56 protein-coding genes (2 of these 56 only partly in view) are annotated in these 55,384 nt (G+C 59.9%); 41 read left to right on the top strand and 15 right to left on the bottom strand.

The features are described from left to right. From EYD00_RS14640 to EYD00_RS14615, 6 genes are all read left to right on the top strand, one after another. A protein-coding gene (locus EYD00_RS14640; protein ID WP_006700372.1) for a GNAT family N-acetyltransferase crosses the window boundary here: on the top strand, positions 1-319 show its 3' portion. Its footprint begins 251 nt before the window's first position; the window shows 319 of its 570 coding nt (coding positions 252-570); its start codon lies beyond the left edge, outside the window; the stop codon is at positions 317-319. A 143-nt stretch (positions 320-462) separates the two neighbouring features. Beyond that, positions 463-864, top strand: coding sequence for a MarR family winged helix-turn-helix transcriptional regulator (locus EYD00_RS14635; RefSeq protein WP_034496674.1), 402 nt, complete (start codon positions 463-465; stop codon positions 862-864). An 86-nt stretch (positions 865-950) separates the two neighbouring features. Next, positions 951-2,246 (top strand): MFS transporter, encoded by a 1,296-nt coding sequence (locus EYD00_RS14630; protein ID WP_034496672.1) that lies wholly within the window; start codon positions 951-953, stop codon positions 2,244-2,246. 277 nt (positions 2,247-2,523) lie between these two features. Beyond that, positions 2,524-3,222 (top strand): OmpW/AlkL family protein, encoded by a 699-nt coding sequence (locus EYD00_RS14625; protein ID WP_006700374.1) that lies wholly within the window; start codon positions 2,524-2,526, stop codon positions 3,220-3,222. 208 nt (positions 3,223-3,430) lie between these two features. Continuing rightward, the gene (locus EYD00_RS14620; RefSeq protein WP_034496669.1) at positions 3,431-3,874 is read left to right on the top strand and encodes a glyoxalase superfamily protein; all 444 of its coding nucleotides are present in this window, start codon (positions 3,431-3,433) and stop codon (positions 3,872-3,874) included. Between the two features lie 315 nt (positions 3,875-4,189). After that, on the top strand, positions 4,190-4,933 hold the full coding sequence (locus EYD00_RS14615) for a class I SAM-dependent methyltransferase (protein ID WP_034496668.1): 744 nt from the start codon (positions 4,190-4,192) through the stop codon (positions 4,931-4,933). Positions 4,934-4,992: 59 nt separating this feature from the next. Here the strand turns inward: EYD00_RS14615 and EYD00_RS14610 are convergent, their stop codons facing one another. From EYD00_RS14610 to ugpB, 4 genes are all read right to left on the bottom strand, one after another. Next, positions 4,993-6,054 carry a sn-glycerol-3-phosphate import ATP-binding protein UgpC gene (locus EYD00_RS14610; RefSeq protein WP_034496666.1) on the bottom strand — a complete coding sequence of 354 codons (1,062 nt, stop codon included), beginning with the start codon at positions 6,052-6,054 and terminating at the stop codon, positions 4,993-4,995. Continuing rightward, on the bottom strand, positions 6,054-6,902 hold the full coding sequence (gene ugpE, locus EYD00_RS14605; protein WP_004445050.1) for a sn-glycerol-3-phosphate ABC transporter permease UgpE: 849 nt from the start codon (positions 6,900-6,902) through the stop codon (positions 6,054-6,056). The genes EYD00_RS14610 and ugpE overlap by 1 nt, the downstream gene beginning before the upstream one ends. Positions 6,903-6,912: 10 nt before the next feature. Then, entirely contained in the window at positions 6,913-7,794 is an 882-nt protein-coding gene (gene ugpA, locus EYD00_RS14600) for a sn-glycerol-3-phosphate ABC transporter permease UgpA (protein WP_004445049.1), read from the bottom strand. Between the two features lie 69 nt (positions 7,795-7,863). Continuing rightward, positions 7,864-9,174 carry a sn-glycerol-3-phosphate ABC transporter substrate-binding protein UgpB gene (gene ugpB, locus EYD00_RS14595; protein ID WP_169692189.1) on the bottom strand — a complete coding sequence of 437 codons (1,311 nt, stop codon included), beginning with the start codon at positions 9,172-9,174 and terminating at the stop codon, positions 7,864-7,866. A 337-nt stretch (positions 9,175-9,511) separates the two neighbouring features. Between ugpB and EYD00_RS14590 the strand changes: the two genes are divergently transcribed. From EYD00_RS14590 to EYD00_RS14580, 3 genes are all read left to right on the top strand, one after another. Continuing rightward, positions 9,512-10,618 carry a CobW family GTP-binding protein gene (locus EYD00_RS14590; RefSeq protein ID WP_034497557.1) on the top strand — a complete coding sequence of 369 codons (1,107 nt, stop codon included), beginning with the start codon at positions 9,512-9,514 and terminating at the stop codon, positions 10,616-10,618. Continuing rightward, positions 10,615-10,884, top strand: coding sequence for a hypothetical protein (locus EYD00_RS14585; RefSeq protein ID WP_034496660.1), 270 nt, complete (start codon positions 10,615-10,617; stop codon positions 10,882-10,884). Before EYD00_RS14590 ends, EYD00_RS14585 begins: the two co-directional genes overlap by 4 nt. Positions 10,885-10,981: 97 nt before the next feature. After that, complete coding sequence (locus EYD00_RS14580) at positions 10,982-11,419, top strand: YqaA family protein (protein WP_034496657.1); 438 nt, start codon at positions 10,982-10,984, stop codon at positions 11,417-11,419. A gap of 155 nt (positions 11,420-11,574) precedes the next feature. Here EYD00_RS14580 and zigA read toward each other — a convergent pair whose 3' ends face one another. Further along, positions 11,575-12,780, bottom strand: coding sequence for a zinc metallochaperone GTPase ZigA (gene zigA, locus EYD00_RS14575; protein WP_034496655.1), 1,206 nt, complete (start codon positions 12,778-12,780; stop codon positions 11,575-11,577). Between the two features lie 340 nt (positions 12,781-13,120). Here zigA and aztA point away from each other — a divergent pair, with 340 nt between their 5' ends. The 10 genes from aztA to EYD00_RS14525 all read left to right on the top strand — a co-directional run bounded on the left by aztA (position 13,121) and on the right by EYD00_RS14525 (position 23,051). After that, entirely contained in the window at positions 13,121-13,933 is an 813-nt protein-coding gene (aztA, locus tag EYD00_RS14570; protein ID WP_034496652.1) for a zinc ABC transporter ATP-binding protein AztA, read from the top strand. Continuing rightward, a complete protein-coding gene (gene aztB / locus EYD00_RS14565) occupies positions 13,926-14,792 on the top strand; it encodes a zinc ABC transporter permease AztB (protein WP_034496649.1) in 867 nt (288 codons plus the stop codon). Before aztA ends, aztB begins: the two co-directional genes overlap by 8 nt. 27 nt (positions 14,793-14,819) lie before the next feature. Further along, positions 14,820-15,845, top strand: a complete 1,026-nt coding sequence (gene aztC / locus EYD00_RS14560) for a zinc ABC transporter substrate-binding protein AztC (protein ID WP_034496646.1) — start codon at positions 14,820-14,822, stop codon at positions 15,843-15,845. 357 nt (positions 15,846-16,202) lie between these two features. Further along, positions 16,203-17,216 carry a LacI family DNA-binding transcriptional regulator gene (locus tag EYD00_RS14555; protein WP_034496644.1) on the top strand — a complete coding sequence of 338 codons (1,014 nt, stop codon included), beginning with the start codon at positions 16,203-16,205 and terminating at the stop codon, positions 17,214-17,216. A 258-nt stretch (positions 17,217-17,474) separates the two neighbouring features. After that, on the top strand, positions 17,475-18,833 hold the full coding sequence (locus EYD00_RS14550) for an NAD(P)H-dependent oxidoreductase (protein ID WP_006700383.1): 1,359 nt from the start codon (positions 17,475-17,477) through the stop codon (positions 18,831-18,833). Positions 18,834-18,850: 17 nt separating this feature from the next. Next, positions 18,851-19,153, top strand: a complete 303-nt coding sequence (locus EYD00_RS14545) for a putative quinol monooxygenase (RefSeq protein WP_034497555.1) — start codon at positions 18,851-18,853, stop codon at positions 19,151-19,153. A 12-nt stretch (positions 19,154-19,165) separates the two neighbouring features. Further along, positions 19,166-20,068: an NAD(P)-dependent oxidoreductase gene (locus tag EYD00_RS14540; RefSeq protein ID WP_004445026.1), complete on the top strand. Its 903-nt coding sequence runs from the start codon at positions 19,166-19,168 to the stop codon at positions 20,066-20,068. 22 nt (positions 20,069-20,090) lie between these two features. Next, positions 20,091-21,086 carry a DctP family TRAP transporter solute-binding subunit gene (locus EYD00_RS14535; RefSeq protein ID WP_004445022.1) on the top strand — a complete coding sequence of 332 codons (996 nt, stop codon included), beginning with the start codon at positions 20,091-20,093 and terminating at the stop codon, positions 21,084-21,086. Between the two features lie 129 nt (positions 21,087-21,215). Further along, positions 21,216-21,767 (top strand): TRAP transporter small permease, encoded by a 552-nt coding sequence (locus tag EYD00_RS14530; RefSeq protein ID WP_004445019.1) that lies wholly within the window; start codon positions 21,216-21,218, stop codon positions 21,765-21,767. A gap of 3 nt (positions 21,768-21,770) precedes the next feature. Then, entirely contained in the window at positions 21,771-23,051 is a 1,281-nt protein-coding gene (locus tag EYD00_RS14525) for a TRAP transporter large permease (RefSeq protein ID WP_004445017.1), read from the top strand. Positions 23,052-23,075: 24 nt separating this feature from the next. Here EYD00_RS14525 and EYD00_RS14520 read toward each other — a convergent pair whose 3' ends face one another. Together EYD00_RS14520 and EYD00_RS14515 are read right to left on the bottom strand one after the other, a co-directional pair. Further along, a complete protein-coding gene (locus tag EYD00_RS14520) occupies positions 23,076-23,972 on the bottom strand; it encodes a LysR substrate-binding domain-containing protein (protein ID WP_034496641.1) in 897 nt (298 codons plus the stop codon). 85 nt (positions 23,973-24,057) lie between these two features. Next, a complete protein-coding gene (locus EYD00_RS14515) occupies positions 24,058-25,254 on the bottom strand; it encodes an MFS transporter (RefSeq protein ID WP_004445010.1) in 1,197 nt (398 codons plus the stop codon). 124 nt (positions 25,255-25,378) lie between these two features. Between EYD00_RS14515 and EYD00_RS14510 the strand changes: the two genes are divergently transcribed. Beyond that, positions 25,379-26,233, top strand: a complete 855-nt coding sequence (locus tag EYD00_RS14510) for an AraC family transcriptional regulator (RefSeq protein WP_004445008.1) — start codon at positions 25,379-25,381, stop codon at positions 26,231-26,233. A gap of 58 nt (positions 26,234-26,291) precedes the next feature. Here EYD00_RS14510 and EYD00_RS14505 read toward each other — a convergent pair whose 3' ends face one another. Next, a complete protein-coding gene (locus EYD00_RS14505; RefSeq protein ID WP_034496639.1) occupies positions 26,292-27,182 on the bottom strand; it encodes a helix-turn-helix domain-containing protein in 891 nt (296 codons plus the stop codon). 92 nt (positions 27,183-27,274) lie between these two features. Between EYD00_RS14505 and EYD00_RS14500 the strand changes: the two genes are divergently transcribed. The 6 genes from EYD00_RS14500 to EYD00_RS14475 all read left to right on the top strand — a co-directional run bounded on the left by EYD00_RS14500 (position 27,275) and on the right by EYD00_RS14475 (position 35,190). After that, positions 27,275-28,546, top strand: a complete 1,272-nt coding sequence (locus tag EYD00_RS14500) for an ABC transporter substrate-binding protein (RefSeq protein ID WP_034496636.1) — start codon at positions 27,275-27,277, stop codon at positions 28,544-28,546. Between the two features lie 253 nt (positions 28,547-28,799). Then, entirely contained in the window at positions 28,800-29,660 is an 861-nt protein-coding gene (locus tag EYD00_RS14495) for a carbohydrate ABC transporter permease (RefSeq protein WP_022562661.1), read from the top strand. Beyond that, a complete protein-coding gene (locus EYD00_RS14490; RefSeq protein ID WP_034496635.1) occupies positions 29,657-30,493 on the top strand; it encodes a carbohydrate ABC transporter permease in 837 nt (278 codons plus the stop codon). The genes EYD00_RS14495 and EYD00_RS14490 overlap by 4 nt, the downstream gene beginning before the upstream one ends. A gap of 11 nt (positions 30,494-30,504) precedes the next feature. Further along, the gene (locus EYD00_RS14485) at positions 30,505-31,590 is read left to right on the top strand and encodes an ABC transporter ATP-binding protein (protein ID WP_034496634.1); all 1,086 of its coding nucleotides are present in this window, start codon (positions 30,505-30,507) and stop codon (positions 31,588-31,590) included. Positions 31,591-31,635: 45 nt separating this feature from the next. Continuing rightward, the gene (locus tag EYD00_RS14480) at positions 31,636-33,639 is read left to right on the top strand and encodes an aldo/keto reductase (protein WP_034496632.1); all 2,004 of its coding nucleotides are present in this window, start codon (positions 31,636-31,638) and stop codon (positions 33,637-33,639) included. A 318-nt stretch (positions 33,640-33,957) separates the two neighbouring features. Beyond that, positions 33,958-35,190: a M24 family metallopeptidase gene (locus EYD00_RS14475; protein ID WP_034496629.1), complete on the top strand. Its 1,233-nt coding sequence runs from the start codon at positions 33,958-33,960 to the stop codon at positions 35,188-35,190. 8 nt (positions 35,191-35,198) lie between these two features. On the opposite strand, the gene EYD00_RS14470 is transcribed toward EYD00_RS14475, so the two are convergent. The 3 genes from EYD00_RS14470 to EYD00_RS14460 all read right to left on the bottom strand — a co-directional run bounded on the left by EYD00_RS14470 (position 35,199) and on the right by EYD00_RS14460 (position 37,196). Continuing rightward, positions 35,199-35,516, bottom strand: a complete 318-nt coding sequence (locus tag EYD00_RS14470) for a cupin domain-containing protein (protein WP_006700391.1) — start codon at positions 35,514-35,516, stop codon at positions 35,199-35,201. Between the two features lie 37 nt (positions 35,517-35,553). Further along, positions 35,554-36,291 carry a FadR/GntR family transcriptional regulator gene (locus EYD00_RS14465; protein ID WP_004444990.1) on the bottom strand — a complete coding sequence of 246 codons (738 nt, stop codon included), beginning with the start codon at positions 36,289-36,291 and terminating at the stop codon, positions 35,554-35,556. Between the two features lie 107 nt (positions 36,292-36,398). Beyond that, entirely contained in the window at positions 36,399-37,196 is a 798-nt protein-coding gene (locus tag EYD00_RS14460; RefSeq protein ID WP_034496625.1) for an NAD-dependent epimerase/dehydratase family protein, read from the bottom strand. 137 nt (positions 37,197-37,333) lie between these two features. Here EYD00_RS14460 and kduI point away from each other — a divergent pair, with 137 nt between their 5' ends. The 8 genes from kduI to EYD00_RS14420 all read left to right on the top strand — a co-directional run bounded on the left by kduI (position 37,334) and on the right by EYD00_RS14420 (position 44,952). Next, a complete protein-coding gene (gene kduI, locus EYD00_RS14455) occupies positions 37,334-38,158 on the top strand; it encodes a 5-dehydro-4-deoxy-D-glucuronate isomerase (protein WP_034496623.1) in 825 nt (274 codons plus the stop codon). Then, a complete protein-coding gene (kduD, locus tag EYD00_RS14450) occupies positions 38,155-38,898 on the top strand; it encodes a 2-dehydro-3-deoxy-D-gluconate 5-dehydrogenase KduD (protein ID WP_034496620.1) in 744 nt (247 codons plus the stop codon). The genes kduI and kduD overlap by 4 nt, the downstream gene beginning before the upstream one ends. Positions 38,899-39,010: 112 nt before the next feature. Then, positions 39,011-39,922: a 5-dehydro-4-deoxyglucarate dehydratase gene (gene kdgD, locus EYD00_RS14445; RefSeq protein ID WP_004444985.1), complete on the top strand. Its 912-nt coding sequence runs from the start codon at positions 39,011-39,013 to the stop codon at positions 39,920-39,922. Between the two features lie 23 nt (positions 39,923-39,945). After that, positions 39,946-41,082 (top strand): D-galactarolactone cycloisomerase, encoded by a 1,137-nt coding sequence (locus tag EYD00_RS14440; protein ID WP_004444983.1) that lies wholly within the window; start codon positions 39,946-39,948, stop codon positions 41,080-41,082. After that, positions 41,079-41,957 carry a D-galactarolactone isomerase gene (locus EYD00_RS14435; RefSeq protein ID WP_081859419.1) on the top strand — a complete coding sequence of 293 codons (879 nt, stop codon included), beginning with the start codon at positions 41,079-41,081 and terminating at the stop codon, positions 41,955-41,957. The genes EYD00_RS14440 and EYD00_RS14435 overlap by 4 nt, the downstream gene beginning before the upstream one ends. 144 nt (positions 41,958-42,101) lie before the next feature. Then, positions 42,102-43,079 carry a TRAP transporter substrate-binding protein gene (locus EYD00_RS14430; protein ID WP_034497550.1) on the top strand — a complete coding sequence of 326 codons (978 nt, stop codon included), beginning with the start codon at positions 42,102-42,104 and terminating at the stop codon, positions 43,077-43,079. Between the two features lie 70 nt (positions 43,080-43,149). Continuing rightward, positions 43,150-43,671 (top strand): TRAP transporter small permease, encoded by a 522-nt coding sequence (locus tag EYD00_RS14425; protein ID WP_022562649.1) that lies wholly within the window; start codon positions 43,150-43,152, stop codon positions 43,669-43,671. Continuing rightward, positions 43,672-44,952 carry a TRAP transporter large permease gene (locus EYD00_RS14420; protein ID WP_034496618.1) on the top strand — a complete coding sequence of 427 codons (1,281 nt, stop codon included), beginning with the start codon at positions 43,672-43,674 and terminating at the stop codon, positions 44,950-44,952. It abuts the gene before it with no gap. A 30-nt stretch (positions 44,953-44,982) separates the two neighbouring features. On the opposite strand, the gene EYD00_RS14415 is transcribed toward EYD00_RS14420, so the two are convergent. Further along, positions 44,983-45,909: a helix-turn-helix domain-containing protein gene (locus EYD00_RS14415; protein WP_004444978.1), complete on the bottom strand. Its 927-nt coding sequence runs from the start codon at positions 45,907-45,909 to the stop codon at positions 44,983-44,985. A gap of 212 nt (positions 45,910-46,121) precedes the next feature. Between EYD00_RS14415 and EYD00_RS14410 the strand changes: the two genes are divergently transcribed. The 6 genes from EYD00_RS14410 (at position 46,122) to EYD00_RS14385 (ending at position 53,077) form a co-directional block, all read left to right on the top strand. Beyond that, positions 46,122-47,003 carry a carbohydrate ABC transporter permease gene (locus EYD00_RS14410; protein ID WP_034496616.1) on the top strand — a complete coding sequence of 294 codons (882 nt, stop codon included), beginning with the start codon at positions 46,122-46,124 and terminating at the stop codon, positions 47,001-47,003. Between the two features lie 4 nt (positions 47,004-47,007). Further along, positions 47,008-47,892 carry a carbohydrate ABC transporter permease gene (locus EYD00_RS14405; RefSeq protein WP_004444975.1) on the top strand — a complete coding sequence of 295 codons (885 nt, stop codon included), beginning with the start codon at positions 47,008-47,010 and terminating at the stop codon, positions 47,890-47,892. Between the two features lie 2 nt (positions 47,893-47,894). Then, entirely contained in the window at positions 47,895-48,995 is a 1,101-nt protein-coding gene (locus EYD00_RS14400; protein WP_034496613.1) for an ABC transporter ATP-binding protein, read from the top strand. A gap of 43 nt (positions 48,996-49,038) precedes the next feature. Next, positions 49,039-50,307, top strand: coding sequence for an ABC transporter substrate-binding protein (locus EYD00_RS14395; protein ID WP_034496609.1), 1,269 nt, complete (start codon positions 49,039-49,041; stop codon positions 50,305-50,307). 114 nt (positions 50,308-50,421) lie between these two features. Beyond that, entirely contained in the window at positions 50,422-51,975 is a 1,554-nt protein-coding gene (pglA, locus tag EYD00_RS14390) for a polygalacturonase PglA (protein ID WP_034497548.1), read from the top strand. A gap of 7 nt (positions 51,976-51,982) precedes the next feature. Then, positions 51,983-53,077 carry a glycoside hydrolase family 88/105 protein gene (locus EYD00_RS14385; RefSeq protein WP_034496608.1) on the top strand — a complete coding sequence of 365 codons (1,095 nt, stop codon included), beginning with the start codon at positions 51,983-51,985 and terminating at the stop codon, positions 53,075-53,077. Positions 53,078-53,181: 104 nt separating this feature from the next. Here EYD00_RS14385 and EYD00_RS14380 read toward each other — a convergent pair whose 3' ends face one another. Then, the gene (locus tag EYD00_RS14380; RefSeq protein WP_004444965.1) at positions 53,182-53,418 is read right to left on the bottom strand and encodes an acyl carrier protein; all 237 of its coding nucleotides are present in this window, start codon (positions 53,416-53,418) and stop codon (positions 53,182-53,184) included. Positions 53,419-53,719: 301 nt separating this feature from the next. On the opposite strand from EYD00_RS14380, the gene EYD00_RS14375 reads away from it, so the two are divergent. Next, the gene (locus tag EYD00_RS14375) at positions 53,720-54,817 is read left to right on the top strand and encodes an acyltransferase family protein (protein ID WP_034496605.1); all 1,098 of its coding nucleotides are present in this window, start codon (positions 53,720-53,722) and stop codon (positions 54,815-54,817) included. Positions 54,818-54,839: 22 nt separating this feature from the next. On the opposite strand, the gene EYD00_RS14370 is transcribed toward EYD00_RS14375, so the two are convergent. After that, positions 54,840-55,082: a hypothetical protein gene (locus EYD00_RS14370; RefSeq protein ID WP_034496602.1), complete on the bottom strand. Its 243-nt coding sequence runs from the start codon at positions 55,080-55,082 to the stop codon at positions 54,840-54,842. A 95-nt stretch (positions 55,083-55,177) separates the two neighbouring features. Next, positions 55,178-55,384: the 3' portion of a hypothetical protein gene (locus EYD00_RS14365; protein WP_034496600.1), read on the bottom strand. It continues 81 nt past the right edge of the window; the window shows 207 of its 288 coding nt (coding positions 82-288); its start codon lies off the right edge, out of view; its stop codon occupies positions 55,178-55,180.

The raw sequence follows: 55,384 nt of genomic DNA, 5'->3' as shown, positions 1-55,384 counted from the left end.
CTCCCGCGAAGGCCGCGCCGTCGAAGCGCTGCTGCTCGGCCCGCTTGCCGTCGATGCCGCTCATGAGGGCAAGGGCATCGGCTCGGCGCTGATGCGCGCCGCCATTACCGAGGCCACCAGGCGCGGCCATGGCGCCATTCTTCTGGTTGGCGACGCACCCTATTACGAGCGTTTCGGCTTTTTCGCCGACAAGGCCCAACATCTCATCATGCCCGGCCCGTTCGAGCGTAGCCGTTTCCTGGCGCTGGAGCTGAAAGCTGGCTGGCTTGAAGGTGCTGCCGGGCTGCTGGTGGCAAGCGGCCGACGGCTCTCCGCCTGAGACGAACTCTCTCATGATATCAGACCCCGGCCTAAAGCCGGGGTTTATTGTTTGCGCTTCGCGCGAGTGCGAGGCCCTGCGGCGGTCGACAATTCCTGTGGCAGGTCTTGCGCGCGACTATCTACGGGTATATACCCGGTATCATGTCTAGCAGCCATTGCCACTGCATTCTGTTGCGCAAAGCATCCCGCAAGGTCTCGTCCTATTATGACGAGGCGCTGGCGCCGCTCGGTGTCAATATCGGTCAGTTCAGCCTGCTGCGGAACATCAACCGCGTTGCGCCGGTCTCGCTGACCGACCTGGCTGCAAGGGTGGAGCTTGATCGCTCCACCGTTGGCCGTAATGCCAAGGTGCTGGCGCGAATGGGTCTGGTCGCTATTGGTCACGGCGAGGATCAGCGGGAAGCGATGCTGACCGTAACGGAAGAAGGGCACGCGATCCTCAAAGCGGGCGCACCGCTCTGGGATGGAGTGCAGGATGAAATCGAGGCCCGGCTTGGGCCCGAGAAGACAGCACAATTGCAGGAACTGCTCGCAGCCCTGTAGTTTTTGGGCATATGCGGTTATCTGCCCGCAATGTGGGTATATACCCGTAAAATATCGGCCGCGGCCGCCGGAAAGGGAATTCGAACATGCTCTCCACACGCCTCGCCAGCTGGATGGCCGGCAGAAATCTGCACTATGGCTGGCTCGTCGCGGCGACCACCTTTCTCACCATGCTGGCCACCGCCGGTGCGATGGGATCTGCGGGGGTGATGATCCAGCCGCTGCATCAGGAATTCGGTTGGGATATCGCCGATATTTCTTCGGCCATGGCCGTCAGGCTTGTGCTGTTCGGTCTGCTTGGTCCTTTTGCCGCCGCTTTCATGAACCATTTCGGCATCCGGCAGGTGGTTTCCACCGCGCTTGCCCTGATCATGGGCGGCATTGTCGCCTCGTTTTTCATGACTGAGGTGTGGCAATTGCTGCTGCTCTGGGGCGTGGTGATCGGCGTCGGCACCGGCATGACTGCCCTGGTGCTGGGCGCCACCGTGGCGACACGCTGGTTTTCCAAGCGCCGGGGACTGGTGATCGGCCTGATGACGGCAAGCAACGCCACCGGCCAGCTGGTTTTCCTGCCGCTGCTGGCGGCGCTGACGGAAGCCTATGGCTGGCGAACCGCCTTGACCCTGTCCGTCGCGGTGATTGCCACCGCCATGGTCCTCGTCCTGCTTTTGATGCGTGACCACCCCGCTGATGTCGGTTTGCCGGCCTATGGTGAGACGGTGGTGACAAAGCCGGTCAAGCAGGACCACAATCTCCTCGCCACGCTGGCATCGCCGCTGGTGACGCTGAAAAGCGTCTCGGGCAACCCGGTCTTCTGGGTGCTGTTCGGCACGTTTTTCGTCTGCGGACTTTCGACCAACGGTCTCATCCAGACACACTGGATCTCGATCTGCGGCGATTTCGGCATGGCTGCGGTAACAGCGGCGGGAACGCTGGCGGTGATCGGCATTTTCGACTTCTTCGGCACGATCTTCGCCGGTTGGCTTTCCGACCGGTTCGACAATCGCTTCCTGTTGTTCTGGTTCTACGGTCTGCGCGGGCTATCCTTGCTTTACCTCTCATTCTCAGGCTTCAGCTTCGTGGAGCTTTCGGTCTTTGCCGTCTTCTACGGGCTGGACTGGGTAGCGACCGTGCCGCCGACGGTGAAGCTTGCCGCGGAAAACTTCGGCCGTGAAAAGGCCGGTCTTGTTTTCGGCTGGGTCTTTGCCGGCCATCAGCTGGGGGCAGCCACCGCCGCCTTTGGCGCCGGTTTCTTCAAGAGCGACTTCGATACCTATATGCCTGCGCTGCAGATTGCCGGTCTGATGTGCATGATTGCCGCCGTCTCGGTTCTGCTGCTGCGAAAGCCGGGCTCCGCGACCCTGACGCCGCAGACGGCGTGATATGCATAGGGGGAGGCCTGCGCATGTGGCCTTCTCCGTATTCCGACTTTCGTAGGCGGGTCGCCGGGCGGCATTGTTGCGTAATTGTCACAATGCTTGCCGGTTCATCGCTTCCATACATGAAGGGCATCCCGGTTTGATCCATCTCAATCGGCCTGCGTCACCCTTCGTCATAGTGGCTCCCAAGCGGTTGCGGCAGGCGAAGATTCGCAAGGCCCGCCGTCATCAGCCGGTTCCGGGGACTTGCCCGGCTGCGGTGCGCTATAGGAGAGATGGAATGACGAATAGAAACAGAAACAACGCCTTGCTTGCCAGTATTGCGATTGGCGTTGCCGCCATGCTCGGGTCTGCCGATGCGATAGCCGCTGATATGACCCAGGCGGCGCCGGCTCCGACTGCGGAGGAAGCGATTGCGGCGGCAAGCCCGTGGATGCTGCGCGTGCGCGGCCTCGGCGTCATCACCAACGACAGCGGGAGCGTCGACGGTGTGCCAGGGGCTGGCCTGTCCTATTCGGATACCGTAATCCCGGAACTCGACATCAGCTATTTCTTCACCGATAACTTCGCCGCCGAACTCATTCTCGGCACCACCTATGCCAAAATCAATGGCGAGGGCGTGCTGGCCGGCACGCCGGTCGGCAAGACCTGGCTGCTGCCGCCGACACTGACGCTGCAATATCACTTCACCGACTTCGGCGCTTTCAAGCCCTATATCGGCGCGGGCGTGAACTATTCGCTGTTCTACAACCAGACGGAAAAGCCCGGCTTCAGCAATCTCGACGTCAAGAACAAGCTGGGCGCCGCCGTGCAGGTCGGTTTCGACTATATGCTGGATGAGCATTGGGGTGTGAACTTCGACGTGAAGAAGATCTTCCTCAAGACCGACTGGACGGCGGAACTCGGTGGCACGCCGATCAGCGGCAAGGCCAAGCTGGATCCGTGGCTGATTGGCGCGGGTATCACCTATCGTTTCTGACAGTAGATCGATGAAGCGCGGCCTTTGACGGGCGGCGCTTTCTGGGCTATAGGGACGGCCACGGGCAAGAGCCCCGGCCGTCCGCAGGCGCGTTTGCGCCCCTGGTGAAGCTCTTTTCTTGATAACGGTCATCCCATGTTTTGCATGTCGTCGATGGCAACGCGGACCCCCTTCGGAACATTCGGCATGCACATGTTGGAGAACCGTTATGAACGTGTCCAAACCGCTTCCCGCACTTGAGGGGCTGAAAGAACAGGCAAAGCGCCTGCGTGCCGCTCTCGAGGATGAGGAGCAGTCAATCACCCATTCAAAGGCGTTGGAACTCATCGCCGCGCAATATGGCTTCCGCGACTGGAATACGCTACATGCCGCTGCGGGAAATCGTCCCGCATTCAATCCCTATCTTCTGGGTTCGAGGGTGGAAGGTTTTTACCTCGGGCAGCCTTTCGTGGCCTCCGTTCTGGGCGTGCAGGCGCTCGGCGGGGATCCCGAACGTTACCGGCTGACCCTGCATCTCGATGATCCCGTGGATGTCGTGACCTTCGAAAGCTTCTCCGCTTTCCGCCAGCGCGTTCATTGCAATGTCGATACCTCAGGCCGCACCCTGGAGAAAACTTCCAATGGCCGGCCGCAGGTGGAACTCGTCTGGTAGGTTGGCGCTCCCTTGGTTGGTCGCCGTTCATGGTGGCGAAGCACGGGATTTCAGGCTTTTGAACCCCTTTTCATTTCAAAACTGAAAGGGGGTTCAGTCGAAATTTGCGATGTTTGCTTCACCGCGTCTTTCCGCACCGCCCCCCCTTAATACACGTCAGTGCTCGTCCGAGTATATATAATATATATTTTGGTTGTGCTTGTGTGTTATTAATAGCATTTATTGTTAATGTATTTGTTTTGCAAAGTAATATCTGTTATTGTATTGAATAGTGGATATATAAATTTTATTGTCTGCTTATGTTTGAGGGATTTTATGAGCGATACGCAGTGGCTGGAATGGGGCAGGAAAAACCCATATTACGGCGTGTATTCCGAAGACCGATTTCACACTTCAAATATCGAGGCAACGAAGGGGGAATTCTTCGCAACCGGGGAAGCCAATGTCTCTTGGATGCTGGGTCGTGCGGAACAGTATTTCGGGCCGTTGGGTAAAGGACGTGTTCTTGAGTTCGGTGCCGGGGTGGCTCGAATGAGCATACCGCTTGCATCCCGTTTTGAAACCGTAATCGGCGTTGAACTATCTCCAGACATGCGTGCCGAAGCCGTTAAGAACTGCCAGTTATACAATGTCAAAAATGTCGAAATGGTCCCTTCAGACGACGATTTAAGTCACGCTTCGGGCGAATTTGACCTCGTCCTCAGCTATATCGTTCTCCAGCACGTAGATGCCAGGAGGGGAGTGATGCTGATCGACAAGTTGCTGTCTAAGGTCGGCCCCAGCGGTGTCGCCATTCTCCAGGCGAGCGTCAAACGGCCTGAACGCCGCTTGTCAGACCGCCTACGCTATCACCTGCGCCACAATGTGCCAGTGCTGGCGGCAACATACAGATTCCTGCGTGGAAAAGGCTGGAATACACTTTCAATGCGAATGTCGGAATATGATCCTGTCGCCATCCTCGCGGCGTTCAGTCGGAACGGAATGAAGGACGTTTTGCTTTCCGAGCATTATCAAGGTGATGTCCTTACCTTTCATTTCACGGCGAGAAAGGGCGGCTAACACGACGGGACGCCATTACTTAGATGCTGGACGTCGCAGTAATGGCATCCCGCAGTGGCTTAAATCCGCTTCCCCGCCGAATCGAACAGATGGAAATCCTTTGCCTGGGCGGCGATTTTCAGCGTTTCGCCGATGCGCAGTTGCGAGCGGCCGTGGACGCGGAAGACGATGGTGGTGCCGTCGGCGAAGGAGCCGTGCACGTAACTTTCCGCACCCACCAGTTCCACGGCGTCCACCTGCACGGTGCCGGTGAATGCAGCGTCGGAGGGGGCCTCACTGGCAAGGGTGATGTCTTCCGGGCGGATGCCGAGCGTGGCAGCACCCTGCGGCAGTGCGGTGCTTTCTATCACCGACCAACCGGAAGAGCCGTTGGCCGTCGCCGTCCCGTGGTTCAGCAGGTTCATCGAGGGCGAGCCGATGAAGGTGGCGACAAAGGTCGTGGCCGGTTTCTCGTAAAGCTCGATCGGCGTGCCCATCTGCTCGATGCGGCCGGCATTCAGCACCACCAGCCGGTCGGCCAGCGTCATGGCTTCCATCTGGTCGTGGGTCACGTAAACGCTTGTCGTGGCGAGAGAGCGCTGCAGGCGGCGGATTTCGACGCGCATCTGCACGCGCAGCTTGGCGTCGAGGTTGGAAAGCGGCTCGTCGAACAGGAATGCCGCGGGCTTGCGCACGATGGCGCGGCCCATGGCCACGCGCTGGCGCTGGCCGCCGGAAAGCTGGCGCGGCTTGCGCTCCAGGAATTGTTCGATTTCGAGAGCCTTGGCCGCCTCCGTGATACGCCGCTCGATCTCCTCCTTCGGCGTGTTGCGGTTCTTCAGGCCATAGGCAAGGTTCTGGCGCACCGTCATATGCGGGTAGAGGGCGTAGTTCTGGAACACCATGGCAATGTCGCGGTCTGAGGGTTCCAGATCGTTGACGACGCGGTCGCCGATGACGATCTGGCCGCCGGAAATGCCTTCCAGACCGGCGATCATGCGCAGCAGGGTGGATTTTCCGCAGCCGGAGGGACCGACGAGCACGATCATTTCGCCATCGGCGATGTCCATCGATACGCCCTTGATGGCTTCGACATTGCCGCCATAAACCTTGCGGACGTCTTTCAGCGCAATTTTTGCCATTACTTCTCGGTCTCCACCAAACCTTTGACGAACCAGCGCTGCATCAGCACCACAACGATAACAGGGGGGATGATGGCGAGGATCGCCGTCACCATCACATAATTCCAAGGCGTCGAGGCATCGGTAAAATCCACCATGCGCTTGAGGCCGATGATGATCGTGTTCATCTTTGCGTCGTTGGTCACGAGCAGCGGCCAGAGATATTGCGTCCAGCCGTAGATGAAGAGGATCACGAAAAGTGCCGCGATATTGGTCTTCGAGAGCGGCAGCAGGATATCGCGCATGAAACGGAACGGACCCGCATTGTCGATGCGCGCCGCTTCCACCATTTCACCGGGAATTGTCAGAAAGAATTGCCGGAAGAGAAAGGTCGCCGTGGCTGAAGCCATCAGCGGCAGGGTGAGCCCCGCATAGGTGTCGATCAGGCCCAGATCGACGATGACCTTGTAGGTGGGCAGGATGCGTACTTCCACCGGCAGCATGAGCGTGATGAAGATCATCCAGAAAAAGCCCATGCGGAAGGGAAAGCGGAAGAAAACGATGGCGAAGGCGGACAGGAACGAGATGATGATCTTGCCGATGGCGATGGCCAGCGCCACGACGAAGCTGTTGAACAGCAGCCGTTCGAGGCTGACGCCGACGACCCTTTCCACGCCGCCAACCATGGCGTCGGTATAGTTTTCTCCGAGATGGCCGCCTGGCAGCAGCGACATGGGCGGCCGGATGATGTCGTTCGACGTCATCGAGGAAGCGATGAAGGTGTAGTAGATCGGAAAGGCCACGATGATGATGCCGAGCACCAGCATCAGATGGGCAATCACGCGTGCGATGGGGCGATTTTCAATCATCAGGACGTCCTCAGCCGTAATGCACGCGCTTCTCGACGAAGCGGAACTGGAAGGCGGTGAGCGCGATGACGATCACCATCAGGATCACGGATTGCGCGGCGGATGAGCCGAGATTGAGGTTCACGAAGCCATCATTATAGACCTTGTAAACCAGCGTTTCCGTCGCCTTTGCGGGGCCGCCGCCGGTCACCGCATGGATGATGCCGAAGGTGTCGAAGAAGGCGTAGACCGTGTTGACGACCAGAAGGAAGAAGGTGGTCGGCGCAAGCAGAGGGAAAACGATGGTCCAGAAGCGCCGCGAACCGCGCGCGCCATCAATGGAGGCGGCCTCCAGCAATGATTTAGGAATTGCCTGCAAGCCCGCGACAAAAAACAGGAAATTGTAGCTAATCTGTTTCCACGCAGCCGCTGCAACGACGAGCAGCATGGCCTGATTGCCGTTGAGCAGCGGGTCCCACATGATGCCGTTGCGACGCAGGATATAAGAGAAGGTTCCCATGGCCGGATTGAACATGAAAAGCCATAACATGCCGGCCACCGCCGGCGCGACGGCATAGGGCATGATCATCATGGTGCGGTAAAAGCCCTTGCCGCGCACCACCCTGTCTGCCGCCGTTGCCAGCAGCAGCGCCAGCCCCATGGAGACAAGCGCGGTGAGGATGCTGAAAACGACGGTGACCTGCAGCGAGTTGAGGTAGCTTTCATCAGAAAGTACCGCGGAAAAATTCGCCAGGCCGACGAAATTGCTGTTCAGCCCGAAGGCATCCTCGCGCATGGTGGACTGATAGAGCGCCTGGCTGGCCGGCCAGAAGAAAAAGATCACCGTGAGGATGATCTGCGGGGCGACCAGCAGATAGGGCAGGATCTTGTTGGGGAATACGACGCTTTGCACGGCGATCTCCTGATGACATGGAAATGCCGCCCGCATCTGTCAGAGGATGCGGGCGGGGCAGGGGATCGTTTAATTGCCGGCGGCCTGTTTGATGGCCGCGTCGCCGCGCTGGACTATCTTGTCGAGCGCTGCCTTCGCATCCTGCTTGCCTGCCAGCATCGCCTCGAACTCCTCGTTCATGATGTCGCGCACCTGCGGCAGGTTCACGAGACGCACACCCTTGGAGTTTTCTGTCGGCGGTTTGCCCATCATCTGCAGCAGCGGCGTTTCACGGCCGGGGTTCTTGTCGTAGAAGCCGGATTTCTTGGTTTCCTCATAGGCTGCGATCGTGACCGGCATATAGCCAGAGACCTGATGCAGGCGAGACTGGATCTTGGTCTGGGAGAGGAAGTGGAAGAACTCCGCTACGCCCTTATATTCGGCATCGCTCTTGCCACCGAAGACCCAGAGGCTGGCGCCGCCCGGGATGGTGTTCTGCGGGCCATGGCCCTCATAATAGGGAAGCTGGCCGATGCCGTAATTCATTCCGGTCTTGATGATATCTCCAAGGCCGCCGGAGGATTCGGTCAGAATACCGCATTCGCCGGACATGAAGAGCTGCTTGGCTTCCGAAGTGCGGCCGCCATAACGGAAGACACCGTCTTTCGCCAGATCGGCAATCGCCTGGAAATGCTCGACAAAGAGCGGCGCATTGACGGCGAGCTTCACATCGGTGCCGCCGAGACCGTTTTCATTGCTGCCATAGGAGACGTTGTTCCACGCGGCGAAGTTTTCGGTCTGGATCCAGGTCAACCAGGTGGAGGTGAAACCACATTGCGCGGCACCGCTGGTCTTGATCTTCCTGGCGGCATCGAAAACTTCCGGCCAGGTCTTCGGCGGGTTGGCGGCATCGAGGCCGGCCTTCTGGAAGATATCCTTGTTGTAATAGAGGATCGGCGAGGACGAATTATAGGGGAAGGACAGCATGGTGCCGTCAGGCTTGGAATAATAGGCGACGATGCCTGCCAGATATTCATCCTTGTTGAAGGTGTAGCCGCCTTCCTTCAGCACGTCCGCTACCGGTTTGATGGCGCCCGCAGCACCCATCATGACACCGGAGCCGGCATCGAAGACCTGAATGATGGCAGGCGCCTGCTTGGCGCGGAAGGCGGCGATGCCGGCGTTCAGGGTTTCGGGATAGGTGCCCTTGAAGACGGGCATGACCTTGTAGTCTTTCTGGCTGTCGTTGAATTCCTTGGCAAGCGAATCCACGACTTCGTTGTTGGCGCCGGTCATGGCGTGCCACCACTGGATCTCAGTCACAGCATATGCATTCGATGTGACAAAAAACGAAAGCGCGGATGCCGCAGCAAGGCGGTAGCTGAGTTTTTTCAAGGCGATTCCTCCCATTATGAAAACAGTAAAAGATACAGCCCCTTAATTGCAGCCTATCCTCCTCGATATGGCTGCGGGCGATCTTTTCTGTATTAGCATCGCCGATTAAAAGCGAACTCTAACGAAAATGCAATAGAACGTGGAACGATTAAAACGAAAGTGAAGGAAACGGATTTATTATTCCATTTCCTTCGTTCGGCGGTTTTTTCATGCGCTTGGCCACCGGCGCGTGTCTCCACTGGATTCGCTCCTGTCGAAATCCAATAGTTGCCATTGATATGTTATTACATTACGTATTGTATTGCTGTGAATTTGTGCGGGCGAAGAGGTGGATGTGTTCGAATTGAAGCGGAAAAAGGCGGTTGAGCGCAGGGACGATTCGGCTGGCCTGCCATCTTTGGGAACGGTGCCGGTTACCCTGCTTACCGGCTTTCTCGGTGCAGGCAAGACCACCTTGCTGAACGCGCTTCTGGCTGAGCCGGCCATGCGGGATGCGGCCGTGATCGTCAACGAATTCGGCTCGGTGCCCATCGATCACGGTCTGGTGCGGACGGGTTCCGAACGATATTTCAGAACGACGACGGGTTGCATCTGCTGCACCGCCACGAGCGATATCCGCACCTCGCTTTACGAACTGCATCAGGCCATTCTGGAAGGGATAATGCCTGATGTCTCGCGGGTTGTCATCGAAACCACCGGTCTTGCCGATCCTGCGCCGATCATCAACAGCCTCATCGCCGGCGGCACACCGGCGCTGGGCCTGCGGGATCACATCGTCGCCCGGCATTTTCATCTTTCGGGTGTGGTGACGGCTTTCGACGTTGTCTCGGGCCCGCCGATGCTCAACAGCTTCATTGAGGGCTGGAAACAGCTTGCCTTTGCCGACCACATCGTTTTGACGAAGACCGATCTGGCCGATGACGCGACGCTGGACCGCGAAAGCCTCGCCGATCTCAATCCCGCAGCCTCGTTTCATGATTGCAATGCAGCCGATTTCGATCTGATGTCGTTGTTCAACGCATCGGATTATTCGTTGTGTGGCAAGCCGGAGGATGCGCCTGCATGGCTCGCGGCCGACAGGCTTAGCCATCATGCGGCCCATCAGCACGATGTCAACCGCCACGGCGTCGGGGTCGAGGCCTTCAATCTCACCTTTGACGGGGTTTTTGACCCCCAGGCGATTGTGACTTTTCTCGAGCTCGTCACCAGCAACGTGCATTCCGGTCTTCTGCGGCTCAAGGGAATTTTCGGGGCGACGGATGATCCGGAGCGACCGGTTGTCGCCCACGCGGTGCAGCATCGGCTTTATCCGCTTACCCGCCTGGAGCGCTGGCCGGATCAAGATCGTTCGACACGTATCGTGCTGATCGGCATGGACATGCCGCAAAAGCCCATTCGCGAGCTTTTCGACACATTGGCCGCGCAGGCAAGGCGGAAGGGCAGGGCATGAACAATCCGCTTGCACGCAGTGGCTCCGCGATCATCGCGCACGCGCGTCTTCTGAAGCAATGGTCACGCGATTTGCTGCAACTCAAGCCGGAAGACAGTATTACCGTCAGCGAGCTTTCCTGCGCGCTGCCGGATTGCCCGCCACGGGAAACGGTGATCGTCATCCTCGCCGTTTCCGGTACGACCCGGCAATTATCCATCCACAAGGCGCTTCTCGCGGTGGATCATGACGATATTGTGCGCGCCATTGCCGCGAATTCAGCTTGAGAACCCGCCTCCACGCGGCAGAGCCGCTTGACCGCCGCGGCCCTTATCCGCCACTTCAGGGACAGCGATGGGATTCGCGGATGATGAAGGGCACGGAATGGCCGATCTGGCTGTATATGCGGGTTTGTTTCTGACGGCGTTCATTGCGGCGACCATCCTTCCCATGCAGTCGGAGGCGGCGCTTGCGGGGCTCATTCTTCTGAAATCCCAGCCCGTCTGGCTGCTGGTTGTCGTGGCGAGTGTCGGCAATGTCGCCGGGTCCATCGCCAACTGGCTGCTTGGCCGTGGCATCGAACGTTTTCGACATGAACGTTGGTTTCCGGTCGGGGAGGCTGCGCTGCAACGGGCGCAGAACTGGTACCGGCGTTACGGCAAATGGTCCCTGCTGCTCAGCTGGGCGCCGATCATCGGGGACCCTCTGACGGTCGCGGCCGGCATCATGAAAGAGCCGCTGCCGGTGTTTCTGCTGCTGGTCACCATCGCGAAGGTCGGGCGATACGTGGTGCTCGCGCTGGTGACGTTGAATTTTTCATGAAGCTTCTCCTCCGTCATGCCGGGCTGGATCAGGCATCCAGCCACGGCGCGTCTGCGCCGTGAAAAGAGTTTTTCGCGATCAAGGACTTGGCCGCGCTGGACACGGACCTGATCCCGAGTGACGGTTTGCGATTGCCCCGCATCGGTAGCTACCGCTCAAGCCGCCTGCCGGTCCCAGCTGGCGAAAGGATCGGGCATGTGCCGCCAGGCATCGGGCGTGAAGGCATCCGTGTCTATCAGGCAGGCATCGAGCTGGGCGCGGATGCGGGCTTCATTCATTGGATCGGAACCTATGAAGACGATTTCCTGCCGGCGGTCGCCGAAGACCGGGTCGAGATAGGGCTTCATCATATCAAGGAACTGCTTTTCGCGCGGCCATTGCTCTTTCGGCACGGCGGACCACCAGAGACCCATCTTGCCGGTGCGAACCAGGGCGCCGGCCTGGCTGATCTCTCCCACATAACGCGGCCGCGTCGCCAGCCAGAAAAAACCCTTGGCGCGCACGACCCCCGGCCAGGCGCGATCGATGAAACGCTGGAACAGCACGGGGTCGAAAGGCTTTTTGGCACGATAGACGAAAGAGCGAATGCCATATTCCTCGGTTTCGGGAATGTGGTCCTTGAAACCATGCAATTCCTTGAACCAGAGAGGGTGTTCTTCGGCCCTGGCGAAATCGAAGCGGCCAGTGCCCAGAACCTCCTTCAGCGCCACCTTGCCGAAATCGGCCTCGATGAGTTTTGCATCGGGGTTCAGCCCGATGATGATCTTGCGGGCGGCATCCCGCTCCTCTGGCGTTGCAGTGCCGATCTTGTTGAGCACGACGACATCGGCAAATTCGATCTGCTCCACCAGAAGATCGACGATGGTGCGGTTGTCGCCATCGCCTGCCGTTTCGCCCCGGTCGGCCAGAAAATCGGACGAACCGTAATCGTTGAGAAGATTGGCGGCGTCCACCACCGTCACCATCGTGTCGAGGCGGGCAACATCGGAAAGGCTGCGACCATTCTCGTCGCGGAAATCGAACGTCGCGGCGACGGGAAGCGGCTCGGCGATGCCGGTCGATTCGATCAGCAGATAGTCGAAACGGTCCTGCTCCGCCAGCGCCCGCACTTCCTTGAGAAGATCGTCACGCAGGGTGCAACAGATGCAGCCATTGGTCATTTCCACCAATTGCTCTTCGGTTCGGGAGAGATTGGCCCCGCCGTCACGAACCAGCGCCGCATCGATATTGATCTCGCTCATATCGTTGACGATCAAGGCCACGCGCAAACCATCGCGATTGGCGAGAATGTGGTTCAGAAGCGTCGTCTTGCCAGCGCCTAGAAAGCCGGAAAGCACGGTGACGGGTAGTTTTTTCGACATTTGGACCTCGTTCTGTAAACGTGTTTCGAGTGGACCTTGGCGGGCACGTCGGGGCATTGGGAAACGATCCGGCGCGCATCGTTACCATATGTAACGTAATAACATTACATATATGGGGCGTGTCAACAGGTGAGCGAGAAATTGCCTTCGGCATGAGCGTGGTGGTTACGCGTCCGGATGAATAATTCGCCGTTTGCCAGCAACGGCCTACCCCGCGGAGGGGACAGCGTGCCAGTCCGCCTCCACCAGTAAATGTTATTTCATTACATATTCGTTTGACGAATGTAATAACATTACATATCAAGGGTCATCGAATGACATCCTGCTTCCGGAGGGATCGATGAACGATCCGTGCCTTATCTTCTCAAATCTGACCCTTGGATATGCCGGCCGGGCGGCGGTGCACCATCTCAATGGTAGTATTGCCCGCGGCTCGCTTACCGCCGTTATCGGCGCCAACGGCTCGGGAAAATCCACGTTGATGAAAGGCATTGCCGGCATTTTGAAGCCGCTTGGCGGCGAATGTCGGGTCAGTCCGGCGATCTCCGTCGCCTATCTGCCGCAACAGTCGGAGCTGGACCGGTCCTTTCCCGCTCAAGTACGAGACCTTGTGGCCCTCGGTCTCTGGCCGAGACGCGGCCTGCTCGGACGACACCGTTCCGAAGATCGGACGGCGATCGACCAAGCGCTGAAAGCGGTCGGACTGTCCGGTTTTGAAAGGCGAAATATCGACTCCCTCTCGGGTGGCCAGATGCAGCGTGCCCTTTTTGCCCGGGCCATGCTGCAGGATGCGCAGCTCATTCTGCTCGATGAGCCCTTCAATGCCGTCGACGAGCGGACGGTGACCGACCTGCTGGTGCTGATCAAGGCATGGGTGGCGCAAGGGCGCACCGTTCTGGCCGTACTTCACGATCACCAGCTCGTGCAGCAGCATTTTCCCCAGACGCTTTTCCTGGCGCGAAGGCTGGTTGGACTTGGTCCAACGGCTGAAGTCCTGCAGGCGGAGAATCTTCGCCAGGCCCGACATTTCCATGAGGCGTGGGAGGCGAATGCGCCTTGGTGCGCGCCGGCTTCCTCTCCGCTCCCTCCGGATCCGGCGGCGCCGCCGCACGCCCACGCCCACTTCCACGCGAATTCGAATAGCCATGGCTGATATCTTCATCGATCCTTTCATCCAGTATGTCTTCATGCAGCGCGCGCTTGCCGGTGCGCTGATCCTCGCGGTCAGCTGCGGCCCCGTCGGGGTTTTTCTGATGCTGCGCCGCATGAGCCTGACCGGCGATGCCATGTCGCACGCCATCCTGCCGGGCGCTGCTGTCGGCTTTCTGTTTTATGGGCTGGACATTCTGCCGATGACGATTGGCGGGCTCGTCGTTGGCCTCGTGGTCGCGCTGGGGGCCGGCGCGGTGTCGCGTTTCACCGTTCAGAAGGAGGACGCCTCTCTCGCCGCGCTTTATCTGATTTCGCTGGCGCTCGGCGTGCTGCTCGTCTCATGGCGTGGCTCCAGCGTCGACCTGATGCACGTTCTGTTCGGCACGGTGCTGGCGCTGAACAATGAGGCGCTCGGACTGATCGGCGGCATCTGCGTCATTACGCTTGCGGTGATGATCACCTTCTGGCGCGCGCTCGTGGCGGAATGCCTCGATCCGCTCTTTCTGCGCTCGGTCAGCAGATGGGGCAGCCCGGTGCATTTCCTCTTCCTCGGCATCGTCGTGCTCAATCTCGTGGGTGGCTTTCAGGCGCTGGGGACGCTGCTTTCAGTCGGGCTGATGATGCTGCCGGCTGCCGCCAGCCGCTTCTGGTCAAATCGCGTCGCGCCCATGTGCTTCATTTCCATCGGCATCGGCATGGTGTCCTGCTTTGCGGGTCTTGTCCTGTCCTATCACGCGTCGCTGCCGTCGGGCCCGGCGATCATCCTTTCGGCGGGCGCCGTCTATGCGCTCTCCATCCTCTTCGGCACGCGCGGCGTGCTCATCGATCTTCTCGGTTCCGGCCGCCACCGCGCGGCCTGAAAACAGCCTTTGAAACAGGAGAATCCAATGTTCAAAACCTTCCGCTTAGCCACGTGCGCCAGTCTTCTTTCCCTCTCACCGGTTCTGACGGCGCAGGCTTCCGCCGCCGAACTGAAGGTCGTCGCCAGCTTCTCGATCATCGCCGACTTCGCGAAAAATGTCGGTGGGGATCGTGTGGAGATCACCACGCTCGCCGGGCCGGATGGCGATGCCCATGTCTACGAACCGCGCCCTGCCGATGCTGTCGCCGTCAGCAAGGCGGATGTGGTGCTGGTCAACGGCCTGGAATTCGAAGGCTTTCTGAAGCGGCTGATTGAAACGAGCGGCACGAAGGCGCCAGTTGTCGAGCTGACCAAGGGTGTCGAGCCGCTCAGGCTTTCCGACGAGCCCGCCGGCCACGCCCATCCTGAGGCCGAGGAAGAGGAGGCTCACGACCACAAGACCGGGGAAGCCGGCCACAAGCACGAAACGGCTGACGCCCACGATCACGACCATGGCCATGAAGGACATCACCATCACGGCGAGTACGATCCCCATGCCTGGCAGTCCATCAAGAATGCCCAAATCTACGTGAAGAACATAGCCGGCGCCTTTTGCAAGGCCGACAAACCCGGCTGCGCGACCTATACCGCGAATTCCGACGCCTATGTCGCCAAGCTTGCCACTCTGAACGAGAAGGTGAAGACGGAGATCGCCGCGATCCCGCCGGAGAAGCGCGTCATCATCACGTCGCATGATGCCTTCGGTTATTTCGAGCATGCCTATGGCCTGAATTTCCTCGCGCCGGAGGGCATCTCGACGGAGTCCGAAGCCTCTGCCGCCGATGTCGCCAAGCTGGTGGACCAGGTCAAACACGACAAGGCTTCGGCCATCTTCGTCGAAAACATCACAGACAAGCGGCTGATCGACCAGATCGCCAGCGAAACCGGCCTGAAGGTTGGCGGCACGCTTTATTCCGACGCGCTTTCCACGGCCGATGGCCCGGCCGCGACCTATATCGACATGGTCAACCACAATATCGAGACCATCTCGGCCGCTGTACTCGGGCAATAAGACCGCCGTTCAGCCGAAAAGTTTCAGGGTGGCTTCGGCCACCCTGATTTCGCTTGTGTCATTCAGGCCGGGATCACCCTGCTGTCATCGGCGTGATGAAACGGCCTGAGCGCGCCTGAGCTCGAGCTTGCCATCGGTTCTGGCCGTCCACCCCCGTCGACCTTTCGCCCTGGCAGGGACGGACCGGAGCTTTCGAGTTGTCCGATCCGGCCACTATAAAACTCTAATTTGCGGCCGATTGATCGTTTGGCCGTTGATAACCGCATCGGACCGGCTTTTCGTGCGAAGGCCCGTCGATGTAAAGTGCCACCTGTGACGTTCATGGGGGCAAGCACTTTGGCCAAATCTATCAGGACGATGGAGGAGTTTTCGGAGTTTGTCGGCCTTTCCCGCCCGACCGTTTCGAAATACTTCAATGATCCGTCCTCGGTCCGCAAGAAGACGCGGGATGCCATCGAGGATGCGCTGAAGAAATCCGGGTTTCGGCCGAACATTTTCGCCGTCAACCTCAACCGCCGCCGTTCCAACATCATCGGCATCATCATCCCGAGTTCCACCGACCCCTTTTATATGGCGCTCACGAGCCGTATCGAGCTCATTGCGAGCGAAGCGGGGTTTCTGGCCTTCGTGCTTTCATCGGACGGCAAGCCCGAAATCGAAGACCGCGCCATCCGCACCTTCAAGTCGATGAACGTGGCGGGTGCCATCATTGCGCCGCTTGGCGTCAAATCCCATCGCGCTACGCTGGAGCAACTCGCGGCCACCGTCCCGATCGTCTATGTCGATTCGCCGCTCGACGAGACGTCCGCCTTTGTCGGCACAGATAACCGACAGAGCGTGGGACTGATGGTGGATTATCTCTGCCGGTCGGGAGAACCGCCCTGTTTCTTCGACATGCCGCAGGTTAATACCAATGCCGCCACGCGCCGCACGGCCTATGTGGAGGCCATGCAACAACTCGGCTTCGAGCCACATGTGATTAACGTCCCGGGCGACATCACATGGGAGTTTGAACGGTTTGCTTTCGAGGAAGCAGGCCGGCTTCTGGAACGGCGCACGCTTCTGCCGTCGCGGACGATCCTGTGCGCCCATGACCGCATCGCCTTCGGCGTCATCGCCGCGGCTTTTCAGAAGGGCATCAGGGTCGGCCACGGCGCCGATTACGATCTGAGGGTCGCTGGCCACGACGATCATCCGCTGGCGCGTTATGCCTGCCCGCCCATCACCACCGTGGCGCAGAACTACAACGAGATCGGCAGGCTGTCGATCGAGCTGCTGTTTCAGAAACTGAACCAGGAGGCAGACGATCCCACCCGAATGCGGGAGCGCATCCTGCTCAGCGCCGATCTGATGCTGCGGAAATCGGCCTGAGGATCGTTAGAAAAACTAAAATAAAAATGTGATTTTCTAAATAGAACTAATATTTGAACGCTCCTACTCTGTTCTCAAGGTTGCTTTGGGAGGCGACCGCGAGAGCCGGCGCACAGGTGTGCCGGGCTTCGGGAGGAACGTCAGATTGCCATGTCTCCGGTGCCGTGAGGGGAGCCTCGCAGCCGCGGTATTGCATGGTTTTCGCCGGGCTGACTGGACATTCTCGCCAGCAATTTCCCCAGCGAAGGATGATGAAACATGAACCTCTATTCTCTTCTGTCAGAACGTGCGGCCGGCGGCAGGCCTGTCCGCGTCGGTCTCATCGGCGCAGGCAAGTTCGGCTCCATGGTGCTGGCGCAGGCGCAGCGCATCGCCGGTTTCCACATGGTCGCCGTTGCGGACCTCAATGTCGGAAAGGCGAAGGAATCGCTGGATCGCGTCGGCTGGCCGAAGGAACGTTACGATGCGAAGAGCTGCGCCGAGGCGCTGAAGAGCGGCAAGACCTATGTGACCGACGACGTGAACGAGCTTTTCGCCTGCGGTGAGATCGAATGCGTCATCGAGGCCACCGGCCATCCGCTGGCCGGTGCCCGCCACGCGTTGGGCGCCATCGACCACAACAAACACGTCGTCATGGTCAATGTCGAAGCCGACGTCATGGTCGGCCCGATCCTTGCCGAAAAGGCCCGCGCCAAGGGCCTGATCTATTCCATGGCTTACGGCGACCAGCCGGCGTTGATCTGCGAGCTTGTCGACTGGGCGCGCGCCACCGGCTTCGAGGTCGTTTCCGCCGGCAAGGGCATGAACTTCGAGCCGCGTTACCGCTATTCGACGCCGGACACGGTCTGGGGTTATTTCGGCTGGACGGACGAGGAAGTGGCCAAGGGCGACTTCAATCCGAAAATGTATAATTCCTTCACCGATGGCACCAAGGCAGCCATCGAAATGGCGGCTGTCGCCAATGGTACGGGGCTGGATTGCCCGGATGACGGTCTGGCTTTCCCGCCCGCCGGCCTGCACGATCTCGCCCGTGTTTTCCGTCCCGCCGCCGATGGCGGCCGCATGGCCCGTTCAGGCCTGGTGGATATCGCCGCGAGCCAGGAGCCGGATGGACGCGAGGTGTTCAACAACATCCGTTACGGCGTCTTCGTCACGTTCAAGGCGCATAATGAATATGCCCGCGCCTGCTTCAAGCAATATGGCCTGCTGACCGATCCGTCCGGCTGGTACGCCTCCATGTGGCGTCCGTTCCATATCATCGGACTCGAAACCTCGATCAGCGTGCTCTCTGCCGTATTGCGAAACGAGGCAACCGGCTGCTCGAAGGAGTTCCGCGGCGATGCCGTCGCCACCGCCAAGAAGGACATGCAGCCCGGCGAAATGCTGGACGGTGAGGGCGGTTATGCGGTCTGGGCGAACGCCATTCCAGCGACCCGCAGCCTGGACATGAAAGCGCTGCCGATCGGCCTCGCCCATAACGTCAAGCTGAAGCGCGCCATCAGGAAAGACCAGATCGTCAGCTTCGACGATGTGGAGCTGGTCAACGATCTCGACGTGGTGAAGCTGCGTCAGGACATGGAAAACCGCTTCCGCCCGCAAAAGGACGCTGCGGCGTGACGGGCGGGGATCAGGACATGTCGAAGGGGGCCTTCGTGGTGATAGCGGAATTTCGGGTCAAGCCCGACGCGATGGAGGCCTTTCTCGACGCTGCGCGTGATGACGCCACCCATTCGGTTCGTGATGAACCGGGTTGCCGGCAATTCGACGTGGTGCGGCCGGAAACGGGAAACAATGTGGTGTTCTACGAGGTCTATGACGACAAACAGGCTTTTGACGACCACCTGAAGACACCGCATCTCGACCGATTCCGCGAGGCGTTCCCGGCGCTTATCGAAGAAGAACTGCCGGTGCGCTTCCTGAACCGGCAATGGCTTTGAAGGATGGGAACGATGGCAGACATCCGCCAGGTCGCCGTTATCGGTACGGGTATCATGGGCGCACCCATGGCGGCGCGCCTGGCAGAGGCCGGGTTTTCCGTCAAGGCCTGGAACCGCAGTGCCGACAAGGCTGCGGTTCTGGCGGAGAAGGGCGTGCAGCCGACTGTAACGGCTGCCGAGGCTGCGGCCGAAGCGGATGTGGTGCTCTGCATGCTGAGTTCCGGGCCGGTCTGCAACGATGTTCTGCTCGGTTCGCCGGGCATCGTTTCAGCCATGAAGCCCGGTGCGGTTCTGCTGGTCATGAGTTCCATTCCCGTTGAAATTGCAATGGAACAGGCTGAAGCCGCCCTGGCATGTGGCGTCAGATATGTCGATGCGCCCGTGTCCGGCGGTGAAAAGGGAGCGATCGAAGGAACGCTCGCCATCATGGCCGGGGGTGAACAGCGGGATGTGGATGCGCTGCGGCCGCTCCTCGGTTGTCTTGGCCGCGTCACGCACGTAGGGCCGGTGGGCTGCGGCTCTCTGGCCAAGCTTGCCAATCAGCTGATCGTCGCCTCGACAATCTGCGCCGTTGCCGAAGCTCTCACCCTTGCGGAAGAAGGGGGAGCGGACCCGGCACAGGTGCGCCACGCCCTGCTTGGCGGATTTGCCGATTCCACCGTCTTCCGTCAGCACGGAAAACGCATGGTTGAGGGCGATTTCCGCCCCGGCGGGCCGGCGAAATATCAGGTCAAGGATACGTCCACGGCGCTGGCCTTCGCCAGAAGCCGCGGCCTGACATTACCGGTCAGCGAGGAGGTTGACCGGCTGTTTCGCTCCATGGTCGAGCATGGCGCGGGCGAGCTTGATCACAGCGGTGTGATCCTTGAAATTAAGCGCATGAATGCGTTCGGAGGAACGCTCGAAACTGTTTAAGACACAACAAAGGGAGGAACACATGAAAATTTCAAAACTTTACGGGCTGGCCCTTGCCGCCACCATGCTGGTCGCATCGATTGCAAGGGCCGAGACGCTGACGCTGTCGACGCCGGATGCAGACAATTCCGAAATCACGCTTTCCGCCAACAAGTTCGCGGAACTGGTTTCAAAAAAGACCGACGGCAAGCTCAAGATCAAGGTATTCCCCAACGGTACGCTTTATGGCGGCGATCCTTCGGCGGGCGTCAAGCAGCTGGCCGGCGGCTCGCTTGACATGCTCCTGAATTCGACATCGCTCTACGCGACGTTCAACCCGAAATTCACAGCTATCGCCATTCCCTATCAGTTCCGTGATATCGACCAGCTCCGGGTCTATCTCGACAGCGATCTCGGCAAGGAGCTTTCCGGCGATCTGAGCAAGATCGGCATTCTCGGGCTCGATCTCTGGTCGCGGCCGCTGCGCCAGATCACCAATTCGAGGGCGCCGATCAAATCCCCAGCCGATCTGAAGGGCATGAAGCTGCGGGTGCCGAACAATCCGCTCTGGGTTGAATTCTTCGGCGCCATGGGGGCCGCCCCGACGCCGATGGCTTTTGCCGAAGTCTATAATGCCCTCCAGCTCAAGGTGGTCGACGGGCAGGAAAATCCGGTCAATGTGCCGGTCAGCGCCAAGCTCTACGAGGTGCAGAAATACCTGACGATCAGCAACCACATCGCCGACGCCTGGGTGCTGGGCATGAATCCTGCCCGTTTTGAAGGTCTTGATGAGAACTTCAAGACCGCGCTCAAGGAGGCTGCCGTGGAAACGGAGGCCTGGAAGGCGCAGAACGACGCTGCCGATATCGACAAGTCACTGGAAACGCTGAAAAAGAACGGCATGGAGGTGAACGCGCTGACCGATGACGAGCGCAAGGCTTTCGTGGCCGTGGCGGCCGGCCTTTCGGCGAAATTCTCCGCTCTGGTGAAGGATCAGGCCTTCTTCGACAAGACGCAGGCGTTCCTCAAGACGAACTGACCTTTCCGCAAACGGACGGCCGGGTTTCGATCCGGCCTTCCCAAATGTCAGGCAGGGTCGTCTTGCCGTGAGGGCAGGGTGGCATTCGTTTTACCGGATATCCGGTTTCAGCAGTGGAAGGGTATTGTCATGAACGATACGAAACCTTCGGTGCTCGGCACCATCGTAAGACTCATCGCCGATGTGGCCGCAGGCGCGGCCTGCGCCGGCATTCTCATCGTCGTGCTCCTCCAGGTCATTGGCCGCCTCATCGGCAGTCCTCTCCCCTGGACCGAGGAAGCGACCCGCTTTCTCTTCATCTGGATGGTGTTTCTGGGCCTCGCCGCCGGCTTCCGCACCGTTGAAAGCGCCCGTGTTGTGGTGTTTCTCGTGCTGTTTCACCGCTTCTTCCGGCGGCTCGCGGTGCCGATCTACGTCGGTTCATCCGTGTTCTTCTTCGGCATGATGGGCTGGACGGGCCTGACCATGGTGCGCCAGCAGGTCATGATGAACGAAACCGCCGCCACGCTTCCCATCCCGATGTGGACCATCGGCATCGTTCTGCCGGTTTCCGCCATCATCGCCGTGCTCGCCATCGTCGAATCGCTGCGCAGCCGCCGGGAGCTCATCGCGCTTCCCGAGCTTGGCCTGCCGGCGGACGAGATCGCACACGCCGACATCTCCATTTCAGCAGGACATTGATCCATGTCGGTCTTTCTTCTCGTCGCCTTTTTCGGTCTCAGCATGCTCGGTGTACCGCTTGCCATTGCGCTGGCGCTCGCCAGCGTCGGCACGCTCTGGCTCTTTACCTCCATGCCGATGGACCTGCTGTCGCAGACGATGTTCTCGTCCATGAACTCCTTCCTGCTCGTCGCCGTGCCGCTGTTCATCCTCGTCGGCACCGTCATGGAGCGGGGGCGTGTGGCGGAGCGCATTTTCGATTTCGCCGAGGCCATGGTGGGCTGGTTGCCCGGCGGCCTCGGTCACGTCAACGTCATCTCCTCGGTGATTTTTTCCGGTGTCTCCGGCTCGTCCGTCGCCGACATCGCCTCTGTCGGCGCCATCGAGATCAAGGCGATGGAGCGGCATGGCTTCCCGAAGGGTTATGCCGTCGGCATGACGCTTTGCACCTCCACGCTCTCCTCGATCATTCCGCCGTCGATCCTGATCGTCATTGCCGGCTCCATCGCCAACGTGTCCATCGGCACATTGCTGATCGCGGGCCTCGTGCCCGGCCTCTTCATCGCCTTCGCCTTCCTGGTCTTCAATCACTTCTATTCCGTGCACTACGGATATAACCCGCCGACCCCCTTCAACTTCCGTCTGGTTGTCATCACCGGACTTCGCGCCATCCTGCCGATGCTCACCCCGCTGATCCTCATCATCGGCATCGCCAGCGGCCTGTTCACGCCGACGGAAGCCGCTGCCATCGCGGTCGTTTATGTAGCGGTGCTCGGCGTCATCGTCTACCGCACGCTGCCGGTGCGCGAACTGCCGGAAATCCTCATCTCGACGGCACGCATTTCCGGAACCATCCTGTTCATCGCCGCCACTTCGCAGCTGGCTGCCTGGGTCTTCACCTTTGACGGCCTGCCGGAACAGGTCGCCGAACTCTTGAAGGCGATGAACCTCGGGCCGATGACGGGCATGCTCGTGATCTTCGTGTTCCTGCTGATCATCGGCATTTTCATGGAAGCGATCCCCGCCATGTTCATCCTCATTCCGGTATTGATGCCGCCGGTCGAAGCGCTCGGTATCGATCCGATCCATTTCCTGATCGTCACTGTCATGACGCTGACGCTCGGGCTGGTGACGCCGCCAGTCGGGGTCTGCCTGTTTGCCGCAGCCCAGGTCGCGAACATGAAGATCGAGGATGTCATCCGCGGTTCGCTGGCGCCGATGACGGTGCTGACGCTCGCCATATTTGCGCTGGTGCTTTTCCCGATCCTGACGCTTGGGCCGATACGGCTGATGGGTCTCTACTGAGCCGAAACAGTACGCCTGAAAAACTCAGACAACGCGACGGTCACGCCACTCGTCGCGTTGTTTTCGCATCCACTGCAGGAAAAGCGTCACCTTTCGCTGCCGCAGGTGAGAATGCGGGCAAACGATCCATTGGGTAACGAGCTTGATGCGCGGTGCGTCGATGACGGGGCAGACAAGCGCTCCGGTACTCAGTTCCCGTTCCATCATCAGCGTGCTTTCCAGCGCGACGCCCAGACCGCCGGCCGCGGCGTCGATGGCCATATGGCTGCGGTCGAACAGCACGCGCCGCCATCTTTTGTCTGAATGCACGCCCGCCATCGGGAACCAGTGCGTCCACTGCGCCTGCGCCTTCACCGAATGAATGAGCCGCAGTTCGAGCAGATCGGCAGCCTGAAGGCTTCCGGTGGCGGCATAGTCCGGTGAGGACACCGGCAGGAATTCCTCTTCCACCAGCCCTTCCACGAAGAGGCCCGGCCAACGACCATCGCCGTGGCGCAGCTCCACATCGACGAGCTCCTGCGAAAAATCGGTCGGCTCGTTGGTGCCGTCCAAGCGCACTTCCAGTTCAGGGTGCTCCTCCAGAAAGGAGCCGAGACGCGGCAGAAGCCATTTGTTGGAAATGGTCGGCGTCGCCCGGATCGTCAGTGCCGTGACGGAACGGAAACCACGAATGCTGTCGGTCGCGTCGGATATCTGCTCGATCTGGGCGGTGATCATCGAAAAATAGCGCTCGCCCGCTTCCGTCAATGTCACCTTGCGGCCCGTCCGCGCCATCAGCGTCGTGCCGAGCTGGCCTTCCAGCAGCTGGATCTGCTGGGAAACGGCCGAAGGCGTCACGCTCAACTCTTCCGCCGCCCGGGAAATGCTGCCCGCCCTTGCCGCGGCGTGGAAAACGAGGATCGATTTTATCGGGATTTGCATGGATAGGGCTTTGCTCAACGGAATACGGCGGTCACCCGAGTATCACAGGTGACCGCCGTGTTGAAAAGCGTTGAACGCGAGGCTTTTAGCGGTGGCTCGGCAGTTTGGGCAGGAAGACCGTCAAAAGGCCGAGCAGCGGCATGTAGGAGCAGATGCGGTAGACGAATTCAATGCCTTCCTTATCCGCATAGACCCCCAGAACCGCAGCGCCGATGCCGCCGAAACCGAAGGCGAAACCGAAGAACATGCCGGCAATGAGGCCGACGCGGCCCGGCACAAGCTCCTGCGCGAAAACGACGATGGCCGAGAAAGCAGAAGAGAAGACGAAACCGATGACGACGACCAGAACGGCTGTCCAGAACAGGTTCGCATAGGGCAGCATCAACGCGAAGGGAATGACGCCGAGGATCGAGAACCAGATGACGACGCGCGAGCCGAAACGGTCACCGATCGGGCCGCCGAAGAACACGCCCAGTGCCGAAGCGCCGAGGAAGAGGAACAGCAGTACCTGCGCGTCCTGCACGCCAAGGCCGAACCTGTCGATGGTGTAGAAGGTGAAGTAGCTCGATAGGCTGGCGAGATAGGCATTCTTGGTGGCGGTCAGAACCACCAGCACCAGAAGCGTCATCATCACGGTTCCGCGTGAGAGCGGCAGGGCGCGGCTGGCCGGAGCCTTGCCGACGGTTGCGCGGCGGTGGCGGGTATACCAGACGCCGACCCAGGACAGCACGCCGAAGCCGAGGAGCGCAATCAGCGAGAACCAGCTGAGGCTCGACTGGCCCAATGGAATGACGATGAAGGCGGCGAGCAGCGGGCCGATGGCCGTGCCGGTATTCCCACCCACCTGGAAGAAGGACTGCGCCAGACCATGGCGGCCGCCGGATGCCAGGCGGGCAACGCGCGAGGCTTCGGGATGGAAGATCGCCGAGCCGATGCCGATGAGGCAGGCGCCAATCACCAGAACCTCGAAACTATGGGCGAAGGCGAGCGTGATGAGGCCGGCGCAGGTGGAGAGCATGGCCACGGGCAGGGAAAACGGCATGGGCCAACGGTCTGTCACCATGCCGACGACCGGCTGCAGCAGCGATGCCGTGACCTGAAAGGCGAAGGTAAGCAGTCCGATCTGTACGAAATCGAGCGCGTAATTGGCTTTCAGCAACGGGTAAAGCGACGTCAGCAGCGATTGCATGATGTCGTTCAGCATGTGGCAGAAGCTCGCGGCTGCGATGATTGAAAACGCCGTGCGTTGCGGGTTGAACCCGGTGCTGGTGACGGTGGCCATAAATTATCCTCTCCAGATCCCCGCCGATGAAACGGGAAACATGTCTTTATTTGCTCCCGCTTTTATTCATATTGTGTCTGGCCTGCATTTGTGTTCTGGACGAGTTTCTTTGTGAGTGGGCCAAATGGCAAAAATCAAATCGCGACAGACAGTCGGTGTGACGCTCGAGGAGCATGAGCGCAGCCTGAAATTGATCGACGGCACCAATGAGCCGGTGCTGGCGCTCCATCGCATCTATCCGACGGGGCATCGCACTCCACCCCATAACCATAGTCGCGTGCAAATATGGTGCGCGCGCCGGGGGGTGGTGCTGGTCAGCACGGCGGATGGGCGCTGGATGATACCGCCGGGTCACGGGCTGCTCATTCCCGCCGGTCTGCAACATGAGGCCGAAGTCATCTCCAATGTCGAGATGCACTCCATCTATGTCCATCCCGATCTCTTCCAGGCAACGTCTCCAAGGGTCGTGGAAATAACAGATCTCGCCTCGAGCCTGATTTCCGAATTGCTGGCCGAGGAACATCAGCCAGCTGCTTTTCACCGGCAGGGTCTCGTGCGCGCACTTTTGCTGGATGAAGTGAACCGCCTGCCGGAACGCCCTTTGGGTTTGCCATTTCCGGACAATCAGCGGCTGGCAGCGCTTTGCCGGGATTTCCTCAACAGGCCCGTGGCGCGGGTGGAGATCGATGACTGGGCGGCGGCCATGGGCATCAGCCGCCGGTCCTTTACGCGTCTGTTTCGCAAGGAACTGGGGGTGAGCTTCGCCACATGGCGTCAGCAGGCCTGCATCTTCGCCTCCCTGCCGCGGCTGGCGGCGGGGGAGGCCGTGACGAACGTGGCGCTGGATGCCGGTTATGAAAACATCCCCGCTTTTACAACGATGTTCCGGCGAATGCTGGGCAGCTCGCCCCGGGCTTATCGCCAGGCGGCGCGGCAGCGCAGCGCCGCTTTTCCCGATTTTGAAGAGATGGGTGGCTAGGGTTGGGGTACTCACTCAACCTCATCCCTGTGACGAGCACACGAATGAGGAGGATACCCTAAGCCGCCGCCGCCCGCATGTCGCGGCGGAAATCGGAAGGCGACATGCCTGATATCTGGCGGAATGCCTTGTTGAATGCGCTGACCGAGCCAAAACCGCTTTCCATGGCGATCTGCAGGATATTGTCCTTGCCCGTCATCAGCATGGCCTGCGCGCGCGAAAGACGGAGCAGGGTCAGATATTTGATCAGCGTCATGCCGGTGGATTTGCGGAACAGGTTCATCGCATATTTCGGGTGAAGCGCGGCGGCGCGGGCGATGTCGGTTGCGTCGATATCGTCGAGGAAATTGGCGGCAATGAAATCGCACATGCGTACCACGCCGATGGAGGGCGCCATGCCCTCATCATTCTCTCTGCGTTTGCCGCTGGCGGCGGAAGATATGACGGCGTATGGCTCGAGGAACATCCGCTCGACCCTGAGCAGCAATTCTTCCACCGCGTGCTGGGCTTTCGCCGGGTCGCCGGAGGTGACATAGCGAAACCAGCGGCCGAAATTTTCGGCGTCTGCCTTGTCCGTCTCAGCACTCACCATCGTCGCACCGCCCATCAGCAGGCTCGAAACGGTAGCGGGCAGGCGCATGCGGAAAAAGTGCACGAGCGGAAGATGCGCGCCGGCGTAAAACGAATCGTCGGAAGAGTGGTCCATCTGGTGCGGCTGGCCACCCCAGAAGATGCACATCTGGCCGGAATTAAGCGTAAGGTCATGATCGCCCATGCGATAATGCACCGATCCCGCCATCACGTAATTCACCTCCACCTGCGCGTGCCAGTGTGGCCTGAGCATGATGGGCGGGTGATTGTGAAAAAGCTGAAGGGTTGTCGGCATGCCTTCGATGCTGCTTGCACCCGGCTGGTAGAAGGCTCTTTCAGCAATCTTACTTTCCGCCAAATCGATGTTCCCTTTTTACGAGACAGATTTCCTGCCGCCGGTAATGTGCCCATGTTCGCTGAAGAACGGCAATTGAAAAAGGGAGGTTTTCAATGTGCTTGAAATTTCTTGGCGCGTCTACGGCCATGCTGCTTCTTGCAGCCCCGGCTTTCGCGCAAACCGAGACCGTCACCATCTGGAGCTGGAATGTCGCGGCTTCCGCGCTGAAATCCACGGTAGAGGGCTTCAACAAGCAGAATCCGGATATCAAGATCGTCGTCGAAGACCTTGGAAACAATCAGGTTTTTGACAAGACGCTGGCTGCGTGCGCCGCCGGGGGCGATGGTCTTCCTGATATCGTCACCATTGAAAATTTCGAAGCGGAACTGTTCTGGAGCCGTTTCCCAGACTGTTTCACCAATCTGACCGAGCTTGGCTATACGCCTGAGAAACAGGCGCTTTTTCCTGATTTCAAGCGCACGGAACTGGAGGTTGACGGTGTCGCCTATGCGGTTCCGTGGGACTCCGGCCCGGTAGCGGTTTTCTATCGCCGCGACTTCTATGAAAAGGCGGGCGTCGATCCGGCCACCATCAAGAGCTGGGATGATTTCATCGCCGCCGGCAAGAAGGTCATGGCTGCCAATACCGGAACGGTCATGGCGCAGGCCGACTTCAACGGCGATAGCGAATGGTTCCGCATGATCGCCAATGAGCAGGGATGCGGTTACTTTTCGACCGATGGCCAGAACATTACCATCAACCAGCCCGCCTGTGTCGCGACCCTTGAAAAGGTCAAGGAAATGAAGGACGCCGGCATCATCACGGCGGCGATCTGGGATGAAAAGATCCAGGCCAATACCGCCGGCAAGGCGGCAAGCCAGATGTATGGCGCCTGGTACGAGGGCACGATCCGCTCCGGCTCGCCCGATCTCGCGGGCAAATGGGGCGTCTATCTGATGCCGAGCCTCACGCCTGACGGTCCGCATGCGGCCAATCTCGGCGGGTCTTCGCTGGCGATCAGTTCGACGTCCGAGCACAAGGAAGCCGCATGGAAATACATCGATTACGCGCTGACCACGAATGAGGGCCAGGTGACGATGCTGAAATCCTTCGGCCTCGTTCCCTCGCTGCTATCAGCCATCGACGATCCCTTCGTGAAGGAGAAGCACCCCTATTGGGGCGGGCAGGCGGTCTGGACCGATATTCTCGCCACGCTGCCGAAGATCGTTCCAAGCCGCGGCACGGCATTCCAGTCCGATGCGGATGCGATCTACAAGGCGACGCAGACGAAATATTTCGCAGGTGGCTATCCCGATGCGAAGGCTGCGCTCGATGATGCGGCAAAGCAGATCGAAACGGCCACGGGGCTGCCTGTCGCGCAGTAAGCCGGCGGCCCGGACCGAGCGGGTGCCACGGGCTTCTTCTCCCCGATCGGGAGAAGTCCGCGGCAGCGGGATGAGGGGGCAACGTTGGTGATAGATCGCGAGCTAACCCCCTCGTCCGACCCTTCGGGCCACCTTCTCCCCCTTGGGGAGAAGAAATAGGCCGCACCGCCTTGCAATGGTCTCGCCCTCGAAATCGGGCAGGCCTTCAAGCTTTTCCATTTATCCGGCCCTTGTCCGGCATCTGGAGGTCGTCATGCCGTCTAGGAACAGGATCGCTTATGCGTTCCTTGCGCCCTATCTCCTGATTTTCGCCACCTTCTGGGTCTGGCCGATCATCAGCTCGTTCATGCTGTCGTTCCAGAATACCCGCATTAACCCGTGGCGGTTTGCACCGTCCATGAACTGGGGGCGGCTCGTCTCCGATCCGGCATTTTATAACGCGCTTTACAATACGCTGATCATTCTGGTCATTCAGGTGCCGGTCATGATCGCGCTCGCCACCGTCATGGCGGTGCTCCTGAATTCGCCGCTGCTGAAAGCGCGGCCGCTCTATCGTTTTGCCTTCTTCGCGCCTGTCGTTGTCGGCGAGGTGGCCTATGCGGCGGTGTTCCGGCTGATGTTCAGCGCCGATTTTGGCATCATCAACAAGCTCATCACGTCAGTCGGCCTTGCGCCCATCTCGTGGTTCGACAATGCCAATGCGGCCATGGCGCTGGTCATCATCGCGGTGACCTGGCGCTGGGCGGGGTATAACGCCATCATCATTCTCGCCGGTCTGCAATCGATCCCCGGCGATGTCTATGAGGCGGCGACGCTGGACAAGGTGAGCAAGCGCCAGCAGTTTTTTCATATCACGCTGCCGCTCCTCAAGCCCATCATCCTGTTCTGCGTTGTCCTGTCGGTCATCGGCACCATGCAGCTCTTTGCCGAACCCTTCCTCATCACCAACAGGGGTGGGCCGGGCGGCGGCACGGAAACGCTGGGGCTTTTCCTTTATCGGCAGGGCTTCACCTCGCTCAATTTCGGGTACGCCTCGGCCATCGCCTACACCATGGCGGCGCTCGCCATCGCCATTTCGCTGCTTAATCTCTGGGTCGGGAGGGAGCCGAAATGAGATCGAAATCGAGATCGCTTTTCTGGCAAAAGATCGCGCTGCACGCGGTGCTGACGCCACTTGCCGTCATCTGGCTGTTTCCGCTGTGGATGATGTTCGTGTTCTCGACCATGCCGGATTACGGCATCTTCAGCCCCGATATCGTTCTGGTGCCGTCCACCAACTTCATCGACAATTTCAACAACCTGCAGGCGGATACGAATTTCCTCAGGGCCATGTTCATCTCGATCACCGTCGCCTGCATCTACACCGTCCTTTCGGTCTTCCTGACGTCGATGGCGGGCTGGGCGCTGGCGCGGTACCGTTTTGCGGGACGCGGCGTGGTGATCGCCATCATTCTCGGCACCATCACCCTGCCGTTTGCAGTCGTCGTCATTCCGCAATTCATCATGGTGGCGCGGGAATTCAAGCTCGCCAATACCTGGGTGGCGCTGATCGTGCCGCCGCTCTTCAACTCGCTCGGCGTGCTGTTCATGCGGCAATCCTTCTCGATGATGCCGACGGAGCTTTTCGATGCGGCGCGGGTGGAAGGCGTCAAGGAATGGCAGATTTTTCTGCGCATTGCTTTGCCCTTGGCGCGGCCCACAATGGCGGCGCTCTCCATCATTCTCTTCCTGGCCTCGTGGAACAATTACCTCTGGCCGCTTCTCATCAATTCCCGCCCAGGAATGATGACCGCACCCGTGGCGCTTGGCACCCTTATCGGGCTCACCAAGGTGTCATGGGGCGGCATCATGGCCGGCGCGGTGCTGCTGACCGCACCCATTCTCGTGGTTTTCGTGGTCCTGCAGCGTCACTTCATCGCCGGCATTTCAGCCGGGGCAGTCAAGTAAGGGGAGGCCGCATGGCGGAACTTTCGCTCAAAAACGTGGTCAAGCGATACGGTGCGCTGGAGGTGATCCATGGCGCCAATCTCGAGGTGAAAGACGGGGAATTCGTCGTTTTTGTCGGCCCGTCCGGCTGCGGAAAATCCACGCTTCTCAGAATGATCGCGGGGCTGGAGGATATTTCCGGCGGCGATATCGTGATTGGCGGCAAGACGGTCAGTGATGCTGATCCGGCCGATCGTGGCATTGCCATGGTGTTCCAGTCCTATGCACTTTATCCGCATATGACGGTGGCCGAAAACCTCTCCTTCGGCCTCAGGATGAACGGCAATCCGAAGGCCGATACGGAAAAGCGGGTCAACCGCGCCGCCGAAATCCTGCAGATCAATGAACTGATGGATCGCCGGCCGAAACAGCTTTCCGGCGGCCAGCGGCAGCGTGTGGCCATCGGCCGAGCCATTGTGCGCGAGCCGCAGGTCTTCCTGTTCGACGAGCCTCTGTCCAACCTCGATGCGGAACTGCGGGTGCAGATGCGCGTCGAAATTTCGCGCCTGCACAAGCAACTCCGCACCACGATGATCTATGTGACGCATGACCAGACCGAGGCGATGACGCTGGCCGACAAGATCGTGGTCCTGCGGGTGGGCAATATCGAACAGGTGGGTGCGCCGCTCGATCTCTATGACGATCCCGCCAACCGCTTTGTCGCCGGCTTTGTCGGCTCGCCGAAGATGAACTTTCTCGACGCCACTGTCATCGGCGGCGGCGCCGACAGCGTCACGCTCGCCCTCGACAGCGATCCTGCGGTGCGGCTGACTTTGCCGATCAAAGAGCGCGTCAACGAGGGCGCCAGGGTCTCGCTCGGCATCCGGCCGGAGCATTTTGCCGATGCGGGCGGGGGCGATGCCGATCTCACCGTGCATGTCGATGTCGCCGAGCATCTCGGCAGTACCAGCTATGTCTATGCCCGAACCGAAGGCGGCGAGCAGCTCATCATCGAGCGGCCGGAATCGCGTGATGTCGGCAATCGCGACCGGCTGACGGTCGGCCTTTCCGCCCGCCGGACTTTCCTTTTCGACAGCAAGGGCGAACGCCTGCGCTGAACTCTTTCCCAAGCACCCAAGACCGATACGAAAGACGAGGATTTCATGACCACCGAACAACCGATCCGCTGGGGCATCATCGGCCCGGGCACCATCGCCAGAACCTTTGCTGACGGTATCGCCCATTCCCGCACCGGCAGGCTTGAGGCCATCGCCACGCGCAATCCGGACAAGCCCGGCCTTGCCGAAGCTTTTGCCGGCGCGCGCATTGTGAAGGGTTACGATGCGCTGCTTGCCGATCCCGATATCGACGCGGTCTATATCGCCACGCCCCATACGGGCCATGCCGAGTGGGCAATCAAGGCAATCCGGGCGGGCAAAAACGTGCTGGTGGAAAAGCCTATCGCGATTTCCGCTTATGACGCCGACGCCATTTTCCATGAGGCGAAAAAGGCCGGCGTTTTTGCCGGTGAAGCCTATATGTATCGCCTGCATCCGCAGACGGCGAAATTGCTGGAACTGGTGAAAGCCCGCGCGGTGGGCGATATCCGCATCATCCGCTCCAGCTTCGGTTTCAACATGGGCTCGTTCCGGGCCGATCACCGGCTGTTCGCCAATGAAACCGCGGGCGGCGGCATTCTCGATGTCGGCGGTTATCCGGTTTCGATGGTGCGGATGATCGCAGGCGCTGTGGATGGAAAGCCTTTTGCGGAGCCCGAAAAAGTGGCGGGTGCTGCCCATCTCGGCCAGTCGGGCGTTGATGAATGGGCCTCGGCCGTGCTGAAATTCCCAAACGGCATCGTCGCCGAAGTCTCGTGCTCGATCATGGCGGCGCAGGACAATGTGCTGCGCATCATCGGTTCGGACGGCCGGATCGAGGTCAGGGATTTCTGGTTTGCCGCCGGCCACAAGGGCGGCACCGGGCGGATCGATATCATCAGGGGCGACAAGGTCGAAACCATCGAGCTGCCGGAGGATCGCTGGCTTTATTCCTTCGAGGTCGATGCGGCGGGCGAAGCAATTCGCCAGGGTAAAAAGGAATTCGATGCACCCGGCATGGCCTGGGCGGACAGCCTCGGCAACCTGCGCGTCATGGACCAGTGGCGCGCTTCCGTCGGGCTGGAATACAGCGTCGAAAAGGCGACGTCGCGCATCGCCAATATAGCCGGTGGTAAGGTTGTATCCGGAAATACGGTCCCGAAGCGGCAGATACCGGGCCTTGCCAAGCCCGCTTCGGTAGTCGCGCTCGGCTTCGAGTTTTTCCCCAATTTCGCTTCCGCATCCCTGACGCTCGATGCGTTTTACGAGGCGGGCGGCAATCTCTTCGATACGGCCTATGTCTATGGCGGCGGCAAAACGGAGGCGATTTTCGGAGACTGGCACACCAGCCGCAACGTGCCGCGCGAAGAGATCGTGCTGATCGGCAAGGGTGCGCATTCGCCGCTCTGCTATCCCGATATGATCGCCAAACAGCTAGATCAGTCGCTGGAGCGTCTGAAGACGGATTATGTCGATGTTTATTTCATGCATCGCGATAATCTCGACGTCCCGGTGGGCGAGTTCGTTGATGCCATGGATGCCGAGGTTCGGCGCGGGCGCATTCGCGGCATTTTCGGTGGCTCGAACTGGACGCGCGAACGCATGGATGAGGCCGCGGCTTACGCGCAGAAGAACGGCAAACAGGCCCCCGGCGCACTTTCCAACAATTTCTCGCTTGCCGAAATGCTCGATCCCATCTGGGCAGGCTGCGTGGCGGCATCGGATGACGAATGGAAAGAATGGTTGAAATCCCGACAAATCCCAAATTTCGCCTGGTCCAGCCAGGGGCGCGGTTTCTTCACCGAGCGGGCAGGGCGAGACAAGCATGACGATGAGGAAATCGTCCGCGTCTGGTATTCCGACCGCAATTTCGTCCGTCGCGATCGGGCGATCGAGCTTGCGCAGAAACTCGGGCGCCACCCAATCCATATCGCTCTCGCTTATGTCATCGCCCAGCCTTTCCCGGTCATCCCGCTGATCGGGCCGCGCACGATTGCGGAGCTGGAGGATAGTCTTTCGGCGCTGGATATTGCGCTGACGGATGAGCAGGTGAAGTGGCTGGAGGCGTAAGAGTGGATTGAGGCTGCGGATTTATCCGCCGCCTCTTTCGGATAGGGCAAGCTGTTGCGGCATATTTCTTCTCCCCGCCGCGGAGGAGGTGGCCCGAAGGGTCGGATGAGGGGGCTAGCTCTCCGGATATCTCTACCGGAGCCCCCTCATCCCGCTGCAGCGGACTTCTCCCCGGCGGGGAGAAGAAACAAGGGGCATCCGCTCGCGCACACTGATGAATCTCAGGGTTGAGACATCATCTTCCACCTTCTTTCCTATCCCGGTGACTGCTAAAGCGTAGGTTCACAAACCTGCAGCCAAACAATCACCGGAGTTCCCATGAGTGATATCGACCGAGGCCGCGCCCAGCAGCTGATGCGGGAGGCGGAGATTGATGCGCTGGTACTGTTCCAGCCCGAGGCCTTTCGTTATGCGGTTGGTGCGCCTGCCGGTGTTGCGACCATGTGGGGCAAAGCGGGTTCCGCAATTGCGCTGGTGCCTGCCGATGCCGGGGCAGGGCTGGCCGCCGTCGTCAGTGATCATGCCGCGCCGATCATCAGGAGGGCGGCACCTGATATCGATCTGCGCTGCCATCGCATCTGGATCGATTTGGTCGATCTTTCGGGTGTGGAAACCATCGCGCAGGTGGATGATGGCTATCGCCGCAACAATTCTGGCGGGGCGCGGCCAGAGACATTTGATCGTACCGCCTGCTTCGGCCTGCTCTCCGATCTGCTGCGGGAGCGCGGACTGTCCGCGGCGCGCATCGGTGCCGACCTTGAATTCATGCCCGCCGCCGATTTTTTCGCCCTGCGTCAGGCGCTGCCCGAGGTGAACTGGGTTGATGGTTCGACGGTGCTGAAACGTCTGAGGGCGGTGAAATCCCAACGCGAGATCAAACTTCTCAGGCAGGCGTCAGCCGCAGCCGAGGCGGGGCTGGTCGAGATGGCAGCCGCCGTCCGACCGGGGGCGGCCCTTGGTCAACTCTCCGCCGCCTGGAAATCCGGCGCGCAGGCATATGCCGCGAAATCCGGTTTTTCGTTGAGCGGGCATTGGGACTTCATTTCGGTCGGCCCGGCTTTGTCGGATATGACGGCAGCGGTCGCGTCGGGTGCGCTGATCAAGGCCGATGTGGGCACGCTGGTGGACGGTTATTCTTCGGATGGCGCGCGGACTTTTTCATGGGGGCCGGTTTCGCCTTTGGCGGGCGATATCTTCAAGGCTCTGGAAGCGGCCTTCGCCCGCGGGCTGGACGCGCTCCGCCCGGGCAATACATTCGGTGCAGTGCACGCCGCCATGCTGGCCTCGATGCGCAAGGACGGCTTCGGTGAATATTATCGTGGCCACTTCGGCCACTCCGTTGGTGGCAGCGTGGGTATCGAGGAATGGCCGTTCTTCTCCCACGACAATCCGGAAATCATTCTTCCCGGCATGGTCGTCGCGCTCGAAGCGCCGTTTTATGGGGAAGGCGTGGGTGCGTTGATGATCGAGGACCAGTTCCTCGTCACCGCATCGGGCGCAGAGTGCATGAACAGCCTGCCACGCACCCTGCGGGATTTATCTGCGGACTGATCGCCGGATCAGAGGAAATCGTCGCGGCGCGGCGTGAAGCAGTCGATCAGTTCGCCCTCTTCCAGACACAGGCAGCCATGCTCGATATGGCCGGGAATGACGAGGCTATCGCCCTTCTTGAGGTCGTAGGCCTCGCCATCACGGTAAAAGCGGAAGCTGCCGCTGGCGACATAGGTCGATTGTACATGCGGATGGCTGTGCAGCTTGCCTTCCGCGCCGGTCTTGAAACGGAACGATACCACCATCAGTTCGGGCGCTTCGGAAAGCACGGTGCGTTCTACGCCATCGTCGGGCGAAACAGTGGGGAAGGTCGGAAGCTGCTGCATATCTTTCTCCTCAGTCAATGCGGTTCAGGCGGCAATCTCAGCGCGGTGCGCGCAACATCGCGCGGTATCGCATCTGGCTGCTTTTCAGGTGGTTGCGCATGGCGCTTCGCGCCGCCTCCTCGTCGCCGTCCTGTATCGCGATCAGTATCGCCTCGTGCTCTCCCACCAGACGGCTGAGATCAGCGGGCGAAAGCACGGTCTCGGAGCCGTTTTCGGCCACGGCGCGGCGGGGAATGACGGTCGGGCCGAGCACCTGCAGAAACTCGCTGAAGCGGGGATTGTTGGTCGCTTCGGCAACGGCCAGATGGAAGGCGAAATCGGCCTCGGCCGTCGGGCTGCCCTTGGCGGCGCTGGCGCGGAAGGCGTCGAAGGCCTCGATGATCTTTTCTTCCTGCGCCGGCGAACGGCGGATCGCAGCAAGGCCCGCGGCATCGCCTTCCACCGCGGTGCGCAGTTCCAGCATTTCGATCAGCGAGGAGACGCGGGCCAGATCGACATTATGGAAAGGCCGCCGTTCGACCGGGGCGGGCTCCAATACGAAGACACCGGCGCCCTGACGCGGTTCGACGAGACCGTCTGAGCGCAGGGAGGCAATCGCCTCGCGCACAACGGTTCGGCTCACGCCGAATTCCTGTGTCATCTGCGCTTCCGATGGCAGGCGGTCGCCAGTCTTGTAGCGGCCCTTGGCGATCTGGCTGCGGAGTTCCTCCGAAACCTTCACCACAAGCGTTTTGGCCTGTGGCGCTGCCGGTTCGGAGGTCGTCGTTCTTGTCATCTTCGTCGCCGTTCTAAAAATATCGGTTGCGTCTACCGGTCCTCGATACGTTATTCGCGGCCCGGCTTGCAATCCCACCGCCTGCCGGGAACGTTCCCTGCCGCATTTCACGTTGCCTTGAAGATCGGGTTGTCGACGAAAACACCGCCCTGAAACCGCACCATGGCATCGCCCGGGTCGGGTTTCGGCGTTGTCTCGGCAATGTGCCGCCGGAAGGCCTCCGCATTGTCTTTGGGTTTCCATCCGAGAAAACCGAGATGCGAATTATCCCACCAGCCGGCATCATTGGCAGACGCGCCCCAGACAACGGGGCAGCCGAGGATCGGTGCGCGAAATACCGCTTCGATCAGCGATACGAAATCGTCGTGCGAGAACCAGGTGGACAACATGCGATAATTGGTGGGTTCCGGGGTGCAGGAGCCGATGCGCACAAGCGCCGTCTCCTGCCCGAACTTCTCGAAATACATGCGGGCCAGGTTTTCGCCAAAACACTTGGAGACGCCGTAAAGCCCGTCCGGTCGGAAGGGGGCGTCGGGGCCAAGACGCTCCGTCTGGGGATAATAACCGATCGTGTGGTTGGAACTGGCAAAAACGATCCGCGGCTGTCCATGGGCGCGGGCGGCTTCATAGAGATTATAAAGCCCGATGATGTTGCCTTGAACGATTTGTTCGAACGGCTTTTCCACCGATATGCCGCCAAGGTGGATAATCCCGTCGCAACCGGCGACCATGGCATCAACGGCATTTGCGTCCGCCAGGTCGCACTGCACGCATTCCTCGTTCGGGCCTGCCGGGTCTAGCGGAGCAAGATCGGCGATGCGCAATATCTCGGCCACCGGTGCGAGGCGTTCGCGCATGACGCGGCCCAGCTGGCCTGCCGCACCGGTAACAAGAAGCCGTTTCATCGCAATTCTCCATCAGCATTATACGTCATCGACGCAGTCAGATATGGCAGCGCCTCTTGACCTTGTCATACAGATCGTACAAAAAGCGGATAACATATATTATGTGCCATACGCAACAATCATGAAGGATGAGTTTGATGCTGACCGTCGAAAAAAGGCAGGCCGTGAACCCGGAATATGCAAAAACGCTGGATACCGAAGGTCTCCGCCGGCATTTCCTCGCCAGCGACATGTTCCGTTCCGGTGAAATCAGGCTGATCTACACCCATTACGACCGCTTCGTGATGGGCGGCGCCGTGCCTGACGGAAAGCCGCTGACGCTCGACAAGGTGGAGGAAACCAGGACACCTTCCTTCCTCGATCGGCGTGAAATGGGCATCGTCAACATCGGTGAGGCGGGCACGGTCAGCGCCGGCGGCGAAACCTACACGCTGAACCGCGGTGACGTGCTTTATCTCGGTGCCGGCAGCGGCGCGGTGACCTTCGACGGCGCCGGGCGATTCTACATCACCTCGTGCCCGGCGCATCGCAGCCTACCGGCGAAGCTGGTGACGCTGGCGAACAGCAAGGAGGTCAAGCTTGGTGCAACCGAAACCTCCAACAAGCGCACCATCAACCAGTTCATCCATCCGCTGGTCATGGAAAGCTGCCAGCTGGTGCTGGGATATACGACACTGGAGGACGGCTCGGTCTGGAACACCATTCCCTCGCATATTCATGATCGCCGCATGGAGGCCTATCTCTATTTCGGCATGGATGAAAAGTCGCGGGTGCTGCACCTGATGGGCGAGCCGCAGGAGACCCGGCACCTGTTCATTTCAAATGAAGAAGGCGCGATATCCCCGCCCTGGTCCATTCATTCCGGTGCGGGCATCGGCTCCTACACCTTCATCTGGGCCATGGCCGGCGACAATGTCGACTATACCGACATGGACTTCATTCAGCCGGGAGACCTGAAATGAGGAACCCCTTTTCGCTTCAGGGGCGCAAGGCGCTCGTCACCGGCGCGAATACGGGGCTCGGCCAGGCGATTGCGGTGGGTCTCGCCGCTGCCGGCGCGGACGTCGTCTGCGCCGCCCGTCGTGCGCCGGATGAAACGCTTGCCATCATCGCGAGTGACGGCGGCAAGGCCAGCGCATTGTCTATCGACTTTGCCGATCCGCTGGCGGCAAAAGACAGTTTTGCCGGTGCCGGTTTCGACATTCTCGTCAACAATGCCGGCATCATCCGCCGTGCCGATTCCGTTGAATTTTCCGAGCTGGACTGGGACGAGGTGATGGACGTCAACCTCAAGGCGCTGTTTTTCACCACGCAGGCCTTTGCAAAGGAGCTGCTGGCGAACGGCCGCCCCGGCAAGGTCGTCAATATCGCCTCGCTCCTGTCGTTCCAGGGGGGTATTCGTGTGCCGTCCTATACGGCTGCAAAACATGGCGTCGCCGGTCTCACCAAGCTTCTGGCAAATGAGTGGGCGGCGAAGGGCATCAATGTGAATGCGATTGCGCCGGGTTACATCGAAACAAACAATACGGAGGCGCTGCGCGCGGATGCGGCCCGCAACAGGGCCATTCTCGAGCGCATTCCGGCTGGCCGCTGGGGTCATTCAGACGATATAGCCGGGGCGGCGGTTTTCCTTGCTTCGCCGGCGGCGGATTATGTGCATGGCGCCATTCTCAATGTCGATGGCGGCTGGCTGGCGCGCTGAGCCGCGCCCGCCTGCAAAATTCATCATATAACTTGTATGATGAATTGTTGACAAATATACGGCAAGTGGTTTAGGTGACTTTCAGTCATTGAACTTCAAAGGAATACCAATCATGAACCCTGAACAAATCAAAACGGCTCTCGGCTCCGGCCTTCTGTCTTTCCCGGTCACCCATTTCGATTCCGAGGGCCGTTTCGCTGCCGACAGCTACAGGGCCCATGTCGAATGGCTTGCCGGTTACAAGGCGCCGGTGCTGTTTGCCGCAGGCGGCACCGGCGAGTTCTTTTCGCTGAAGCCCGATGAGATTCCGACGATCGTTTCCGCCGCCAAGGAAGTCGCCGGCGAAACCGCCATCGTTTCCGGCTGCGGTTACGGCACTGAAATTGCGGTCGATATCGCCCGCTCCGTCGAAAAGGTCGGCGCCGATGGCATCCTGCTTCTGCCGCATTACCTCATCGATGCGCCGCAGGAAGGGCTTTACGCCCATATCAAGAAGGTGTGTCAGTCGGTCGGCATCGGTGTCATGGTCTATAACCGTGACAACTCGGTTCTTCAGGCCGATACGCTGGCGCGGCTGTGCGACGAGTGCCCGAACCTTGTCGGCTTCAAGGACGGCACCGGCGATATCGGCCTCGTTCGCCAGATCACCGCCAAGATGGGGGACCGCCTGATGTATCTCGGCGGAATGCCAACCGCGGAACTGTTCGCCGAAGCCTATCTCGGCGCCGGTTTCACTACCTATTCCTCGGCCGTATTCAACTTCGTGCCCGGCCTTGCCAACGAGTTCTACGCAGCGCTGCGCGCCGGGGAGCGTGCCACCTGCGAGCGCATTCTTGTCGATTTCTTCTATCCATTCATGGCGATCCGCAACCGCGCCAAGGGTTATGCCGTCTCCGCCATCAAGGCCGGCGTCCGCCTGCAGGGCTTCGATGCCGGTCCGGTGCGTGCGCCGCTGAAGGACCTGACCAATGAGGAAATCGGCATGCTCGAAGCCCTGATTGGCACGCACAAGCGCAAGGCCTGAGGACGCTTAATGGGAGGGGAGCCATGAAGATCACGGCAGTGCGCACGCATCTGCTCGAACATCGTCTGGACACGCCGTTCGAAAGCGCCTCCATGCGTTTCGACCGGCGGGCCCATGTTCTGGTGGAAATCGAATGCGACGACGGGACCGTCGGCTGGGGCGAATGCCTCGGCCCGGCGCGGCCGAACGCCGCCGTGGTCCAGGCCTATTCCGGCTGGCTTATCGGCCAGGACCCTCGCCAGACCGAAAAGATCTGGGCCGTGCTTTATAATGCCCTGCGCGATCAGGGCCAGCGCGGCCTCAGTCTTACGGCCCTGTCCGGCATCGATATCGCGTTGTGGGACATCAAGGGCAAGCATTACGGTGCTTCCATCTCGATGCTGCTCGGCGGGCGCTGGCGCGAGAGCGTGCGCGCCTATGCCACCGGCAGCTTCAAGCGTGATGGTGTCGACCGCGTTTCAGACAATGCGTCCGAAATGGCGGAGCGCCGCGCTGACGGCTTCCACGCCTGCAAGATCAAGATCGGCTTCGGCATCGAGGAGGACCTCAGGGTCATAGCCGCGGTTCGAGAGGCGATCGGGCCTGACATGCGGCTGATGATCGATGCCAATCACGGTTATACGGTCACCGAAGCCGTCACGCTTGGCAACCGCGCCGCCGACTATGGCATCGACTGGTTTGAGGAGCCGGTGGTTCCCGAACAGCTCGATGCCTATCAGCGTGTACGGGCAGGGCAGCCGATCCCGGTTGCGGGCGGCGAGACCTGGCACGGGCGTCACGGCATGTGGCAGGCGCTTTCCGCCGGTGCCGTGGATATTCTCCAGCCCGATCTCTGCGGATGCGGCGGTTTTTCAGAAACGCAGAAGATTGCCACGCTTGCCACGCTGCACGGCGTGCGCATCGTGCCGCATGTCTGGGGCACCGGCGTACAGATCGCCGCCGCGCTGCAATTCATGGCGGCGATGACGCCTGATCCGGTGCGGGTCAATCCCATCGAACCGATCATGGAATTTGACCGCACCCATAATCCGTTCCGTCAGGCGGTTCTCAGTGAACCTCTCGAAGCGGTGAACGGTATCGTCGCCATTCCCGATGGCCCCGGTCTCGGCATCGAGATCAACCGGGATGCACTCGTTGAATTCAGGATGCCAGACCCATGAGTGAACTCGTCAGAAAGCTGAGCGGCACCGCGCCGAGACCCGCTTTCCCGAAAGGCGCGGTCGATACGCAGATGCACATGTATCTGCCCGGATATCCCGCCTTGCCGGGTGGCCCCGGCCTTCCGCCGGGCGCCCTGCCGGGACCGGAGGATTATCGTCGCCTCATGCAATGGCTCGGCATAGACCGGGTCATCATCACGCAGGGCAATGCCCATCAGCGAGACAATGACAATACGCTGACCTGTGTTGCCGAGATGGGCGAGGCGGCGCGCGCGGTCGTCATCATCGATGCCACCACGAGCGAAAAGGACATGGAGAAGCTTGCCGCCGCGGGTGCGGTCGGCGCGCGTATCATGGATTTGCCGGGTGGCGCTGTGAACCTTTCCGAACTGGAAGCGGTGGACGAGCGGGCGCATGCGGCCGACTGGATGGTGGCGGTGCAGTTCGACGGAAACGGTCTTCTCGACCATCTGCCGCGTCTTCAGAAAATCCGCTCGCGCTGGGTGTTCGATCATCACGGCAAGTTCTTCAAGGGCATCAAAACCGACGGGCCGGAAATGGCGGCGCTTCTGAAACTCATCGACGGCGGCAATCTGTGGTTCAAATTCGCCGGCGTTTATGAAAGCTCCCGCGAAAGCTGGCCGTACGAGGATGTCGCCGCCTTTTCGCGGGTGATCGCGGCGCATGCGCCGGAACGCATCGTCTGGGGCACCAACTGGCCGCATAATTCCGTGCGCGAGACGGCTGCCTATCCTGATGATGCCCGCCTTGCGGAACTGACGCTCGGCTGGCTGCCGGATGAGGCGGCGCGTCATCGGGCGCTGGTCGAAAACCCCGAAGAGCTGTTCAAGCTGTCGCCGGTCAAGGCGGCCTAATTTGATCCGGGATGGTTGGGGAAGGGAGGCCCCGTCATCCTTTTCACATGAAAGGTCTTTGCATGCCGGCCCGGATGGGCGTGAAAAAATCGGCCCGACAAGCCTTGGAGGGGCTGGGCCGTTTCAACAATGGAGGAGGAAAGCATGAAAAAGATTGCAAGCATGATGTGCGTCGCGATGGGGATCGCGCTGTCAGGCGTTTCCGCCATGGCGCAGGAAATCACCCTGCGTTCGGCCGATATTCATCCGGACGGTTATCCCACAGTCGAAGCCGTGAAATATATGGGCGAGCTTCTGGCCGAGCGGACCAATGGCCGTATCAAGATACAGGTCATGAACAATTCCGTTCTTGGCGGCGAAAAGGACACCATCGAGCAGACCCGCTTCGGCGTCATCGACATGAACCGCGTCAATGCCGCGCCTTTCAACAATCTTGTCAAGGAAACCACCGTTCTTGGTCTGCCTTTCCTGTTCCGCTCGACGGAGCACATGCACAATACGGTCGACGGTCCGATTGGTGATGAGGTTCTGGCTGCCTTCGAACCGCACGGTCTCGTCGGTCTCGCCTTTTACGATTCCGGCGCCCGATCCTTCTACACCACCAAAAAGCCCATCGAAAAACTGGCGGATCTGAAGGGGCTCAAAATCCGCGTGCAGCAGTCGGACCTGTGGATTTCGATGATGCAGGCCTTCGGCGCCAACCCGACGCCGATGCCGATGGGCGAGGTCTATTCCTCACTGGAAACCGGTGTCGTCGACGGTGCCGAAAACAACTGGCCATCCTACGAATCCGCCCGTCACTACGAGGTGGCGAAGAACTACTCCCTGACGGAGCATTCTCTGAACCCGGAAATCCTCGTCATTTCGAAGATCTCCTATGACAAGCTCTCCCCGGAAGACCAGAAGCTGCTGCGCCAGGCGGCCAAGGATTCAGTCGGCAAGATGCGCGAACTGTGGAGCGCCCGCGAAAAGGCATCGGAAGAAAAGGTCCGGGCCGGCGGGGTCAATGTCATCAAGGTCAACAAGGAGGAATTCGCTGCCGCGATGGGGCCGGTCTACGACAAGTTCGTCACCGATCCGAAGATGAAGGACCTTCTGGAACGGGTGAAAGCGGTCAAGTAACGCGTGGGAAACCGGCCTTGGAAACAGGGCCGGTTTTCTTTCGTCGCCGTTGATGCGGGAGGAACAGACAATGCGACACTTCATGCGGGCCATCCGCCCTTTTCTCGGCGCGCTTAGCCACGCGTCGCTTTATATTGCCGGTATCGGCATGATCGCCATGACGCTTATCGTCGGCTGGCAGGTCTTTGCGCGGTACATTCTCAACGATTCACCCAGCTGGTCTGAGCCGCTGTCGCTGCATCTCATGTCGTGGTTCATCATGCTTGGCGCCGCCGTCGGCGTGCGCGAGAGCGTGCATCTGGGGCTCGATATTCTGCGCTACATGATGCCGCCGCGTGTGCAGAAGGGCATGGACCTGACAAGCCTTGCGCTGATCTTCTTCTTCGGTGCCGGCATGGCCTGGTATGGCACCTCGCTTGCCATGGGGACATGGACGGCGACGATTCCTGTTCTCGGCTGGCCGGGCGGGACGGATTTCTTTCCGCTGATCGGCGGCGGTTTCCTTATCGCGCTGTTTGCTGCCGAACGTTTCGTCGATCTTTCCATCGGCGAGGAAATCGCCGCAGACGTGATCGTGCAGGAGGCCGCATAAATGGCTTACACCATTCTCTTCGGGGTGTTCACCCTGCTGATGCTGATCGGAACGCCGATCGCGTTCTGTCTCGGCATCGCGTCCTTCGCCACGGTTCTTTATCTCGGCCTGCCGCCCATCGTGGTGTTCCAGCAGATGAATTCCGGCATGAATGTCTTCGCGATGATGGCGATACCGTTCTTCATCTTCGCCGGTGACCTGATGGTGCGCGGCGGCATCGCCCACCGCCTCATCCGCTTCGCGGCAGGCCTCGTGGGACACCTGCGCGGCGGTCTTGGTCAGGTCAACATCGTGGCTTCGACACTGTTCGGCGGCATTTCCGGCTCGGCCGTGGCCGATGCCTCTGCGGTGGGCGGGCTGATGATACCGCAGATGGCAAAACGCGGTTACGACAGGGATTACGCCGTCAATGTCACCGTCAACGCCGCCATCATTGCGCTGATGATCCCGCCCTCGCACAACATGATCCTCTATTCCATCGCGGCGGGCGGCAATGTCTCTGTGGCCGATCTCTTCACCGCCGGTATCATTCCGGGCCTGTTGCTTGCAGCAGCGCTGATGGTGACGGCCTATATCGTCGCCCGGCGCAAGGGCTATCCGTCCGAGCCTTTCCCCGGTTTCTCGAAGCTGATGTATTATCTGCTGGCGTCTTTCCCCGGCATCCTGCTGATCGGCATCATCTTCGGCGGCGTGCGTTCGGGCATCTTCACCGCGACGGAGAGTTCCTGCATCGCCGTGCTCTATGCCTTCCTCGTCGCCGTGCTGGTCTATCGCGAACTCAACTGGGACGGCTTCGTGGAAGCGGTGATGGGTGCTGTCCGCACCACGGCCATGGTGCTGCTGGTCATCGGCACGGCGGCGTCCTTCGGCTGGCTGATGGCCTTTCTGCAGGTGCAGACGTTGATGATTGCCGCAATCAGCGCGATTTCGGACAACCCGATCATCGTGCTGCTTGTCATCAACATCATCCTGCTGCTGCTCGGCACCTTCATGGACATGGCGCCGATGGTCATCATTTCCACGCCGGTGCTTCTGCCTGTCGTAAAGGCCTTCGGCATCGACCCCGTGCATTTCGGCGTGGTGATGATCCTGAACGCCGGCATTGGTCTCAATACGCCGCCGGTCGGAACGGTGCTCTTCGTCGGCTGCGCGGTGGGCGGCATATCGATACGGGAGGCGATGCGGACGATCTGGCCGTTCTTCGGCGCCAGCATCGCGGTGCTGCTTGCTGTCACCTATATTCCGTCACTATCCCTGTGGTTGCCGTCACTGTTCCGGTAATTCCAGCGCTTTTCAAACGAGGAGGCCCCGTTATGCCGGGGCCTTTTCCGTTTCGTCGGCAAGCAGCCTTTGCTGCTCATGCTCGTCAAATGCCATCAGGTTGCCGTGCCGGCTGCGGCGTATTCGGTTCATATGGTCACGCGGGCTTAATCCCAATGTCCGCTTGAACATGCGCGAGAAATAATAGGGGTCGCCATAACCCACCTCGGCCGCCGCTGCCGAGACCGAAAGTCCGGCCTCGAGAAAATGCATGGCGCGTTCCATGCGTTTGAACTCCTGATATTTGCGCGGCGTCCGTCCCACCCGCTTCTGGAATTCCCGCAGGAAATAATCGCGATTATAGGGCGCCGCATCGGTGGCCCGCCCGGCAATGTCGGGGTCCAACGGATTGGCGGAAATCATCGTGATCGCCTTCATCACCGCAAGGTCGAGGCCTTCCGTACCCTCCGGCTGAAAACTCGGGCGGTCGACCCAGCCCAGAAACGCGTCATCGATGAAGGCGATCAGAAGCACCATGAAGAGATGATGTTGACCCAGAGTGACGGAGGAAGGAGGCGCGCTCTGCCGGTAGTGGCGCACCAGCGGCTCCAGAAGCGACCAGCGGCTCAGCCGCAGTTTCGGTTTCAGGTCCATCTGCGCGATCAGGTTGTGGCGGCCGTAAATATCGAGCGTGAAATGCTGCGCCACGCCGCGATAGGTCACGGCCTGCTCGTTCCACCCGACAAAGCGTTGCCCTCGGAAAATAAGCATGGCGTCACCGGGCTCGAGTACCCTTGCTTCGCCATCAACGAGATAGTGCCCGCGCCCCTCCAGGCAGATGATGAGATCGTCCACCGGATTGGATTTGTCGATCTGCCAGGTGCGCGAATGCTCCATTTTGATCGTCGCGCGCGTCAGGTTGAGGTTGAGCGCCGCAGGCGGAACGGATGACAGGATGCCACCTTCGATTTCGTCCATCTTTTTCCTCGTCTTTGTTAATTCACCTTGGCGCTGAAATTTGGTTTTGTCACCGCATAAATTGCTTTTACGCGCCGTATCAATGAGGGAGGAGATCGGTCGCGGCTAGGAAATACGCATTATTGCGCCTGCCGCTGGCCGTTCCGGGAGAATCACTTGTACGAAATTGTATTCTGTCAGTCGCGTTCCGCCGGGACGCGGGGAGGAGCATCATGAAATCTCAGCGCTTCCTGGGGCTGGGATATCTGACGCCTTACATCATCGGGCTTTTGATCTTCACGGCCATTCCGTTCCTTGGCTCGCTCTATCTCAGTTTCACCCGTTACGACTTGATGAGCGATCCCAGCTGGGCAGGGCTTGCCAATTACGAGCGGCTGTTCACCCGCGACCGCACCTTCATGAAATCCCTGAACGTCACCCTGTTCTACGTGTTTCTGACGGTGCCGCTGAAGCTTGCCTTTGCGCTGTTCATCGCGGCAATACTCAATTACAAGCTGCAATTCATCAACTTTTTCCGCACTGCCTTTTACGTGCCGTCCATCCTCGGCGGTTCGATCGCGATTGCGGTTCTGTGGCGCTATATCTTCGCCAGCGAAGGCCTTGCCAATATGGCGCTTGCCGCCGTGGGGCTGTCGCCGGTGGACTGGTTCGGAGATCCGGGCAATGCGCTTTTCACCATCACGCTGCTGCGCTGCTGGCAGTTCGGCTCGGCCATGGTGATCTTCCTTGCGGCCCTGCAATCCATCGACAAATCGCTTTACGAAGCAGCCGCCATCGATGGTGCCGGCAAGGTCAGGACCTTCTTCTTCATCACCCTGCCGCTTCTGACGCCGGTGATCTTTTTCAACCTCATCATGCAGATGGTGCAGGCATTCCAGGAGTTCAACGGCCCTTACATCATCACCCAGGGCGGGCCGCTGAAGTCCACCTATCTCCTGCCTCTTTATATCTATGACGAGGCCTTCAAGAAGTTCAACATGGGCTATGCCTCCGCAATCGCCTGGGTGCTCTTCACCATCATCACCGTGCTGACCCTCGTGGCCTTCTGGTCCTCGAAGAAGTGGGTCTATTACGCCGGCGACAAGCGGAACTGATGCCATGACCGATATCGCAACCCTAAACGACATGCAGGCGGCCCGCCGGGCGCGGCTCAGGCTGCTTTCCACCTCGGTCCGCTACGTGCTTCTCTTCGCGGTCGGGCTCGTCATGCTCTACCCGCTGATCTGGCTGGTGGGCGCAAGCTTCAAGACCAATTCGGAAATTTTCTCCGGTGCCGGTTTCATCCCGGAAAACCCGACGCTGGATGGCTATATCCGCGGCTGGGAAACCTCGACGCCCTACACCTTTGGCCGGTTCTTCTGGAACTCGTTCCTGATCATCCTGCCGAAGGTCATCGGCACGGCGATTTCCTGCACCATGGCGGCCTATGCCTTCGCCCGCTTCGATTTTCCGCTGAAGAAGATCCTGTTCGGCTCGGTCATCGCCATTCTGCTGCTGCCCAATGTCGTCACCCGCATTCCGCAATATATCCTGTTTCGGGATCTCGGCTGGCTGGACAGTTTCCTGCCGCTCTGGGTGCCCTCGGCTTTCGCCGGTGATGCCTTCTTTGTCTTCATGCTGGTACAGTTCCTGCGCTCGCTGCCCTCGGACATGGAAGAGGCCGCCCGGGTGGACGGCGCCAACAGCCTGCAGACACTGGTCTACATCGTCGTACCGATGCTCGCGCCGGCGCTGATCTCGGTCTGCCTGTTCCAGTTCATGTGGACGATGAACGACTTTCTCGGGCCGCTGATCTACCTGTCCTCGGTCGACAAATATCCGGTGAGCCTGGCGCTCAAACTCTCCATCGACACCACCGAAGCCTTTGAATGGAACCGCATCCTGGCGATGTCGGTGCTGACGATCGCGCCTGCGCTGATCGTGTTCTTCGCGGCGCAACGGTATTTCATTGAAGGGATCTCGTCTGGCGGGGTCAAGGGCTGAAAATGGCAAGCGTTCAACTTAAAAATCTCGAAAAAGTCTATGGCGGCAGCTTCAAGGCGGTGCACGGCATCAATCTCGACGTCGAGGATGGCGAGTTCATGGTGTTCGTCGGCCCTTCGGGCTGCGCCAAATCCACGACGCTGCGCATGGTGGCGGGGCTGGAGGAAATCACCGGCGGTGAAATCCTGATCGGCGATCAGCGCGTCAACGATCTGCCGCCCGGCAAGCGCTCCATTGCCATGGTGTTCCAGAACTATGCGCTTTATCCGCATATGAAGGTGCGCGGCAATCTCGCCTTCGGCCTGAAGATCGCCGGTGTCGCCAAGCCGGAGATCGAGAAGGCCATCGACAATGTCGCGCGCATTCTGGAGATCGAGCCGCTGCTCGACCGTCTGCCGAAGCAGCTTTCCGGCGGGCAGGCGCAGCGTGTGGCGCTCGGCCGTGCGCTCATCAAGAAACCGGGTGTGTTTTTGTTCGATGAGCCGCTGTCCAATCTCGACGCCAAGCTGCGTGCTTCGATGCGGGTTCGCATTACCGATCTGCACCGGCAGTTGAAAGCGGAAGGCCTGTCATCGACTGTTATCTACGTCACCCATGACCAGACGGAGGCCATGACCATGGGTGACCGCATCTGCGTCATGCAGGCAGGTCGCATCATGCAGGTCGCGACGCCGAAGGAGCTTTACAACCATCCCGCCAATCTCTTCGTCGCCGGCTTCATCGGCACGCCGGAAATGAACCTCGTGGATGTGGCAATCGAGGGTACTGAATTCGTGATCGCCGGTCAGCGCCTGCCGATCGGCGCGCATCTGGAACAGCGACTATCGGCGAGACCCACGGACGCCGTCATCGGCATCCGTCCGCAGCATCTCTCATTGGCGGCGGCGACCGATGGTCCGGCGCTGCAGGCGAAACTCACCAATGCGGAGTTCATGGGCCACGAGGTCTATCTGCACGCCGATCTCGGCGGCCAGAAGGTCGTCAGCGTCGTTGGCGCGGCGGAATTCGAGGTGCTCGGCCGCGATGGTCTTCTGCGCCTGAAGCCGGACCCGGAGAAGCTGCATATTTTCGACAAGGCCGATGGGCGCAACGTTTCGCTGTGAGGAGCGGACGGGCGTGCCTGATTTTTCGAGGAGGAGAAGAACAATGAAGATGATGGCCAGAATGATGGTGATGCTTGCCGGTGCCGCTTATGTGGCGATGGCGACCGCTCCTGCGGCAGGTGCCGCGGAACTGCGCATGTCATGGTGGGGCGGCGAGAGCCGCCATGTCGCCACCCAGAAAGCGATTGCCGCCTGTGGCGAGAAATACGGCCACACGATCAAGGGCGAGTTCACCGGTTTCGACGGTTATCTCGAAAAACTCACCACCCAGATGGCGGGCAAGACGGAAGCTGATATCGTTCAGGTCAACTGGCCGTGGCTGCCGCTGTTTTCCAAGAATGGCGAAGGTTTTGCCGATCTGCGCCAGCTGAAGCCGCTCGATCTTTCCCAATGGGCCGAGAGCGATCTGGAGGCGGGGTCGATGAATGGCGTGCTGCAGGGGCTTTCCGTTTCCACCACCGGCCGCGTCTTCTTCTTCAATGCCACGACCTTCGAAAAGGCGGGTGTCGAAATTCCGAAGACCTGGGATGAGTTCTTCGCGGCGACGAAGACCATCAAGGAAAAGCTCGGCAAGGACTATTATACCTTCAACGCCGTCAAGGAGACCGCCCAGCTTCTGGTGACGCTGGCCGTTGTGCAGAAAACCGGCAAGGATCTGGTCGATCCCAAGACAAACCGCGTGGCCTGGACGCCGGAGGAACTGGCCGAGGGTATCTTCTTTGTCGGCAAGCTGGTCGAAACCGGATCCATCCGCTCCCAGAAAGAGGAAGCGGCCGATGGCAATGTCAATCTTTATGAAAAGCCGTCCTGGTCTGAAGGCCGCATTGCCGGCTCCTATGAATGGGATTCGACCTATTCAAAATATGCCGATCCCCTGAAGCAGGGGCAGGTTCTGAAACCCGTGTCGATGCTGAAGCTTGCAGACGCGGTGACCGAGGGGGTCTATCGCAAGCCTTCAATGGTGTTCTCGATCTCTAAAAACTCGAAGAACCCGGAAACAGCGGCGCAGATATTGAACTGCCTGCTGAACGAGCCTGAGGGTATCGACGCACTCGGCACCTCGCGTGGGTTGCCGGCATCCAAGGCTGCGGCTGCACGTCTGGGCGACAAGGGCGAGCCGGAAGTGCGAGCCGCCAATGCCATCGTCATGGCCGCATCCGGGCCGGTGGTATCGCCCTTCAACGAACATCCGGAAATCCGCTCGGCCTTCATCGATACGCTGGAAGAATATGCCTATGGCCAGCTGACGGCGGAGGAGGCGGCCGAGCAGATCGTCGATTCCACCAATGATGTTCTGGCGAAGTTCGATTGACGGCAATCGCCCGCCGCCGCGTCCGTGGCGGCGGGCTCACTGACCGGCTGCCGGAACATGCGAGGCATGTCCGCCAGGGCCTGGCCGGATAGGGACGAAAGACGGGAAATGAACATGAACGAACCCCTTATCATCGCGTCTTCAGCGCGAACGGCAGCGCTTTGCCTCGCCGCACCCGGCGCTCGCCATTTCCTTCCGGCGAGGACGGAGTGGCGTTTGTCGTCGACGGAAGGCGACGAGCGGCGCGGCGAAACTGCGGCGGTGGTGACGCTGCTGCATGATCTCTTCCCGGATACCTGCTATCTGTTCGAGGCCGAGGGGTTCGCAGCGCTGGAGTTCAGAACCAGCCCTTGCGCCGGGCTTGTGGAGGCTGCGGCGTTCTCCCTGGTGCCGGATGTCGCGCTCGATGATGAAGAGGGCGCGCGTGCCAATGCCGAGGCGCTGGAAAGGGCGGTGGCTGCGGTGCCGCATGGCGGCACATTGCAGCTTGCGGCCGGTTTCTGGACGTCCTTCCCTGTCCGCCTCAAAAGCAACATGACCTTCCATCTTGCCGAGGGAGCCGTGCTGCGCGCCCCTTCGAGCCGCAAAGGGTGGCCGATCCTGCCGGCACGCGATGATGCGGGCCATATGCTCGGAAGCTGGGAGGGCCTGCCGGATGCCTGTTTCGCCGCGCCGGTTCATGCCATCGGGACAGATAATCTCATCATCGAGGGCAGGGGCGTTCTCGATGGCTCGGGCGACAGGGGTGACTGGTGGAGCTGGCCAAAAGAAACCCGCGACGGCGCGCGGCGGCCGCGCGGCCTGCATCTCGTTTCCTGCCGCAAAATCCAGCTTCTCGGCTTTACGATAAAAAACGCCGCCTCATGGACAATCCATCCGCAGGGCTGCGAAGACTTGATCGCTGCCGGCCTCACCATCAACGCGCCGCATGACAGCCCGAACACCGATGGTTTCAATCCTGAAAGCTGCCGCAACGTCACGATATCGGGCGTTCGTTTTTCGGTCGGAGACGATTGCATCGCCGTAAAGGCAGGAAAGCGCGGCCCGGATGGCGAAGACGATCATCTCGCGGAAACCCGTGGCATTCGTGTGCGCCATTGTCTGATGGAGCGCGGCCATGGCGGGCTGGTGATCGGCTCGGAAATGTCCGGCGGCGTGCATGACGTGTCTGTGGAGGATTGCGACATGGTCGGCACGGATCGCGGCCTGCGCCTCAAGACGCGGCGCGGACGGGGCGGCATCGTCAGCAATATCGCCATGCGCCGGGTGCTGCTGGACGGCGTGCAAACCGCGCTTTCCGCCAATGCACATTATCATTGCGATGCTGATGGACATGACGAACGGGTACAGTCGCGGAAGCCGGCGCCGATCGACAAGGGCACGCCATTCATCGATGGAATTACCGTGGAAGACGTCGAAATACGCAATCTCGCCCATGCTGCGGGCGTCTTTCTCGGCCTTCCCGAAGCACCCATCCGCAATGTCGCCATCCGCAATCTCACCATCGTCTCGCGCGATCCATCGGCCATCGCCGCGCCTCCAATCATGGCTGACCGGGTTCGTCCCATGCGCCATGAGGCGATTGTTGTCGAGCAGACACATATAGTCTGCGACGATCCTGCCATGCTGAGCGACGCTTCCATTTCCACCGTTTCAGATCGCGATTGAGAAAACCATGAAAGCCACTGAATATTTTGAGCAATTCTGCAGTCGTTATAGGCCTTACAAGGGCGGCAGCTGGTGTTATGAGGATGGATGCATCTACCGCGGCCTGCAGCAGCTGTCCGAGGCCACCGGAGAGGCGCGCTGGAGCGACCATCTGCACCGGCTCGCCGATGTGCAGATAGCGACCGACGGCACGATCGCCGGTTACGATCCGCAGGAATATAATATCGACCATATTCTTGCCGGCCGTCTCCTCTTTCCCCTTTCGGAAGAAACGGGCGACCCACGGTATCTCGCTGCCGCGGACCATCTGGCTGGGCAGCTACGCAGCCATCCACGCATCGCCTGCGGCAATTACTGGCACAAGAAACGCTATCCGCATCAGGTTTGGCTGGACGGTCTCTATATGGGTCTTCCGTTCCAGATTGAATATGCGCAGGCAACGGGGCGGCCCGAACTGATCGACGACGCGCTGAGGCAGTTTTCAACGGCACTTGCCCTGACGGCGGATACCGGCGGGCTCTATGTTCATGGCTACGATGAAAGCCGCACCCAGCGCTGGGCCGATCCGCAGACCGGCAAATCGCCGGCCGTCTGGGCCCGTGCGGTCGGCTGGCTGGCCATGGCGCTGGTGGATGCGCTCACGATACTGCCGGATGATGGCCGGACAAATGAATTGCGACAGAGCACACGGCGCCTCCTGGCTGAGATCGTCGCACGCCAGACAGGCACCGGTCTGTGGATGCAGGTTCTCGATAATCCGGATCTGGAGGGCAATTACGAGGAGACATCCGCCTCCGCAATGTTCTCCTATGCGCTGCTGCGTGCGGTCCGTCTTGGGCTGCTACAGGGAGAGGCGGCGGGCGCGGCTTTGTCCGCAGGTCGTCGCGCGCTTTCGGCTCTGCTGGAGACCCGGCTTCTGGCGGGCGAAGACGGTGTCACTCGTCTTGCCGGCATCGTACACGTCGCTGGACTTGGTGGTTTCGAGGGCAATTATCGCGACGGCTCGCCGGAATATTATCTGACCGAGCCAGTGGTTAGCGATGACGCCAAGGGAGTGGGTCCCCTGATGATGGCCTTTGCCGAAAATCTCCTGCTGGTCTGATGTGCCACCACCTCGATGAGCAGGATAGTTAGAGCGGGACACCCCGAAATTTGGCCCGGTTGCGACGCTATCGGCGGATCAGGCCCGCCTCCGGCGCTTCACCGTCAAGCCGTGCTTTTTTCGATGAAGCGGATGGCGTCGCCGACGGTCAGGATCGTATTTGCGGCGGAATCCGGAATCTCCACCCCGAATTCCTCTTCGATCTCCATGACCACCTGAACTATTTCCAGAGAGTCTGCACCGAGATCGTCGGCGAAACTGGCATCGTCCACGACGGCGGCAGGGTCTGCGCCAAGCTGGTCCACGATGATTTTTCTGATACGTTCGGCAATTGTGGGCATGAGAAGGCTCCGCGAGAGTGGTTGTCGCCGAACCTGCCCCATGGACATTGCCGGAACTTGTTCTTGCAAAATCACACATTTGCAGGAACAACACGGCTGTGCCACGGGGTCGAAACATCGATGACATCCGGACGTAGCACGCCTTTCTCCGCTGCGAAAGGGTGCCGGCCTCGAGCCCATGTCCGGAAAAATTCGCGGCGACTGCAAGATTAAACGGTTTGTGACTGGAAGCGGAGAACCGGGACGCGGTAAAGCTGGTTTCCATTGAACAATTGCCGCTATCTCATTGAGCATCAACGCCATGGCCCCATCATCCCCGGAACGCTTCATCTTGCTTGACGGCATAAGGGGCGTGGCTGCGCTCTTTATCGTCCATCGCCACGCCGAGCAGTTTTTCGGCAGGGATCCGGCCTCGAGCTATCTTGCCGTTGATCTGTTTTTTGCTCTCAGCGGCTTCGTGCTGGCTCACGCCTATGGCGTCAGATTGCGTGACGGGGCTATCACGCCCGGCTTTTTCATGAAGGCGCGCTTCGCCCGGCTTTATCCGCTTTATGTGCTGGCACTGGCGTTGATGGTGGCCTATTTCATCTGCCTTTATGTGCTGGGTCTGCCGACGCCGATCGACGATCTGCATCGTCTCATCGATCCCGGTGAACTGGCCTTTGCGCTGGTGACGGGGCTTCTCTTTCTGCCGGCGCCTTTCACGTTGACCCTCAATGGCGCGCTGTTTCTCGTCAGCCCGGCGTGGTCGCTTTTCAACGAACTGGTGGTGAACGTGGTCTATGCCCGCTGGGGCGTGCGGGCGACGGTGAAACAGATCGCAGCCGTCATTGTTGCCAGCGCCATTGTACTGGTGGTGGCCGCCGCCGCGTCTGGAAAGCTGCATCTCGGTTTCCGTTGGCATGAAATGTATGCCGGCATGGGCCGGGTATTCTTTTCGTTTTTCGCCGGCGTGCTGGTTTACCGGTTCCGCAACCGTGTGCCGGAGCTGAAGCCCGTCCAGGCCGCGCTGTGTCTGGTGCTCGTCTGTGTCATCCTTGCCGTGCCCGTATCACGCGAAGTCCGGCCCTTCTTCGACCTCGCAATCGTCCTGCTCCTCTGGCCGCTGCTGCTGTTCGTGGCCAGCCGAACGGTGCCGGGCCCCATGGTGAGTGCACTTTCGGGGTTTCTTGGTACGGCGTCTTACGCCGTCTATGTCCTGCATATTCCGCTTCTGGCATGGACGGAGTTTTTGATCCCGTCCATCACGCAGCAGAATATCGCCCTGCCAGCCGGCGTCCTGTTTCTCATCGGCACGACGTGGATTTCATGGTGGCTAACGGTCCGTTACGATCAGCCCGTTCAGAAATGGGTGAAAAACCGTCTGCGGAAACGCGCAGAAACCCGCCAGCCCGTCTAGTCGAAACAAGCGGGCCTGAAATTCAGTAGTGGGCAAAGATAGGCGCGGTCAGCACAAAGGCGGCCACAAGGCTGATGATCGTCAGTTTCGCCGCTCGCATGCGGCGCATTCTGCGGCCGCTCCAGTCATACGTCATACTCTCTCTCCACGCAGACGCAAACCCGCCGGTATGGAACCCGCTGACGTCGAGGCCTGTCCCGGCCTTCAGCGCGCATGTTCCATCCGTCACCTTCGTGCCGCCTGATCCGCGCACGGAGGTATCCATTTCAGTGTTGCCTGATATACATCATTTGCCAAGCCGTTATTTTCATCGGTGATTTTGAAGGCCTGGTTCCCGTCGTTATGGATGGAAGAGCGCCGTTATCGGTAGAGAGGCGGCAGCCCCTGAATCGCGTAACGTGGCAACGGTTTCCATGATTTACTGCGATCATGTTTATGAACGCCAAAAAGAAAGCGCATTTCCTTCGAAAGCTCGGCAGGGTCGGTCAGCCCGCCCTGAAACAGCTGGATCACCTTTCGGGCGGCATTGTTGTAAATCATGACCTCCTCGTCCATGGTGTGCCGGTC

The sequence above is a fragment of the Agrobacterium sp. 33MFTa1.1 genome (assembly GCF_004328495.1).
Taxonomy (GTDB): Bacteria; Pseudomonadota; Alphaproteobacteria; order Rhizobiales; family Rhizobiaceae; genus Agrobacterium; species Agrobacterium pusense.
Note: the sequence above shows the minus strand (reverse complement) of the source record. Positions and strands in the feature narration are given on the sequence as shown.

What these genes read in the sequence shown, in the direction of transcription:
- EYD00_RS14585 (WP_034496660.1), top strand. Translation starts at nt 10,615, where the DNA reads ATGAACAATCCGCTTGCACGCAGTGGCTCCGCGATCATCGCGCACGCG.
- EYD00_RS14510 (WP_004445008.1), top strand. Translation starts at nt 25,379, where the DNA reads ATGGCAAAAATCAAATCGCGACAGACAGTCGGTGTGACGCTCGAGGAG.
- zigA (WP_034496655.1), bottom strand. Translation starts at nt 12,780, where the DNA reads ATGTCGAAAAAACTACCCGTCACCGTGCTTTCCGGCTTTCTAGGCGCT.
- EYD00_RS14380 (WP_004444965.1), bottom strand. Translation starts at nt 53,418, where the DNA reads ATGCCCACAATTGCCGAACGTATCAGAAAAATCATCGTGGACCAGCTT.
- EYD00_RS14425 (WP_022562649.1), top strand. Translation starts at nt 43,150, where the DNA reads ATGCGACACTTCATGCGGGCCATCCGCCCTTTTCTCGGCGCGCTTAGC.
- EYD00_RS14580 (WP_034496657.1), top strand. Translation starts at nt 10,982, where the DNA reads ATGGCCGATCTGGCTGTATATGCGGGTTTGTTTCTGACGGCGTTCATT.
- kduD (WP_034496620.1), top strand. Translation starts at nt 38,155, where the DNA reads ATGAGGAACCCCTTTTCGCTTCAGGGGCGCAAGGCGCTCGTCACCGGC.
- EYD00_RS14515 (WP_004445010.1), bottom strand. Translation starts at nt 25,254, where the DNA reads ATGGCCACCGTCACCAGCACCGGGTTCAACCCGCAACGCACGGCGTTT.
- EYD00_RS14435 (WP_081859419.1), top strand. Translation starts at nt 41,079, where the DNA reads ATGAGTGAACTCGTCAGAAAGCTGAGCGGCACCGCGCCGAGACCCGCT.
- EYD00_RS14460 (WP_034496625.1), bottom strand. Translation starts at nt 37,196, where the DNA reads ATGAAACGGCTTCTTGTTACCGGTGCGGCAGGCCAGCTGGGCCGCGTC.
- EYD00_RS14375 (WP_034496605.1), top strand. Translation starts at nt 53,720, where the DNA reads ATGGCCCCATCATCCCCGGAACGCTTCATCTTGCTTGACGGCATAAGG.
- EYD00_RS14545 (WP_034497555.1), top strand. Translation starts at nt 18,851, where the DNA reads ATGTCGAAGGGGGCCTTCGTGGTGATAGCGGAATTTCGGGTCAAGCCC.
- EYD00_RS14555 (WP_034496644.1), top strand. Translation starts at nt 16,203, where the DNA reads ATGGAGGAGTTTTCGGAGTTTGTCGGCCTTTCCCGCCCGACCGTTTCG.
- aztA (WP_034496652.1), top strand. Translation starts at nt 13,121, where the DNA reads ATGAACGATCCGTGCCTTATCTTCTCAAATCTGACCCTTGGATATGCC.
- EYD00_RS14385 (WP_034496608.1), top strand. Translation starts at nt 51,983, where the DNA reads ATGAAAGCCACTGAATATTTTGAGCAATTCTGCAGTCGTTATAGGCCT.
- EYD00_RS14630 (WP_034496672.1), top strand. Translation starts at nt 951, where the DNA reads ATGCTCTCCACACGCCTCGCCAGCTGGATGGCCGGCAGAAATCTGCAC.
- EYD00_RS14610 (WP_034496666.1), bottom strand. Translation starts at nt 6,054, where the DNA reads ATGGCAAAAATTGCGCTGAAAGACGTCCGCAAGGTTTATGGCGGCAAT.
- EYD00_RS14550 (WP_006700383.1), top strand. Translation starts at nt 17,475, where the DNA reads ATGAACCTCTATTCTCTTCTGTCAGAACGTGCGGCCGGCGGCAGGCCT.
- aztB (WP_034496649.1), top strand. Translation starts at nt 13,926, where the DNA reads ATGGCTGATATCTTCATCGATCCTTTCATCCAGTATGTCTTCATGCAG.
- pglA (WP_034497548.1), top strand. Translation starts at nt 50,422, where the DNA reads ATGAACGAACCCCTTATCATCGCGTCTTCAGCGCGAACGGCAGCGCTT.
- EYD00_RS14535 (WP_004445022.1), top strand. Translation starts at nt 20,091, where the DNA reads ATGAAAATTTCAAAACTTTACGGGCTGGCCCTTGCCGCCACCATGCTG.
- EYD00_RS14465 (WP_004444990.1), bottom strand. Translation starts at nt 36,291, where the DNA reads ATGACAAGAACGACGACCTCCGAACCGGCAGCGCCACAGGCCAAAACG.
- EYD00_RS14490 (WP_034496635.1), top strand. Translation starts at nt 29,657, where the DNA reads ATGAGATCGAAATCGAGATCGCTTTTCTGGCAAAAGATCGCGCTGCAC.
- EYD00_RS14635 (WP_034496674.1), top strand. Translation starts at nt 463, where the DNA reads ATGTCTAGCAGCCATTGCCACTGCATTCTGTTGCGCAAAGCATCCCGC.
- kdgD (WP_004444985.1), top strand. Translation starts at nt 39,011, where the DNA reads ATGAACCCTGAACAAATCAAAACGGCTCTCGGCTCCGGCCTTCTGTCT.
- kduI (WP_034496623.1), top strand. Translation starts at nt 37,334, where the DNA reads ATGCTGACCGTCGAAAAAAGGCAGGCCGTGAACCCGGAATATGCAAAA.
- EYD00_RS14370 (WP_034496602.1), bottom strand. Translation starts at nt 55,082, where the DNA reads ATGGATACCTCCGTGCGCGGATCAGGCGGCACGAAGGTGACGGATGGA.
- EYD00_RS14485 (WP_034496634.1), top strand. Translation starts at nt 30,505, where the DNA reads ATGGCGGAACTTTCGCTCAAAAACGTGGTCAAGCGATACGGTGCGCTG.
- EYD00_RS14440 (WP_004444983.1), top strand. Translation starts at nt 39,946, where the DNA reads ATGAAGATCACGGCAGTGCGCACGCATCTGCTCGAACATCGTCTGGAC.
- aztC (WP_034496646.1), top strand. Translation starts at nt 14,820, where the DNA reads ATGTTCAAAACCTTCCGCTTAGCCACGTGCGCCAGTCTTCTTTCCCTC.
- EYD00_RS14520 (WP_034496641.1), bottom strand. Translation starts at nt 23,972, where the DNA reads ATGCAAATCCCGATAAAATCGATCCTCGTTTTCCACGCCGCGGCAAGG.
- EYD00_RS14405 (WP_004444975.1), top strand. Translation starts at nt 47,008, where the DNA reads ATGACCGATATCGCAACCCTAAACGACATGCAGGCGGCCCGCCGGGCG.
- EYD00_RS14400 (WP_034496613.1), top strand. Translation starts at nt 47,895, where the DNA reads ATGGCAAGCGTTCAACTTAAAAATCTCGAAAAAGTCTATGGCGGCAGC.
- EYD00_RS14615 (WP_034496668.1), top strand. Translation starts at nt 4,190, where the DNA reads ATGAGCGATACGCAGTGGCTGGAATGGGGCAGGAAAAACCCATATTAC.
- EYD00_RS14430 (WP_034497550.1), top strand. Translation starts at nt 42,102, where the DNA reads ATGAAAAAGATTGCAAGCATGATGTGCGTCGCGATGGGGATCGCGCTG.
- EYD00_RS14540 (WP_004445026.1), top strand. Translation starts at nt 19,166, where the DNA reads ATGGCAGACATCCGCCAGGTCGCCGTTATCGGTACGGGTATCATGGGC.
- EYD00_RS14530 (WP_004445019.1), top strand. Translation starts at nt 21,216, where the DNA reads ATGAACGATACGAAACCTTCGGTGCTCGGCACCATCGTAAGACTCATC.
- EYD00_RS14475 (WP_034496629.1), top strand. Translation starts at nt 33,958, where the DNA reads ATGAGTGATATCGACCGAGGCCGCGCCCAGCAGCTGATGCGGGAGGCG.
- EYD00_RS14410 (WP_034496616.1), top strand. Translation starts at nt 46,122, where the DNA reads ATGAAATCTCAGCGCTTCCTGGGGCTGGGATATCTGACGCCTTACATC.
- EYD00_RS14625 (WP_006700374.1), top strand. Translation starts at nt 2,524, where the DNA reads ATGACGAATAGAAACAGAAACAACGCCTTGCTTGCCAGTATTGCGATT.
- EYD00_RS14415 (WP_004444978.1), bottom strand. Translation starts at nt 45,909, where the DNA reads ATGGACGAAATCGAAGGTGGCATCCTGTCATCCGTTCCGCCTGCGGCG.
- EYD00_RS14525 (WP_004445017.1), top strand. Translation starts at nt 21,771, where the DNA reads ATGTCGGTCTTTCTTCTCGTCGCCTTTTTCGGTCTCAGCATGCTCGGT.
- ugpE (WP_004445050.1), bottom strand. Translation starts at nt 6,902, where the DNA reads ATGATTGAAAATCGCCCCATCGCACGCGTGATTGCCCATCTGATGCTG.
- EYD00_RS14620 (WP_034496669.1), top strand. Translation starts at nt 3,431, where the DNA reads ATGAACGTGTCCAAACCGCTTCCCGCACTTGAGGGGCTGAAAGAACAG.
- EYD00_RS14470 (WP_006700391.1), bottom strand. Translation starts at nt 35,516, where the DNA reads ATGCAGCAGCTTCCGACCTTCCCCACTGTTTCGCCCGACGATGGCGTA.
- EYD00_RS14495 (WP_022562661.1), top strand. Translation starts at nt 28,800, where the DNA reads ATGCCGTCTAGGAACAGGATCGCTTATGCGTTCCTTGCGCCCTATCTC.
- EYD00_RS14480 (WP_034496632.1), top strand. Translation starts at nt 31,636, where the DNA reads ATGACCACCGAACAACCGATCCGCTGGGGCATCATCGGCCCGGGCACC.
- EYD00_RS14395 (WP_034496609.1), top strand. Translation starts at nt 49,039, where the DNA reads ATGAAGATGATGGCCAGAATGATGGTGATGCTTGCCGGTGCCGCTTAT.
- EYD00_RS14420 (WP_034496618.1), top strand. Translation starts at nt 43,672, where the DNA reads ATGGCTTACACCATTCTCTTCGGGGTGTTCACCCTGCTGATGCTGATC.
- EYD00_RS14500 (WP_034496636.1), top strand. Translation starts at nt 27,275, where the DNA reads ATGTGCTTGAAATTTCTTGGCGCGTCTACGGCCATGCTGCTTCTTGCA.